Genomic DNA, 57,042 nt, shown 5'->3' with positions numbered 1-57,042 from the left:
GGGTTTTGCTTCTATTTCTTTTAGTTTTCCCATTTTTCAACAATTCCATTGGTACATCCAAAGAAATTGGTTGGTCCAAACTGGAGGACACCTTATTGGCTAAAAACGCTGTTGAAAAAATTGTGGTTATCAATAAAGAAGTCGCCCAGATATACATTAAAAAAAGTTTTTTGGACGACCCGGATATCAAGGGGGACAACGATAGGTTGCTATCCTCTGACTCGGGACCACAATATTACATCACCATTGGTTCCGTGGAAAGTTTTGAAAACAAACTACAACGTGCACAAGAGGATGCAGATATATCTGAAAAAATTGATGTACGGTACGAAACCAGGGCCAATTTCCTCACTATTTTATCATGGTTATTGCCCTTGGCTTTTTTCATTTTTATTTGGATGTTCATGTTCCGACGAATGAGTGGTGGAAACGGTGGTAAATCAATGTTCAATTTTGGTGAATCAAACGCAAAACTTACCGAAAAGGGAACCAAAAGCAAAGTGACATTTAATGATATTGCCGGACTCAAAGAAGCGAAGGCCGAAGTGATGGAAGTTGTGGATTTCCTTAAAAACCCGGAAGACTATACCAGATTAGGTGCCAAAATACCGAAAGGTGTTTTGCTTGTGGGTCCACCCGGTACAGGAAAAACCTTAATGGCGAAAGCTGTTGCAGGTGAAGCGCAAGTCCCCTTTTTCTCCATGTCGGGGTCCGAATTTGTAGAAATGTTTGTTGGGGTTGGAGCTTCACGCGTTCGAGACCTCTTCAAAAAAGCGAAGGCAAAAGCACCAAGTATCATTTTTATTGATGAGATTGATGCTGTTGGTCGTTCTCGAGGCAAGATAAACGCATTCCAAGCCAATGATGAACGCGAGAGTACCTTGAACCAATTGCTTACGGAATTGGACGGTTTTGGCGATAATACGGGCGTTATTGTTTTGGCCGCTACCAACCGCCCCGATGTTTTGGATAAGGCGCTTTTGCGCCCTGGAAGGTTTGATCGTCATATTTATCTGGAACTGCCCAACCAATCGGAACGCGCTGAAATCTTCAAGGTTCATATCCGTCTTTTAAAACTTTCAAAAAATGTTGATATCGAAATATTGGCCAAACTAAGCCCCGGTTTTTCAGGAGCAGACATTGCCAACATTTGTAATGAAGCAGCCCTAATTGCTGCAAGAAATAAAAAGAACGAAGTGGAGCAAGAGGATTTCATGGCCGCCAGAGACCGGGTCATTGTGGGGATGGAGCGTAAAAGCAAGATCATTTCTCCAAAAGAAAAAGAAATTGTTGCCTACCACGAAGCCGGCCATGCCGTTGCAAGTTGGCACCTAAAACATGTGGATTCCCTTGTAAAGGTTTCGATAATCCCTCGTGGGAAATCGCTCGGAGCTGCCTGGTATTTACCGGAGGAGCGCCAAATTGTAACCAAATCGCAATTTATAGATCAGCTGTGCGCCTCGCTTGGTGGAAGGGCTGCGGAAGAAATAATCTTTGGAGAGCCCTCTTCCGGGGCCTTGGACGATCTTGAAAAAGTAACCAAACAAGCTTATACCATGGTGTCCTACTATGGTTTGGATGATGAAATAGGCCCTATCAGTTTTTATGACTCCACTGGTGATAACGAACGCTTACTTGGAAAACCCTATAGTGAGGATATGGCCAAACAAATTGATCATGAAGTACGTGACTTAATCATGTCCGCCTACGATCGAACCAAAAATTTACTGTTACAACAGAAAGAAGAGTTGGAAAATTTAGCACAACTACTATTAAAAAAAGAGGTGGTGGACAAAGATGATCTTGAAAAACTCTTGGGTAAGAGAGGTGAAAAATTATTGGGTGAGGATACTGAAAAACCAAGTAACCCCAACTTTCTGGTAAATTATTTCAATCCTGGAAATAACAATTTTAGAGAACCATTCAAATAAGCGGTTACAGGCTTTTTGAATATAAAATAAAGAGTCATGGAAAATACATTGATTTACGATTCGGACCTCCATTTTGAACACAAACAATGGGAACGCGAGCTTGGATTTTGGAAAGATGAGCTAAAAACTTTTAAGAGCCGATTGAGTGAACTTATTGGTCGATATAAAGACCGAAAAGTGCTTGCCAAATTGGAACATTATCAAAATGAATTTATTTTACACGAAGGGGTCATAAACGATCTTAAGGAAACTATCGAAGAGCACGAATCCAATATGGCCGAACATAGTAAAATCGGTGAAGAGGCTTTGGATGTCTCTTTGGTAGAGAAGCATGTTGGCTTCAGAAAGAAAATGGAAGCCCAACGTCAAATTTATGCTGAGCTTAAAAAGGATTTTTTTGAATTTCTAACTAAATACTGGGCATAGTTACACGAATTTTTAAAATCTTAAGGCCGTTATCTTTAACACGGATCTATACTCTATGTCACCCACAAATGTCATGGGTAAAGTTACCTATGTAGTTACCCAAAATCACTCAAGACATAGACTTTTTATTTATGCATGGAGTCCAATGAAACAGGCAACTCAAAAACCTCAAGGGAAAAGTATGGCAAGGCAGCCAATAGATGATCAAAAATATCGGCCATTACATATTCATAATTTTCCCAACGTTTGTCGGAACTAAATGCATAAATCTCCAAAGGAATACCTTGCGATGTAGGCTGTAATTGCCTAACCATCAAGGTCATCTTCTTGTTGATGGCTGAATGATTTTCCAAATAACTGGTCACATATTTTCGGAATACCCCCAAGTTGGTCAGGTTTCTTCCATTAACCAATAGTTCCTTATTAATATGGTTTGATTCGTTGTAGGAATTAATCTGTTCACTTCTATTAGTGAGATAAGCTTCTACTAACAATATTTTTTTTAACCCCTCTATGTCTTCGTCCGTTAAAAACCTGATACTATTTTGACGGATAACCAATGACCTTTTTATCCGTCGACCACCCGAAACCTGCATACTACGCCAGTTTTTAAAAGAATCGGAAATCAGGGCATAGGTGGGTATTGTGGTGGTGGTCATATCAAAGTTCTGAACTTTTACAGTGGCCAGGCTTATCTCGACTACATCTCCGTCGGCCCCATACTTTTCAAACGTAATCCAATCCCCAATACGGACCATATCATTAATGGTAACCTGAATGCTGGCCACAAATCCCAAAATTGAATCTTTAAAAATGAGCAATACTACAGCCGAGGCAGCCCCCAACGCGGTAAAAAATTTCCATACCGTGGTATCGGTAACAATAGCGAAAATGGTAAGTGTTCCAACAATCCAAGCGAAGATCATAAACACTTGTACATAACTATTTATTGGCTTGTCCTTGAACTTGGGACGGGTTCTTAGATAACCATTGACACTTTTAAAAAACTTCCGAAGGATGATTAAAATCAAAAAAACGAAAAGTATCTTAATGGTCTTTAATGCAATGATCCCAGCATAATCAAAATCTGCAAAGGCCACTGGAACAAACTCAAGCAATACGGTCAGGGGTATTACATGGGCCATATAACGTGGAACTCGGTGGGCTACCAAAAAATTGTCAAAATTATTTTTGGATTTTCTGGCCAACCTTACCGATAGCCCGCGCAGTATTTTCCAAACAAGGACATCTAACAATAAAACAAGTACAAGGACCACAACAGCCAACACAAATAAATTGATATATGCAGCCAACCTCTCGGCCATTCCCGTATCAATCAAATAGTTGTAAAGTATACGCCCTAAGTTCTTATCCATAGTTTTCAATTGAAGAAATACAACACAAAACTAAGGGATTTAATCCACCTCCCAATAGAAGTAAATTATCATTTTATATGAGGGCCATGGTTATAAAGCAAAAAATAATTCAATTAAAAAATCAAAGACATTTGACTAATCATAAAATACCGTTTTAAGTCCTGTCGTTTTGGGCAAAAAAATTATATTTGCACACCTAAAATTCCGAAGGCCCACGTGGTGGAATTGGTAGACACGCTACCTTGAGGGGGTAGTGTTCGTAAGGACGTGCTGGTTCGACTCCAGTCGTGGGCACAAAAGAAAACCGCAAGAAATTGCGGTTTTTTTGTTTTATACACTCCCTGAAAAATCCCCAAATCTTTTCGCAAAACACTGATTTTTATAAGGAAGAATCCAAATTTTATGATAAAAAACTAGGACGGCATCTTTTAAATCGTAAATTTGTTTAACGTTTAATTAAAAAAGATGAACAACGTAAAAACTTCTTTTAGTATTCGCGATATGGAAAACCTTTCCGGTATAAAGGCCCATACCATCCGAATTTGGGAAAAGCGATATAATTTGTTTAGTCCAGAACGAACAGATACCAACATTCGCACCTATAATCTTGAAAGTCTTCAAAAGCTGTTGAACGTTACCCTTCTATACAACAATGGGTACAAAATTTCTAAAATTGCCAAGTTGGGTGATGAAAAAATCCCCGCTTTGGTGAACGAAATCATTTCTGAGAAAAGTGAAAAGAGCCACGCGCTCAATTCCTTCAAACTTGCAATGCTCAATTTTGATCAATCCTTATTCTTGAGCACCTACAACGAACTCATGGAAGATAAATCGTTCACTCAAATCTTCAACGAGGTCTTTTTACCCCTATTGAACGAACTTGGCTTGTTGTGGCAAACGAATACCATAAGTCCTGCCCACGAGCATTTTATATCCAATCTTATAAAACAAAAAATATACATCCATACCGAAAAGCTTCAATTTGAGGCTCCGACCAAAAAGGACGAGGTTTATGTGCTCTTTCTCCCAGAGAATGAGATACACGAGTTGGGATTGCTCTACATCAATTACCAACTGGCATTGCACGGTTATAAAACCATATATTTAGGTCAGACCATGCCCGTAGAAAGTCTTGAGGACTTACTTAAATACTACGGTAACATAAGGTTTGTTTCCTACTTCACCGTATCACCCACCAAAGATGACATTGATGATTACTTTGACCGATTCAGTGACCTATTGAAAAAATCATCAGGGTCCAAACTTTATGTATTGGGTAGTCAAATCCAAGAAGTTGGTGAAGATAAGCCTCTTGGAGCCATCAAAATATTTAAATCTATTAATCAACTAATAGAATCACTTTAATCCCAAATGAAAAAAGTAATCGTCATTGGTTCTGGTTTCTCATCTCTATCTGCCTCTTGCTATTTGGCGAAAGCGGGCTATGAAGTGGAGATGTTCGAAAAAAATGATACCGTAGGAGGTAGGGCCAGACAGTTGATTAAGGATGGCTTTACTTTTGATATTGGCCCCAGTTGGTATTGGATGCCCGATATTTTTGATAAATTCTTTGCCGATTTTAATAAAAAGACCTCCGATTACTACCAGCTGGACAAGTTGAATCCCGCCTATAAAATTTTCTTTGAGGATGATGTTATCACCATTGGTGATTGTATGGAAACCATATGTGCCGAGTTCGAACGTATTGAATCTGGAAGCAGTAAACATCTACAGCAATTTATAAGCGAAGCCCAGAAAAATTACGATATCGCCATTAACAAAGTTGTACTGCGTCCCGGGCTTTCCCCTTTAGAGCTTGTGACCAAGGAAACCGTTTTAAAGGTCGACCAATTTTTTAAAACTATTAGTCAGCAGGTTCGCAAAAGGTTCAAAAACCCAAAACTGATATCCACCTTAGAATTTCCCGTACTTTTCTTGGGAGCTAAACCGAGTAAGACACCATCTTTCTACAACTTTATGAATTTTGCAGACTTTGGTTTGGGCACATGGCATCCAAAGGGTGGTATGTACGAAATCATCAAAGCCATGAAAAGCGTGGCCGAAGAATTGGGTGTAACCATACACACTGATAGTCCAGCAACTCATATTTTGGTTTCGGACGGGGAAATTTTGGGCATTCGGAGTCAAGGAAAGAATCATTTAGGGGATTATGTGGTGAGCGGCGCAGATTACCATCACTCAGAGACTTTACTCGATAAAAAATACCGACAATATTCGGAGGACTATTGGGACAAAAAAACCTACGCTCCTTCCTCATTGTTGTTTTATATAGGCTTTGACGAAAAGCTAAAAAACATCGAACATCATAATCTGTTCTTTGATACCGATTTTGAAAAACACGCCCAAGAAATCTACGATAACCCACAATGGCCTAGCAATCCATTGTTTTACGCCAATTTTCCATCCGTAACGGATGCATCAATGGCACCAAATGGGAAAGAAACCGGCTTTTTCTTGGTTCCGATTGCTCCTGGATTGGAAGACACTCCACAACTAAGAGACCAGTATTTTGACATTGTGATGGACCGATTTGAAAAATTAACCCATCAATCTGTAAAAAATTCAGTAATTTTTAAGGAAAGCTTCTGCGTAAACGATTTTGTTGAGCAGTATAATTCCTATAAAGGAAATGCCTATGGTTTGGCCAATACATTACGTCAAACCGCCTTTTTAAGACCTAACCTCAAAAGTAGCAAGGTAAAAAACTTGTTCTTTACCGGTCAGTTGACCGTTCCCGGCCCAGGGGTCCCACCATCTCTTATATCCGGTAAACTGGTGGCTGATTTAATCCTTAAAGAAGTAAAACGATGAAAACTATTTTTGATGATGTTTCTTACCACTGTAGTAAGGTTGTGACCCAATCTTACAGTACCTCATTTTCGTTGGCCACCAAAATGTTGGCTCCTTCCATTAGGGCAGATATTTACAATATTTATGGATTTGTCCGTTTTGCCGATGAAATTGTGGACAGCTTTCACGATTACAACAAGACCAAACTCTTTAACGATTTTGAAAGGGATATGGAGAAGGCCATTGAAGATAAAATAAGCTTAAACCCTATTTTAAATTCCTTTCAGCATACCTATCATAAATATGATATTCCCCACCACCTTGTTGAGTCGTTCATGAAAAGCATGCGAATGGATCTGACCAAGAAGAATTACGAGACTTTTGATGAGTACCGAGAGTACATCTATGGCTCAGCAGACGTTGTTGGATTGATGTGTCTTTGCGTATTTGTAAAAGGCGACAAGGGAAAATATGAGGAACTAAAAGAATCCGCAATGGCCCTGGGCTCTGCTTTCCAAAAAGTAAATTTTTTACGGGATTTAAAGGCAGATTACGAGGGTTTGAATCGAACTTATTTCCCCAACACCAATTTAATGGAGCTGGATGAACAGTCCAAAAAGCGTATTGTAAATGAAATTAAAGCTGATTTTGCGCTTGGATATTCAGGAATAGTCCAACTGCCAGAACAAGCAAAATTTGGAGTTTATACTGCTTACCGATATTATAAAAAACTGCTTCAAAAACTGCAGAGTACACCGCCTTTAGAAATTAAAAACACCAGGATTCGTGTATCTAACTACCAAAAATTTGGTCTGTTGGCGCAATCTTATGTTAATTATAAATTACAATTGGTACAATGAAAGTAGCTCTTTGGATATTGATATTTTTGGCAACCTTTTGTTTTATGGAGTTTATGGCGTGGTTTACGCATAAATATGTAATGCATGGTTTCTTATGGAGTCTCCACAAAGACCATCATAAAAAGGACCACGACTCTTGGTTCGAGCGAAACGACGCGTTCTTTATCTTTTATGCTATTGTGAGCATGACACTGTTCTATTTGGGCAGTTACACTTCTTTTTGGTACGGATGGCCCCTAGGGTTTGGAATCTTGGCCTATGGTATCGCCTATTTCACGGTTCATGATATATTTATTCACCAACGCTTCAAAATTTTTAGGAGTGCTAATAATCGATATGCCCGGGGTGTCCGTAGAGCTCACAAAATGCATCATAAACACCTAGGAAAAGAAGACGGGGAGTGCTTTGGTATGTTGGTGGTTCCTTTTAAGTACTTTAAGAAAAAATAGCTATTCCGCCATCAACTTGTCCAATAGATTTCTGGTTTTATCAGAATTCCAATTGGCCGCACCTGTTTTGTCAACCACAATATTACCTTGCTTATCAAGAATAAAGGTCACAGGAATGCTTCCACTTTGCAATTCTTTAGGTGTTTGTGAGGCTTGAAAATAAACGGGCAAATCGTACCCTTTTTTCTCTAGAAACGTTTCTACTTTTTGCCTATCATCATTGGCTACAAAAGCAAAAGTAACTTTGTTCTTATAATCGGCATATAAATCCACAAAGCCTGGTAGCTCGGCAACACATGGAGGACACCAAGTTGCCCAAACATTGATTACTATAACTTCTCCTTGCTTTGATCCTAAATTTGATTGGTTTCCATCCAAATCAACAAGGTTCCAGTTGTAATCTTTCAAAGTGGCTTGTTCGTCCTTGTCAATGGTGCTTGGACTTAGCACGGTCGCCACGATTTTATTGACCCATACTCGTGGATAAAAACCCAGAGGCGTAAATAGTATAAGGACAATGGCCAAAACCCATATTCCATTGCTAATCTGTTCCTTAGTAATTTTCATTCCGCAATTAATTCATCCAATAGTTTATATACTTTTCTAGTGCTCCAATCAGAAATCCCTTCTTCATGAATCACAATGTTTCCCGATTTATCAATCAAATAGGAAGCAGGTACCTCACTAGCGTCAATGGGCATTTTTTCGCCTATGATCAAATACGTTACAGGAAATGTAAAATCATGTTCATCAATAAAAGCTTCAACTGGTTCCCTCTCTTCATTGGTGATGATATAGAAATCAATTCTGCCTTTATATTTGTCGTATAACTCTTGAATACTTGCAAGTTCGGCTTCTGAAGGCAAGCGCCATGACGCCCAAAGATTAATCAAGATTACATTGCCCTTGGATTTTTCAAAGTTGAAAAAGTTCCATTCCTCGTCCTTTAGTTTCCAATCGTAATCGGTGATTTTTTTCTGCTCGTTTTTTTCGATGACTTCAGGAGAAAATGCAAACACTCTATTCAACCATATTTTCCCGTAGTAACCAATAGGGGTCACAAAAAATGATAGGACAAAAAGAATCAATACTACATTGAGAATGGTCTTTTTATTAATCTTCATTGAAAATTATTTATCAAAAATTAAAAACTCCTGACATCTTAAACAACATCAGGAGTCTTTTACAGATTATTTTAGATACTATTAAGCATTCTGTTTCTTGATCAAGTTCAAGGCTGAACCTTCGTTGAACCACTTGATTTGAGCATCATTGTACGAATGGTTTGCCATAATGGTATCCTTACTTCCATCGGCATGCACCACTTCAAGTGTCAAAGGTTTGTCCGGAGCAAACGCTGCCGCATCAACAATGTTGAATGTATCGTCTTCCTGAATCAAATCATAATCATCTTCATTGGCAAAGGTCAAGGCCAACATTCCTTGTTTCTTCAAGTTGGTTTCGTGAATCCTTGCAAAAGATTTTACAATTACAACAGCAACACCCAAATGTCTTGGCTGCATAGCTGCATGTTCTCTTGACGACCCTTCTCCATAGTTGTGGTCTCCCACAACAACTGTTTTGATTCCTTCTTTCTTATATTCACGTTGCGTATCCGGAACACCTCCGTACTCCCCTGTCAACTGGTTTTTAACGAAATTGGTTTTTTGATTGAAGGCATTTACCGCTCCAATCAAAGTATTGTTGGCAATGTTATCCAAATGACCTCTAAAACGTAACCATGGCCCTGCCATAGAAATGTGGTCTGTTGTACACTTCCCAAAGGCTTTGATCAACAATTTCATTCCTTGAAGATCACTTGCCTTAATCGGTACGAAAGGCTCCAATAATTGCAATCTTTCAGAGTCTGGAGCTACTTTAACCTCTACTCCACTTCCGTCTTCAAGTGGGTCTTCGTAACCATTTTCCTTAACTTCAAAACCTTTTGGTGGCAACTCCCATCCTGTTGGCTCATCCAACATTACTTCTTCGCCATCTTCGTTAATCAACTTATCGGTCAACGGGTTGAAGTCCAAACGACCTGCAATGGCAATGGCAGCAGTCATTTCTGGTGAAGCTACAAATGCGTGTGTATTCGGGTTACCGTCGGCACGCTTTGCAAAGTTTCGGTTGAAAGAGTGTACAATACTGTTTTTTGGAGCGTTCTTTGGATCTTCATAACGTCCCCACTGACCAATACAAGGTCCACAGGCATTGGTAAAGATTTTGGCATCCAATTTTTCAAATATCTCCAGAATACCGTCACGCTCGGTGGTATATCTTACTTGTTCCGAACCTGGGTTGATACCAAATTCAGCTTTTGTTTTTAATTTTTTGTCCAAAGCTTGTTGTGCAATGGAAGACGCTCTCGACAAATCTTCATAAGAAGAGTTGGTACAAGAACCTATCAATCCCCACTCAACGGCCAAAGGCCAACCATTTTCGGTAGCTTTATCCGTCATTGTTCCTACTTCCGTAGCCAAATCCGGGGTAAATGGACCGTTTAGTAAAGGTTTCAATTCTGAAAGGTTGATTTCGATAACCTGATCAAAATATTGCTCTGGGTTGGCGTACACCTCTGCATCAGCGGTCAAATGTTCCTTTACTTTGTTTGCTTCATCAGCAACATCTTCTCTATCCGTAGCCCTTAGGTAACGCTCCATGGATTCATCATAACCGAAAGTTGAAGTTGTTGCCCCAATTTCAGCGCCCATATTACAAATAGTTCCTTTACCTGTACACGACATAGATGTTGCACCAGGGCCAAAATATTCTACAATAGCTCCTGTTCCACCTTTTACGGTAAGAATTTCAGCTACTTTCAAGATAACGTCCTTAGGGGCTGTCCAACCGGAAAGTTTACCGGTCAATTTAACACCGATCAACTTGGGAAATTTAAGCTCCCATGCCATTCCGGCCATTACATCCACGGCATCTGCTCCTCCTACACCAATAGCGACCATTCCCAAACCACCAGCGTTTACGGTGTGAGAATCGGTTCCAATCATCATACCTCCTGGAAACGCATAGTTTTCCAATACTACTTGGTGGATAATACCAGCGCCTGGTTTCCAAAATCCAATACCATATTTGTTGGATACAGATCCCAAGAAATCAAACACCTCTTTACTGGTTTCGTTGGCATGCTTTAAATCTGCCGCAGCACCATCTTTAGCTTGAATCAAGTGATCACAGTGAACCGTGGTAGGCACTGCTACTTTATCTTTACCAGCTTGCATAAACTGAAGCAAAGCCATTTGTGCCGTTGCATCTTGGCAAGCAATTCTATCTGGGGCAAAATCAACGTAATCCTTACCTCTTACAAAGGCTTTTTCAGGTTTACCGTCCCAAAGATGGGAGTATAAAATCTTTTCGGAAAGTGTCAGGGGCTTACCTACCAATTCACGGGCTTTTTCTACACGTTCCCCCATGGAAGCGTAAACACCCTTAATCATGTCTATATCAAATGCCATTATACAATTGAGTTTTTAAGATTTTCGTAATTCGGTAAATTTACTAAATCGTGCAGTAATTTGGAATTAGAATCACACTAAATAAGTGTTGATTTTCTCATTTTTTTATAACAATTCCGTGATAATTTTTTCCTCTGTGATACCTTCAGCTTCTGCTTTGTAGTTCTTTAGTATCCTGTGGCGAAGAATTCCCAAGGAAACTGCTTTAACATCCTCGATGTCCGGAGAGAACTTTCCATGGATGGCAGCATGTGCCTTGGCTGCTAAAACCAAGTTCTGTGATGCTCTTGGTCCAGCTCCCCAATCAATATAATTTTTTACGTAATCAGAAGCTCCTTCTTGATCAGGTCTTGTTCTATTTACCAATCTTACCGCATAATCCACTACATTATCCGGTACAGGAATTCGCCTGACCAAATGCTGTACTTCAATAATTTCTTCTGCATTGAAGAGTGAATTTATTTGGACTTCATCATCCGTAGTGGTGGATTTCACCACTTGGATTTCTTCTTCTATAGAAGGGTATTTTAACTGGATGGCAAACATAAAACGGTCCAATTGGGCTTCTGGCAATGGATAAGTACCTTCTTGCTCTATTGGGTTTTGGGTGGCCAAGACAAAGTAAGGTAGGTTTAGCTTATACTGTTTCCCTGCGATGGTCACCGCTCTTTCCTGCATGGCCTCCAACAGTGCAGCTTGGGTTTTGGGTGGTGTTCTGTTTATCTCATCCGCCAGAATAATGTTCCCAAAAACCGGCCCTTTTATAAATTTAAAATTGCGGTTTTGGTCCAACACTTCGCTTCCCAAAATATCGCTGGGCATCAAGTCGGGCGTAAATTGTATTCTTTTAAAATCAAGTCCCAAAGTTTGCGCAATGGTATTGACCATTAAGGTTTTTGCCAAACCCGGTACCCCAATCAAAAGGGAATGTCCTCCCGTGTAAATGGATAGTAGTATTTGTTCGATCACCTCTTCTTGGCCAACAATGACCTTGGCTATCTCTTTTTTTAACTCTTGGTGCTTTTTTACCAGATTCTCAACCGCAACTACATCCGACATACATTTATTGCTTTACCCAATTGTTTGCAAAATCGCAGCTTCTGCTCTCTGGATCTACATGAATGTATGTGTCATCAATATGATTGTCCATCCATTCCTTTATGGCCTTGAACTGCTTTTCTCTAAGTGCCAATTCTTGGATTTTCATATAATCTTTGGCAAAGTCCGCCTCGTGCTCATCGTAACGGTTGGAAATCTTCATGATCTTGAACTTGGGAGGCCCTCCTCTTTGATCATCTTCACGAATAGGTCGGGATATCTCTCCGTCCTTTAGATTTCTAACTTGATTATATAGGGTCGGATCCATTTTGGTAAGTTCAAAACGGGAATCAAAATTGATAGGGTTACGCAATAATCCACCATCAAATTTGGTTTCCTTTTCATCAGAAAAGTTCAAGGCTGCTTCGGCAAAGGTGTATTTACCGTCCAAAACCTGTTGACGGATGGTATCGAGTTCTTGAGTCGCCTTATCAATGGCACTTTGTGGAACATCAGGTATCATGAGTATATGACGAATATCTCGTTCCTGTCCTCTAACCTTTTCAACAAAAATGATATGATACCCAAAAATAGTTTCAAATGGCTCAGAAATCTCTCCTTCCCTAAGGCTAAAGGCCACATCCTTAAACTCTTTTACAAACCCTGTCTCTTTGGTGATGCTATAAAAACCTCCATTTGGCCTTGAAGCTGGATCCTCGGTATACAGGATAGCTTTAACCTTAAAACTGGATTCATTCTCCAAAACATCCTGTCGAATCTCCTTTAATTGGTTGATTACCTTTTGCTTCTCCTCTTCTGGAGCTACGGGCTGCTTAACGATTTGGGCTATTTCCAATTCTGCTCCAAAAACCGGTCTTTCGTCCTCAGGTATCTTTGAAAAAAATTGACGAACTTCTTCTGGAGTCACTTCAATTTCCTCAACAATCTTGCTCTGCATTTTTTCGGAAAGCATGCGCAATTTGTTGATTTCAAAAAGCTCTTCACGGAAACTTTCCATATCCGCCTTTTTGTAGTAACTCAACATCTTTTCAACACTTCCAATTTGTTGTGTCAACTGCTGAATCTGTCGATCACTTTGGGCATTTACCATATCATCGGAAACCAACAAACTATCCTGTACGGCTTGGTGGGCATACAGTCTATCTTCCATAAGTTTACCCAAGAGACTGCAACGGGTAATATCTTCTGTTGATGCACCTTGGTTTTTAAGGTCGATCAAGGTTTTATCAATATCCGACTCCAAGATCACATAATCCCCTACTACTGCGGCAATACCGTCCAATTTCACTTTTTTGGTCGTGCTTGTGGAATCTTTCACGCCCATAGCCTCATCGGTTTCCTGTGCTTGGACCATTCCCATCATTGCAATAAATGCAATGAAAAGTCCCTTATTTTTCTTTATCATAAACCTCAAATTCATTCTTCTTAATAGCTTCATCAATAATTTCGGTTTCCAATTTTCTAACGTAATTCAATCGTCTCCTGTTCAAAATCAATTGCTTGATATCTGGCTCCACATAATCGAACGGAGCTGTTTCATTGACTTCCAATACATTGGTCACCAAGCCCAAATATACCTCTAACGAATCTTGTAACTCAAAAAATTGTGATTTTTTTAAGTGGGTTTTTTCATTTGCCTGGGTCAATGGAGGAATTTCCTCTATTACCCGTGAAGCACTTACCCATATGGAATCGTTAAAGTGGATCTTTTTAAATTGTACTGCAATGGAATCCAGATACTTTTTATCCGAATCATCCCAGTTCTTGATTTTGGCTTCTACGCCATCCCTATCCAAAAACTGTTCCGACATGCCCACAAACCTCAACTGCACCAATTTTTCATTCAGTTTGAAGTTTTCCTTTTCACGTTCGTAAAATTCTTCAAGCTGACTTTTGGTAACAGCTGTATCTTGGGATTGATTCACCAAAGCCTCTATATACGCCCTTGTATATAAATCTTTACGGTAATCGGACACCAATCGGTCAAATTCCGCTAGTTTTTCTTCTGGTAGATTTATTTTTGACTTGGATAACAATAACTGTTTCGATGCCCAATTATTAATATAATTGGTCACAAATATGGTACTGTCCTCCGCAGTCATGTCATCTCTGATCAGGGAAGCAATATCTTCCTTATAGAGATAAGTGTCGTCTACCCTTGCCAAGGGTTCCTTTTCTTCATCCTTGTTAAACATACCTTCACAAGAAGAAATAAGGATTGCAAAAAAAATGCAAAGTAGGAAAAACGTATTTTTTTGGAGCTTAAGCATTTCGCAAAAATAACAATTACAAAATGCCCTACAAGAAGGTTCTAATTTCATTAACAGAATTTTTTGGACACATTTAGATGACCAGAAATTACTACATTAGTGCAAAACCAATCAATACATGAAGTACGCCTGCGAAATTGTTGTTGATATCCCACGGGAGGAATTCATTATAAAAATGGATAACCCAGATAACATGAAGCATTGGCAAAGAGGTCTTGTTAAGTATGAACAACTATCCAAAAATCCTGAACAGGATGGAGCACAAATGAGTCTTCAGTACAAGATGGGCAAAAGGGAAATGAATATGGTAGAGACCATCATCAAAAGAAACCTTCCAGAGGAATTGTTTACAACATACGACACCAAAGGCGTACATAACATTCAAAAAAACTATTTTAAGGAAGAAGGTGACACAACCCGTTGGATTTCCGAATCCGAATTTCAATTTACTGGATTTGGCATGAAACTGATGGGGCTTTTAATGCCCGGAACTTTCAAGAAACAATCCTTAAAATACATGCAAGATTTTAAAACCTTCGCTGAAACCGGTAAATCTGTAACCGACTCATAAAAACATGGAAAAACTTTTGGATAGAAAAATTAAGATTATTTGGGATTTTAGAGGCCCGACCGCAGCCCATACTGCCGAACACTACTTGAAACACTTAAAAGAATTTGTTGAGGTCGAAGAACTAAAATACGACCTTGCTGGCGTGGATCACTTTAGCTCCACGCATAGTATAGCTTATTTGGTAGTCGCCGAGTTTGAATTGAACGAGGTACGAAGTATTCTAAAACCGCATCGTGGCCAGGTTTTCAACAAAGAAATATAAATAATCCATACCCAAAAAATGGGACGTCACCCTTGGAAATCAAATTTCCTTGGGGCAACATTCCATTTTCTGGACTAGAATCATTTACGATCATGAAATTTTATCCAATCATTTCTGGTTGCACGTTCCAAGTTCCGTTTGCTAAGAGAACCTGATCAAAATCAATGCCCTCAATAGGTTTTAACGTTTGACTTGTTGGGTCATATTCTATTTTTCTACCCAGTTTCCATGACAAACCGGCCATGTGCGCCGAAATAGCTTCATCAAAACCTTCTTTGATACCGCAACTTACATTTCCTCCATTTTTTATGACACTCAACCACTCACGCATATGTAGGAAGGTGGAATCTACACGAACCCCATCAATATAGGTCCACATAAGCCCCTTGTCCGCAAAGTATTGCGATGTCGCAGATGAAACAGCATCCGTTGCATTTGCTGCAGGGTCATATTGATAGATAGGCACATTGGGCCTCATTTTTTCAGCTTCCAGCATATCGGCATATCGGGTAGATGCACCATCAGGCCATACGGTCAATCTATTGCCCAGTTCCATGGTTGCATCGTGCCCCATTAAAATCGTAGGTCTGTTGAACCCGTTGCCCAAAGTAGCACTATAGCAGAAGGTCATACCTTTTTCTTTGCCCTTGGCTTGACTGCTTCCTGTACTGAAATCCGGAAATTCCATGTTCACTTGTATCACATCGGGAACATTTCTACCATCGTTATGGGTGTAAATTCCACCTGAAGCACTTACCGATGAGGGAATGCCCATATTGAGCACACAGTTCAAACGGTCGTAATCGTGGGTCAACAAATCTCCAGAAAGTCCAGAGCCGTAGGCCCACCATTTACGCCATCTGAAAAAATGATTTTTATTGAAAGGTACTTTTGGTGCAGAGCCGAGGAATTGCTCCCAATCGATGGTCTCGGGACTAGCTTTTTCGTGGATATCGTAGTTCCAAGCACCATTATCATCGTTTCTATTGGTATTTGTTTGAATCAAGGAAACATGACCGAGCGTTCCCTTCTCCACAATATCACGGGCGGTACTGAAACTCAATGTTTGTCTATGCTGGTGACCTACGGCAAAAACCGCATCTGATTTTTGAGCAGCCTCACGCAACGTATAGGTCTCACTAACGGTGTGAGTCATAGGTTTTTCGACATAAACGTGCACATTGTTGTTCAAAGCTTCTATGGATATTGGAGCGTGCCAATGGTCTGGCGTAGCAATTACCACGGCATCCACCTCACCGCTTTGAATCATGTCCTTATAGGTCAGGTATCTTTTAATCTTATTATCATCTGTAGAGAAGGAATTGATAAACTTTTCTGCTCGTACATCGAACACATCGCAAATACCCACCAGTTTCACATTGAGTCGTTCTTGTGCTTCAAAATCTTCCAATCTTTTATTGTTGGGGTCTTCTTCGGCCGCCAAACGCATTTCTTCTTTCCATTCGTCGGTAGCAAAACCCAGGGCTCTTGTTAATTGTTCGCCTCGAATACCAAAACCTATTACACCTATACGAACAGGGTCCCCTCCTATTCCAGGAACCGCAGGTGGCAATGAGGGTTTTATATTGAGTTGTTCCAATATTTCCGAGCGTTTGTTTCTTGACCCAACAGCAGTTGCGGCCCCAGCCCACCATACAGCTCCAAGTACGGGCAAGCCTCCCAATCCTATTAAAAGGTCTCTTCTAGTCCATTTCATTGTTCCTGAGTTTTAAGTTTGTTCTTCCTAAGATAATCAAGGCCAAAGTATGCGCCCGTAGGTAGTTGATAAATCACAATTATAGCTACAAGTTCAATTAGGTTTTTATTGACCAACCAATAGTTTCCCTCCACGTTCATTTGTGCTAAACCGGGGAACGGTGGATGCGCCAGAAAATAAAGCGCCAATAGACCGACGCCCACAATGGCTCCGATACGCTCAAAAATTCCCAAGGTAAAGGTTACGCCCACTACCATAAGTGCTATTATGTTCAAAGTATCCACCCAGCCAATGGTTGCATCTCCTATCAGCATCGTAAAAAACCCTTCAAATGGTCCTTGTGCGGTGGCCAGATACCCAAAGGATGTCCATTCAGGATTGTACATCTTCACCACACCCTCAAATAAAAAGTGCCACCCTATAAAAATTCGAAGCAGGGTAACACTTGCTTTCAGTTTATTCTGATTTTGGTTCATAGTTATTATAGTTAATTGTACATAATTGTTGTTTCTTATAAGTGATTGGAATCAAAAATTGGAATTCAAACATTAAAGTTTTCATTTTGAAATACTAAAAGTACCCAACACTAATCCTATATACCATGACCGATGTCAGTTTTGAGAAATGGAAAAAGTTACAAAATAGATTTTAAGTGCTTGAAACACTTTAAGTCACATCAATTTTAAGAAGGGTTAAAACCAATGTAAACACCTACGGTCACCTATGTATGGATATTGGCGACTGTGCTTTGAAAAATAATAAAAAAGTAAAGTGTTGTCTCTAACTAAAACTTAGGCTGGCTCCCCAAACAAATCATAGTCCGAAGCATCCGTGATTTTAATGTTCACGAAGTCACCAATTTTAACGTAGTATTTGGTGGCATCAATAAGTACTTCGTTGTCCACATCGGGGGAATCAAATTCAGTACGACCCACAAAATGGTTCCCTTCTTTCCTATCGATAATACAACGGAAGGTTCCACCGATTTTCTCTTGGTTCAGTTCCCAAGAAATTTGGGATTGAACTTCCATGATGCTGTTGGCTCTTTCCTGCTTCACTTCTTCGGGAACATCGTCCTCCAAATTATAGGCATGGGTATTCTCCTCGTGACTGTAGGTAAAACAACCCAAACGCTCAATGCGCATTTCTTTCACCCATTGTTTCAAGGTCTCAAAATCCGCTTCGGTTTCACCAGGATAACCAACAATCAATGTAGTTCTAATGGCCATTTCGGGTACGGCTTCCCTAAAATCTTGCAACAACTTGGTCGTCTTGGCCTGCGTGGTACCTCGACGCATACTTTTAAGTATGGAATCCGAAATATGCTGAAGTGGGATATCAATATAATTACAAATCTTGGGCTCGTTGCGCATCACCTCTAAAACATCCATTGGGAAACCTGTTGGAAAAGCATAGTGCAGACGAATCCATTCAATCCCCTCAACTTTGGCCAAGGCTTGAAGCAATTCTGCCAAATTTCTTTTCTTATAAAGGTCAAGACCGTAATAGGTAAGGTCCTGAGCAATCAAAATCAGTTCTTTTACACCATTTGCAGCCAATTTTTCAGCTTCCGCCACCAAATCTTCAATCGGCGTGCTCTTATGTTTACCGCGCATTAAAGGAATTGCACAAAAAGAGCAAGGTCGATCACAACCTTCAGCAATTTTAAGATAAGCATAGTTTTTGGGTGTAGTAGTCAAACGTTCCCCTATCAACTCGTGCTTATAATCGGCACCCAATGCTTTCAACAAATTAGGAAGGTCACTGGTACCAAAATACGCGTCCACATTAGGAATCTCTTTCTCCAAATCTGGCTTGTAACGCTCGCTCAAACATCCTGTCACAAAAACCTTGTCCACATCGCCAGCTTCCTTACGCTGCACATAATCCAAAATAGTGTTGACGCTTTCCTCTTTTGCATTGGCAATAAATCCACAGGTGTTGATCACCACAACATTGCCTTCCTCTTCATGAGCTACCTCTTTATTGTTGGCACGTAATTGTCCCATCAACACTTCGGAATCGTAGACATTTTTGCTACAACCCAAGGTTACTACATTGATTTTATTCTTTTTGAGCGATTTTGTGCGCATAGTTCCTTAAAATGGAGTGCAAAAATACAATAACACAAAGCATTTCAATAACTTCAGCGTATAATTTTAGAAGAAGGAACTCTTATTGAGACTAGAAAGCTATACCAAACTTATTAATTCTGATACCCCTCTGGAATTTTTCGAGCCTTGGTCAGCTCTTCAAATGCCTTTCCAATGCGCAGCAAGTGTGCTTCTGAAAATGGTTTTCCGATAAAGGTCAAGCTTTCGGGCTCGCCATCAGTTTTGTAACCCATCGGAACGGCCAAAGCAGGATATTCTGCCACAGCGGCATAGCCTGCATGATAATTATTGATGCTCAAAACGGCATCTAGCTGCTTGTCTTCCATTATTTTGAAGAAGGCTCTTCCCGATTCTTTTAAATCTTTTTTTATTTTTTCAAATTGTTCTACAGTGGTCGAATCTGCCAAGATACCATCAAAACGAGCTTGTCCATAGGGTATCCTAACCAGAGAATCTTGCCGGTTGAATCTTACCACATCCTCTACAGATTCAACTTTAACAACATCCCTATCTTTTACCTGAGACTTCAAATAGGCTGGTAAATCTTGCTCCATATCCAAGTTCAACAAGGTGGTGAATCCTTCCAAAGGAATATCTTCTGATTCAAATTCAACGATTTGAGCACCTGCTTCTCGCAAAGCTTCCACATTGGTAGCATAAATGGAATCTCGCTCCATTAAGTTCTTCATCGCACCAAGACGGATTTCTTTAAGCGGTTCGGGATTCATCCAAGAAGATAAAATTCCGGGTTCTGCACTTACCGATTTATAATCGGCTTCGTCCTTGCCCAACATCGCATCCAAGAGAATGGCATTATCGGTTACATTTTTGGTCATTGGGCCAGGCGTGTCCAGAGTACTCGATATTGGTACAATCCCTGTACGGCTCAATAAACCAATGGTTGGTTTTAATCCTACCACGGAACTTTGGCTCGATGGGGAAAGTATACTCCCAGAAGTTTCTGTTCCAACAGCGCCCACTGCATAATTGGCTGCGGTAGAAGTTCCACTACCTGCGCTGGAACCTCCGGTATCAAAAATTCTTCTACCGTAGGGGTTCAAAGTTTGTCCGCCCACGGCACTTTGTCCGTTGGGGCATACACCACAAATAAAATTGGCCCACTCACTAAGGTTTGCCTTCCCTAATATTAACGCCCCCTTTTGCTTCAGACGTTGAACAATAAACGCATCATCAGTCTGATTTTCTTTTAGAGCGATGGCACCGGCCGTTGTCTTCATTTCGGCTGTTCCGATATTATCCTTCAATAAAATCGGCATACCGTAAATCAGGTGGTGGGTCTCTTTGCTTTCATCCAGTTGACGTGCTTCTTCCAGCACATTGGGATTCAATGCGATTACCGTATTGAGTGTCGTATTATTGGGTAGTTCATATTTATAGATTCTGTGCAAATAGAACAACACCAAATCTTCGTAGGTAAACGCTCCTGAATCTATATGGTTTTGAATGGTTGGAATATCCTGTTCCAAAACCAAAGGCTTCATTTTTTCATATTGCTCTTCAGTGAATTTGGACACTTCATCGTACAAGGGCAAAAATACCTCGTTCTTATCCAAAACCTTACTCTGGATAAACTTATAGCGCATCCGTGGACTTTCGTTATCCACGCTAGCCGCTACTTCCGATGAATCGTTGTAAGGTGTCCAAAGGACAATATCTTCCTTTGGTTCCGTGTTTTTTTGTTTACATGAAATAAATCCTATCAGTAGAAAAGAACAAAAGAGGTATTTGTACATGGCAGCCTATATTTTAAAAAATGAATCGACAAACTCATATTTATTGAATACTTGGAGATCCTCTATCCCCTCACCTACACCAATGTATTTTACGGGAATCTGGAATTGATCGGAAATTCCGATGACAACCCCTCCTTTGGCGGTTCCATCCAATTTGGTCACGGCCAAACTGGTTACCTCGGTCGCTTTGGTAAATTGCTTCGCTTGTTCAAAAGCATTTTGTCCCGTAGAACCATCCAACACTAAAAGAACTTCATGTGGGGCATCGGGAACCACTTTTTGCATTACCCTTTTTACTTTGGAAAGTTCGTTCATTAAATTTACTTTGTTGTGCAAACGTCCAGCCGTATCCACCAAAACCACATCGGCGTTTTCCGCCACAGCAGAGTTTAGGGTATCAAACGCTACAGAAGCAGGGTCACTTCCCATTTTTTGTTTTATGATGGGTACGTCAACCCGCTTGGCCCAAACTTCCAATTGGTCTATCGCCGCTGCGCGGAAGGTATCGGCTGCTCCCAATACAACTTTCATTCCCTTGTTCTTAAATTTATGAGCCAATTTACCAATCGTAGTTGTTTTACCCACACCGTTTACGCCCACTACCATAATTACATAAGGCTTTTTATCCTTTGGAATGGCTATCTCACTGTCCTCTCCAGCTTGGGTTTCAGAAAGCAATCCAGCTATTTCTTCACGTAAAATGGTATTGAGTTCATCGGTACCCATATATTTATCACGTGAAACACGCTCTTCAATCCGATCAATAATCTTTAGAGTGGTATTAACACCTACATCGGAAGTAACCAAGATTTCCTCGAGACTATCCAGCACCTCATCATCTACTTTGGATTTACCCGCTACAGCTTTCCCCAACTTACTGAAGAAACTGGTCTTGGATTTTTCGAGTCCCTTGTCCAAGGTCTCCTTTTTATCCTTCGAAAATATATTTTTGAATAAGCTCATCCTATGTTCTTTGAGAATGACCAAAGATAGCAAAGTAAGAGGAGTTTTGTTAAATCAAAATACACGCAAAACACAAGTATCCCATAAACATAATCTTATTTTATAAAAAAGTCCAAACTTCAACTCCTTAAGGTTTTACCTGAGTATTATAGGTCTACACAACAAATATTAGAGTGCTTTAGGGTACTTGTTTACTTTTATCTCGGTTTAGTTTTCTCAAAATTCTATGAAAAATCCAATCAAAAGGATAGTATTATTGCTGTTGGCACTGTTTTCCATAACAATTACAGCACAAGAAACGTTTTCAGATACATTTAGCTCGGTATCTTACGCAAACAATGATGGCACTCAGAACTGGTCTACCAATTGGCAAGAGTTTAATGATAACAACAATGCTTCAAGTGGTTATATAAGGATAATCAACAATGAGTTAAGGTTTGCATATATATGGTCTGAAAATATTATAAGATCGGCGGATTTAAGTTCCTATTCTACAGCTTCCTTGTCTTTTGATTGGCAAACATCCAGTCTTGAATCAGGAGAGACATTGGTAATCCAGATTTCCTCTGATGGCTCATCATTTACTACGCTGGATACTTTTTCGGGTACTCAAAGTGGAACTTTTGACCAAGATATCACCTCCTATATATCTAGTAATACCACCATTCGTTTTAGAAAAGGAGGAAATGACTGGTCTGGCAACAACGATCGTACATACATCGATAATGTTACTATTTCCACCACATCAGTTCCTCAGATAGATTCTGATGGGGACGGAGTTATTGACGTAGTTGACCTCGATGACGACAATGACGGAATCACTGATGAGGAAGAATACTGCTCCACTATTAGCGCATCTTTTCTTGCATCTTCGGATGTAGGGGAACGAAACGTGGTCATTAACCATACCGATACGGGTTACTTGCGAATAGACTTCTCATCTATGGACAATTCGTTTCAATTGGACATTAATGGCTCTACCGTTCATCCTTCCGTTCTAGAGTTTGAAAATGGAGCATTGGATGCCGGTGACGAATATTTTGTGTTCCAATCGGATGGAAGTTTTATAAGTCAACCCTGGGTGGCCAACTCTAATGGCATACCAAGACTAAGATTGATTGTAAATGAATTTGGCCAAATAAGTCTCTATGGTAGCCGAACTACTTCTTCCACTACACTGGAACTCATGGAAGCCCAAGGTGGTACAGCTTTTAACACTATTGCTTGGATACCCGGAAACAATAATACTTTCACCCTCACAAACCAACAAGGCCCAGGCCCTGAAGGCTTTACGGGAGAATTGTTCGCAAGTGCTATTTGTGATACCGATGGCGATGGAATCAGTAATGAATTTGACCTAGATTCTGATAATGATGGAATTTATGATATTGTTGAATCCGGTGTATTGAATGAGAGCGGAGTTACAGATAGCAACAACGATGGTATAATTGATGGGGCCACTGTGGGCTCAGGCTCAAATGGACTTTATAATGCAATTGAAGATGTTGATACCGATTATGCAATCCTCTCCTATTCCATTTTAGATTCCGATACTGATGGAAGTTACGATGCTTATGTGCTAGATGCTGATGGTGACGGATGTAACGATACGCGTGAAGCAGGATTTACCGATAATAACGATGATGGCTATTTGGGACCCAACCCCGTAACTGTCGATGCCAATGGACTAGTGACCAGCGGTTCCGATGGCTATACAACTCCGTCGGACAATGATTCCAATACAACCTATGATTACAGGGAAGCCGGTTCGGCACCAAACATTACATCGCAGCCAGTAAATACAACTACTTGTCCAGGTTGTACAACAACCATATCCGCTACTGTAACTGCGGATAGTTATCAATGGCAATATTACAATGGCGGCTCTTGGCTCGACCTTTCAGATTCCGGGGTGTACTCGGGAGCCACCACCAACACTTTGACCATAAATCCAACAACAAGCCAAAACAATGTTCAATATCGGTTATTGACCAACAACGATGAATATATTTGTGGTACTACAACTTCCAACACGGCTACATTAACCCTTCAGGTTAATACAGTAATTTCTAATCGAAGAATTACTTACAGAGTCAATAAGAATTGAAAAGGAATAATTATAATTTACCCCATAAAAAAAGCCGCTAAATAGCGGCTTTAATATTATCAAGGATTGTTTTCCTTATTTCTTGTTCAACCAGTCATTAACCATTTCCGGTGCCATTACAGACTCCACAAAAGTATATGCTCCGGTTTTTGGAGATTTAACCATTTTAATGGCCTTTGTCAATCTTTTTGATGATGACTGAAGTGTTGCTACTGTTTTCTTTGCCATGGCTTATATTTTTTGCCCTTTACTTTGTAAAAAGCTATTACTTAATTTCTTTATGAACTGTCATACGCTTAAGTATAGGATTGAATTTTTTGATTTCCATCCTATCCGGCGTGTTTTTCTTGTTCTTTGTGGTAATGTATCTAGAAGTACCTGGCATACCAGATTCTTTGTGTTCTGTACACTCTAAAATTACCTGAACCCTATTTCCTTTCTTTGCCATTGTATTGTACTTAAAATGCTTTTACAACTTACTTTTTGGAATTGATTTCCTTTAAGACAGCAGAGATTCCTTTTTTGTTGATGATTTTCAACCCACGGGCAGACACGTTCAAGGTTACCCAACGATCTTCCTCTGGAATATAAAATCTCTTCTTGGAGATATTCGCATCGAACCTCCTTTTAGTCTTATTGATAGAAAAGGAAACGTTGTTTCCAAACATCACCTTTTTTCCTGTTACTTCACAAACTTTAGACATCTCCCTAACTATTTGAGTGATTTTATTGAGGCTGCAAATTTATACCATTTTAATGGGACGTACAAAAATCTTTTTCAGAAATTTAAAATTTCTTTATACAATAGCTCAAAAGCCTTGTTTACAGACTTTTTTACAACCCTTTCTCGGTGCTTGCCCATAACAAATTTTTGGGCAAAAGTACCTTTTGGCGAACTTATACCTATATATACGGTTCCCACATCGGCATCAGAATCACCTTTGGTGGGGCCCGCATTGCCTGTGGTGGCTATGGCAAAATCGGTTCCCAACTTGATTTTTACATTGTTGGCCATGGCAATGGCCACCTCTTCGCTCACAACGGAGTGCTTATCTATCAGTTCCTGTGGCACCCCTAATAAATTCACTTTTGCTTCGGTGGCATAGCACACCATACTGCCTTTAAAGTAATTAGATGCCCCCGGTACCGAAGTAATTCTTTCCGCGATACTTCCACCCGTAAAACTTTCTGCGGTGGCAAGGGTCATATTTTTATTGGTAAGCAAAGTGCCGATTTGTTTTTCCACTCTTCCATCTTCCTCTTCTTCACCATAAATTATATCACCGATTAAAGGATATAGCTTTTTTACCTGCTCGTCAACACCCACTACCAAAGTTTCTTTATCGTTGCCTTTGGCTGAAAGTCGAAGCCTTACACTCCCAAGGTTGGGCAAGTAGGCAAATTTAATAAATGGAGGTAAATTGTTCTCCCAATCTTCAAGTTTCTCTGCAATTGCACTCTCTCCGAGACCATAGGTCATGATAGTTTTGTGTACAATGTAGGGTCTATCGTATTCTTCAATAATTTTGGGCAACACCGACTTTGTAATGAGATTTTTCATCTCATAAGGGACACCGGGAAGCGAAACATATACGGTCTCCCCTTTTCTAATCCATAATCCAGGTGCTGTCCCAAATGAATTGTGCAATACAGTAGCTTTGGATGGAACCATCGCTTGCTCTCGGTTCAAATCCGAAATAGGTGTTGTAATATATTTTTTGAAGAGTTCTTCAATATGTTTTAAAACGGCATCGTCCCGAACCAGTTCGTCTTCAAAGAATTCGCAAAGGGTGTGTTTGGTCACATCGTCTTTGGTCGGCCCCAAACCACCTGTGATAATGACTACCGAAGAACGTTCACCAGCTTCTTTCAATGACTTTAAGATATGGTCCTTATCGTCCTGAATGGACGTAATTTGATAGACAGAGACCCCAATTTTGTTCAATTCTTTAGAAATAAACGCCGAATTGGAATCTATAATCTGGCCAATGAGAATCTCATCCCCAATGGTGATGATTTCCGCTTGCATGCTATAAATCGAAGTCGTTTTTCAATTCTGTCACCACCTGAAGCACATCTTTTTTCAGAATGGGGAATTTTTCCTCAATCTCTTCCATGCTCCCGGTTGTTTTGCCCAAGGTTTCTATTTCAAGTGCCTTGGCCCTTGTGTGCTCCATGCCCAAAATATCCACGTTTGGTTTAATTTTGTGCGCTAGCTTATATATGTTTTCGTAGTCCTTGCTGCAAATGGCCTTTTCCAGGCTTTCCAGGTCCTCAGGAACTTCTTCCAAAAACACAGAAATTACAGAGACGATGAAATCCTCATCTCCTTCTGCCATTTCATTTATCTTATCGAGGTTGTATATCATTATCTTACCTTAATATCAAACATTTGTTCTCCTTCCAATCTACCGACAAGGTAATCATTTGGGCTTACTTTACCAACACCAGCAGGCGTACCCGTAAAGATGATATCGCCCTTTTTTAGCATAAAATACTTAGAAACATATGCTATAATTTCATCTATCTTCCACAACATCAAAGAGGTATTCCCGTCTTGAACTTTCTCTTCATTTTTTGATAAAGAAAAATTCAAGTTGTCCAAATCTTTAAATTTGTCCTTGGACAACCACTTACCGACTATGGCGGCTCCATCAAATCCTTTGGCCTTTTCCCAAGGCAATCCTTTGGATTTTAGTTTGGATTGAAGGTCTCTTGCCGTGAAATCGATGCCCAAACCAATTTCATCATAATACTTATGGGCAAATTCTTTGGAAATATGTTTTCCTACTTTTTTAATCTTCACCAAGACCTCTACTTCATAATGTACATCTTGGGAAAATTCGGGAATATAAAAATCCTGCTCTTTGGGTAATATGGCAGAATCGGGTTTTATAAAAACCACAGGTTCATCCGGACGCTCATTACTGAGTTCATTAATATGGTCTACATAATTGCGTCCTATACAAATCAGCTTCATAATTTGTTTATCGGGGGTTAACGCTTGCTTCTATTAAAACTTATTGTTGAGCTTGCTCAACTTTATCTGAGTAAGTACTTTTTTGGTATATAATGGAAAGTCCGCATTTAGGATCCAGCCAAAATAGCCCGGTTCTTTTTCCATGACCTCATCTACGGTTTTTCCTTTGTGCTTACCGAAAGAAAAAATTGGATTATCGTTTTCGTCCACGCCGATAAAACCTGCAAAATCAAGATTTTGTCTTCTTGTAGTGAACTCTGACAGTTTTTTAACGTCATTGTCCAATTCTGGATACCTTTCCAACTGCGCAAGTAAAACTTCATATGTAGCCAAAGTATCCGCTTCGGCGCTATGGGCGTCTTCCAAACTCTTATCACAATAAAATTTGTAAGCGGCCTCCAAAGTTCTTTTTTCCATTTTATGGAAAATAGTCTGCACATCCACAGAGACCATACTCTTCATATCAAAATCCACATCGGCGCGGAGCATTTCCTCCGCCAATAACGGAATATCGAACCTATCGGAATTAAAACCGGCCAAATCACTATCCCTGATCATCGCATAGATATCTTTGGACAACTGCTTAAACGTAGGTTCGTTGGCGACTTTTTCATCAGAAATTCCATGAATGGCCTCCGATTCTGCCGGAATAGGCATTTCTGGGTTCACCAACCATGTCCTGCTCTCTTTATTACCGTTAGGAAAAACCTTTAGGATGGAAATTTCAACAATTCTATCCTTTGCTACGTTGGTACCAGTGGTCTCCAAGTCAAAAAAGCAGATAGGTTTGGTCAATTGTAATTGCATGTGGGACTTTTTAAATAAAATTCACTCGGCTTCTAAATTAAGAATAGTGACAGGAATACGTACGATTTTATACTATATTTCCCTGTTTATGTCCCAAGCCTCCAAATAATCGGCGACCGATTTCACAAACATACCGCCCAAAGCACCATTCACCACACGGTGATCATAACTGTGCGAAAGATACATTTTACTTCGGATACCTATATATTCACCCTGGTCGGTTTCGATAACCGATGGTATTTTTCTGATGGCACCCAAAGCAAGAATCCCCACTTGCGGTTGATTAATGATCGGCGTTCCAAAAACACTTCCAAAGGAACCCACATTGGTCACCGTGTAGGTACCATCTCTTACTTCATCAGGTTTTAACTGATTGTTTCTGGCCCTATTGGCTAGGTCGTTCACCGTTTTGGCCATTCCTACCAAGTTCAATTGGTCCGCATTTTTAATTACAGGTACGATTAAATTGCCGTCGGGCAAGGCTGCCGCCATACCCAAATTGATATTTTTCTTTTTGATAACCTTGTCCCCGTCCAACGATATGTTCATCATTGGATATTTTTTAAGGGCCATGGCCACAGCTTCCATAAAAATGGGAGTAAAAGTCAACTTTTCTCCTTCACGTTCTTGGAACGCATTTTTTACTTTGTTTCTCCAGTTCACCACATTGGTCACATCCACTTCAACAAAACTTTGTACGTGTGCCGATGTGGATATACTTTCAATCATGTGATGGGCAATCAATTTACCCATTCGAGTCAATGGAATAATCTCATCCCCTGCTCCAACATGAACCTTGGATTCTTTTGGTTTGTCCGCTGTGGTTTCTTTTGGGGCCAACGGTGTAGCCACTTTTTCTGTTTTCGCTTCGGGTTGAGGTGTAGCTTCTACTTTGGTTTGGCTACCATTGGAACGACTTTCCAAATAAGCCATAATATCATTCTTGGTGACTCTACCTTCTTTCCCTGTGCCCACGATAGCCTCCAACTCGTCCATAGAAACATTTTCTTCCTTGGCTATGTTTTTCACCAAAGGTGAATAGAATCGTTCCGAACTGGAAAAATCGGGTGTCGAGGTAGAAACAGATTCTTTAACCCCTACCATTTGGGCTTCTAATTCCCTGGCTGGCACTTCTGCTGGTTCCTCAACTGACACTTCCTCATCGGTGCCATCATCCGCAACATTTTCAACTTCACCTTCTACTTGTATTACAGCAACTACCTCACCTACTTTTATAACGTCATCTACATCGAACCGCTTTTCCAACAATACCCCATCCACTTCGCTGGGAACTTCGGAATCTACTTTGTCCGTGGCAATTTCAAAGACGGCTTCGTCCATCTCAATGGTATCGCCCACTTCCTTTAGCCAATTGGTCAAGGTAGCTTCTGCGACACTTTCTCCCATCTGCGGTAATTTCAATTCAAATTTTGACATATTCGTATTTATCAAAGTGGTTTTGATTAGTATTTTACAAAAATACTAAAGAAATCGACTTATTTTTGATTTATGTTCATTAATTAGCTTTGATGGAATTTTCAAAAGGCACTCTATTAATTATACTCCGTCCCAAAGTTACTTCATCTGCATATTCCAGTTCATCACCAACTGATATACCTCTGGCTATTGTGGAAGTCGTAACCTCTAGGCCTTCCAATTGCTTGTAAATATAAAAATTAGTGGTATCGCCTTCCATAGTGGAACTCAAGGCCAAAATCAATTCTTTCACTCTTCCTTCCTTAACTTTTCTTACCAAAGGAGCAATATTGAGATCCTGCGGCCCCACGCCTTCCATTGGGGATATTTTACCGCCGAGCACATGATACAATCCATTGTATTGCGAGGTGCTTTCGATGGCCATAACATCCCTTATGTCTTCTACTACGCAAACCATGGTCTCGTCCCTTTTTGGGTTAGCACAGATTTCGCATACTTCGGTATCTGAAATATTATAGCAGTTTTTACAAAAGTTGACCTCGCTCTTCAATTTGAGCAACGCATGAGCCAATAATTCAGTCCTTTCTTCAGGTTGTTTCAGAAGATGTAAGACCAACCGCAATGCCGTGCGCTTACCGATTCCCGGTAATTGAGACACCTCATAAACTGCATTTTCCAATAGCTTCGATGAAAATTCCATAGCATCAATTCTCCCACAAAATTACGATTTTACTGTTACCAATTTACTTTCGTACTTTGCAAATCAAATTGCATATATGTCAGCCACACAAATTCTGTTGCTTATAGGTGCTTATTTCTTGGTACTTATCCTTATCTCATACTTCACAGGAAAAAACGATTCGAATGCCGATTTTTTTAAGGCGGGCAAGCAATCACCATGGTACGTTGTTGCCTTTGGAATGGTTGGGGCATCACTTTCGGGGGTGACCTTCATATCTGTGCCTGGATGGGTTGGTGATAGCCAATTGACCTATATGCAGGTAGTTTTAGGCTACTTATTTGGATATTTTGTGGTTGCCTTTGTGCTTCTCCCGCTCTACTATAAACTCAACCTGACCTCCATTTACGAATACTTGCACGATCGTTTTGGAAAGGTGAGCCACCGAACCGGGGCATTTTTCTTTTTTATCTCCCGAGTGTTGGGTGCCGCTTTTAGATTGTACCTAGTAGCCATCGTTTTACAGCAATTTGTTTTTGATGACCTTGGGGTCCGTTTTGAGTTTACCGTAGTTATTTCCATATTATTGATTTGGATTTACACCAACAAAGGAGGGATTAAGACCATTGTCTGGACCGATACCCTGCAGACACTTTTTATGATTTTGGCCGTAATCCTTTCCATTATTATGATCAATCAAGAATTGGGTTGGAGTTTTAGTGAGTTTTTGGCTTCAGAAGAATTAAAGAGTTACAATAATTTTTTGGTGACAGATAGTTTTTTAAACAAAAGCTATTTTATTAAATCTTTTGTCGGGGGTATGTTCGTGACCATCTGTATGACGGGGCTAGATCAAGATATGATGCAAAAAAACCTTACCTGTAAATCCTTGAAAGATGCACAGAAGAACATGGTGTCCTTTAGTTTTGTTTTGGTCGGGACCACATTTTTGTTCATGTTATTGGGCGCTTTGCTTTTTATATACGCAAAAAGAGAAGGCATAGGAATTCCTTTAATGGACGGTACCCCAAAAACAGATTTATTATTTCCAGAAATTGCATTGAATAGTGGTTTGGGACTGGCCCTCTCCATTACCTTCATGCTCGGTTTAATTGCTGCTGCCTACAGTAGTGCAGATAGTGCACTAACTTCATTGACCACTTCGTTTTGTGTAGACTTTTTAAATGTTCAAGAGAAAGAGGACAAAGAGCAAAAGCGCATCAGAAAACGCACCCATATTGTAATGAGCGTAGTGTTGGTGATTGTAATTATTGCGTTTAAGTACATCCTCAGCAGCAACGTTATTGATAGTTTGCTCACGGTTGCAGGTTATACTTATGGCCCATTATTAGGCCTTTTTGCCTTTGGCATTTTCACCAAACACAAAATTAAAGATGATTACGTTTGGATAGTAGCAATTGTTTCGGTGATTACCATAGTTTTGATTGCCAATGTACCCACAGATTATTTGGGAGGCTATCAGGTTGGTTATGAATTGTTACCACTCAACGGTTTATTAACTTTTATTGGCCTGTGGCTGATTCGAGCCAAAAAATCGGATACAGAGACTAGTATTGCCCAGTAGCGAGTAGAACCAAAGTGCAAGCCACTTCAACCTCAATCCCAGCATTTTCAAGGATTTTGTAAAACTCTGGATTTTCCGTACCAGGATTAAAAATGACCCTTTTGGGATTAAGATCTATTATCTGTTGATAATACTCCTTTTGATTTTTTGGGTTTAAATATAAAGTTACCGTATCAATATTTTGAAAATCACGCAAGTTATCCTTAATTTGCACATCTGATACAGTTCCCCCACGTATCCCAAATGCGGTTGTTTCTATATTTTTTTCAACCAGCCTACGAATTGCTGTGTTGCTGTATCTTCCCGGGTTTGTAGAAGCCCCTACGACAAGTGTCTTTGGCATTTGTTAATTTTTGTGTTAAACTTTTATATGGACTGTAACTTATCATGAAAAAAGTCGTCTATATTTCATATATTATTGTCATTGGTAAGACTGTATTTTTATAGTTAATGGTTAGTGTTTAGTATAGCTTATCAATGTTTAACCCCGGTATTTTTACCGGGGTTTCTTCTTTTTAGAAACTTTTTCTTTTTGTCCTTTCAAAATACAACCCCTTACAAAGGTGTACATTACATAATCTTTTTTTGTTAAAGAATGTTAAAACAATAGTTAACTGTAACATTCTTGGTGTTCGGGCGTCTTAAAAATATCATCAGTCAATCAATCTAATCATCAATCAAAAAACGAACTACTCATGAGACATCTGAGCCTTCTATTCGCACTATTGCTGTGCATGACATCCCCATTTATTTCTTTAGCAAACGACCCTGATACGGCACTGGGCATTATCAACGGAAAAGTTGTTGACGATGCTTCAAACCAGCCTGTGGCCTATGCCGCCATTGTAATTAAATCTGAGGATGGCACAAAAACCATTACCGGAGGGATTACCACCGAGGACGGGAACTTTGAAATTAAAAAGCTGCCCGATGGGACCTTTATTTTTGAAGTACAGTTTATTGGATACAAAACTTATTCCCAAAAACTAATAATAGCCAAGGGAAAACGAAATCTTAATCTGGGCACTGTAATCCTAGAGGAGGAAACCAAAGAACTCGAGGGCGTAGAAGTGGTAGCCGAACGCACAACCATAGAACAGCGTGTGGACAGAAAGGTAATCAATGTAGGGAAAGACCTTACCACCGCTGGTGCTTCGGCATCGGATATAATGAACAACATCCCTTCTGTAAATGTAGATGCCCAAACCGGGGACATTACACTACGCGGAAATTCTAATGTACGAGTTATGGTAGATGGAAAATTGTCCAACGTACCAGTGGCTCAATTACTGAAACAAATTCCGTCCACATCCATAAAATCCATAGAACTTATTACCAACCCTTCTGCCAAGTACAATCCAGAAGGGATGAGCGGCATCATCAATATTGTTTTGCACAAAAATGCAAATATTGGCTTTAACGGAAACATAAACATGGGCCTTACCAAAGGTATCGAGGCCAAGTTCAATAGCTCTGTGGATTTGAACTACCGTAACGGAAAATTCAATTTCTATGGAAACTACGGCAACAATATTGGGAAGTGGGTCAACGACGGAAGTATTCTTCGGGTCGAAGAAAACTCGCGTCAAAAGTTTGATTTCTTCAACAACAACAAATCACATCTCTATAAATTGGGCGTAGATTTTTATCTAAATGATAAAAACACGATTTCCTTTTTTACCAATCAGAACATTTATGACGGGAAAGGAGATGGTAAAACTCAGGTTACCTATTTCAATGATCCATCCAGAAACGTAACCCAATTGTTCTTTGATGATTCCAATAACCGCAGCGAGCAGTACAATTTTGACTATAAATTGGATTTTAACAAGGAAGGTCACAACATTGAACTAGAAGTGGACCACAACCTGTTTGAAAGCGAACAAGATGCAAATTTTAGCTCCACGGGCGCATCTACCTATCCTGATTATATGGATTTTGTGGATACCGAGCGTACACAGACCACTGCCAATTTGGATTATGTAAACCCATTGGACAGTATTTCCAAACTTGAACTAGGGCTACAATCCAGAAATTTTGAGACCAAGGTCGATTATTCCTCTACCGGACAGTCTTTCAACTCAAACGGCAACTTGGCACCAATACCATCTACCAAATTTGTGTACGATATGGATATTTATTCCGCCTACGCCACTTTTGGACAATCTTACGAGAAATGGTCCTATCAAATGGGTGTACGTATCGAGGACGTACAGGTAAAAGCGGATACCAATGCCGTACGTGCCTTTACCGATAATTATACAGAGATCTATCCATCTGCATTTGTTACGTACAAACCTAACGAAAAAGACCAGTTACAAATTAGTTATAGTAGACGTGTAGATAGACCTGGGTTACAACAAGTGAATCCAATCCGAGAGTTCGCCACGCCATTGATTTCTTCTTTTGGAAACCCAAATTTGGTTCCCCAGTTTACCAGTTCGTACGAGGCCAATTACACCAAAAGAATCAAAAATGGTAGTGTTACCGGAGGTGTTTTCTATAGGAGTATTACTGACGAAATCAATAGGGCCATCTATATCGATCGTTTGGATCTGAACAAGACCATCTTGACTTTTGACAACTTTGATAAAACCTCCGCCTACGGGGTAGAGTTATCCACGAACTACAAGCCCGTTAAATGGTGGAACATTAACGGTAGCTTTGACATGTTCTCACAGACTCAAAGAGGACTTACGGAAACATTGAGTACTACTGGTCCCAACCCGACCGAGGATGATATTGTAGAAGAAAGGGTGAAAGTTGACAACACCGCTTGGAATTTAAGGATGAACAACAGCTTTACCGTGACCAAAAAACTGACACTTCAAGCCTTTGGATTCTATCGCGGTAGAAACAAAAGTATACAGTTCGATGCCAATCCGATGTACTTTGTGAATTTGGGAGCACGCTACAGCTTTGCCGAAGGCAAGGGTACCCTAAGTTTTAATTATAATGATATTTTCAACACAATGCGCTTCGGGTTCGAGGGGAGCTATCCTTACGCTCAAGAAGGTGCTTTTAACTGGGAGAGCAATAATGTATATGTTGGACTATCTTACCGATTTGGAAGTGGAAAAAACCGTGCCAAGTCACGTAAAAGAAGAGATAGCAACACCAAACAAGGCGGTGGCGGTATCCTATAAAAAAGTATTGATGCCCCATATTCGAGTGTTGGTTGGTTATCTTGTGAAGGCATCAATCAAAAACCCCGATCCTAAAGGATCGGGGTTTTATTTTTATTTTTATTTTATGGGATTACCACCTTATAATCACGCTGCCCCAAGTAAAGCCGCTACCAAAAGCAGCTAGAACCACTAAATCTCCTTCTTTGATTTTTCCTTCTTCCCAAGCCTCTGTCAAGGCAATAGGAATGGATGCAGCAGTGGTATTTCCATATTTCATGATATTGTTGAAAACTTGATCATCTTTCAACCCAAACTTCTTCTGGATGAATTGTGATATCCTCAAGTTGGCTTGATGGGGAATCAACATATCGATATCCTGCGGGCCAAGGTTATTGGTTTTTAACCCTTCCATAATTACTTCACTGAATCGAACCACCGCATTCTTAAAAACAAATTGTCCGTTCATGTAAGGGTAATAAGAAGTATCCTCAGGGTCATTATCTGCGATAATATCGTTTACCCAGCGTTTTCCCATACCAGGGGCGACCAAAGAAAGCTCTTCGGCATGTTGTCCTTCAGAATGTAAATGAGTGGATAGGATTCCTTTAGATGTATCTTCCTCTCGAGTCAACACAGCAGCCCCTGCACCATCACCAAAAATTACGGATACGCCTCTACCTCGAGTGGTCATGTCCAAACCATGTGAATGTAGCTCGGAACCAATAACAAGTACATTCTTGTACATACCGCTTTTTATATATTGGTCCGCCACAGAAATAGCATATACAAAACCCGAACATTGGTTTCTAACATCCAGTGCACCCACAGTCTTAAGCCCTAAATCGCGCTGAACCAAAACCCCTGGGCCAGGGAAATAATAATCAGGACTCAGGGTAGCAAAAACGATAAAATCAATATCATCTTTATCAATTCCTGCACGTTCTATTGCTTTTTGGGCCGCCTTTACCCCCATAGAAGTAGTGGTATCGGTACCTTTAACCACATGACGTCGTTCCTTAATACCTGTGCGTTCTTGTATCCATTCGTCATTCGTGTCCATCACTTTAGACAAATCGTCATTAGTGACCACATTTTCAGGGACATAAAATCCCAATCCTGATATTCTTGAGTTATACATTACAAAGTGCTTAAATATTGAATCTTTAAAAAATACTGGGTTAAGTAACGGAAAAGTAAAAAATATATCCCAAGAACTGGATATTTATTAACAAAATTAGTCCATGTACTTTTCAAAATGACTTACCTCCACCCTAGCCTTTAAGTCGTGCAAGAGATTATAAAGTCCAAAAAATGTGCGGTTTATGTACAAGAAGTGTTTGGACCCCCTGTTTCCGTTCATTTTACGGATTTGTTCGTCTTTGGAATACCGTTCGCTAAGATTTGCAATTTTGGACCAGAAACCTTTATCACCAAAATCGAATGTTTCCTTATGAAATGGTGAGGTAAAAATGGTAAGCATCTCCTTGAACAAGGCCGTGAAAAATTTCAATTCCTCCTCAGAATCGGTTGGAGTAAGAATTTCCAATTCGTACAATTTCTCCATGAAGATTTTATCATTATTGATGTTTTCCTCTTTGGCCAACTCAAAATAAGGTACATAGAACTCTTCGGGTATTTCTTTAATGCAACCAAAGTCGATAGCAATCAATTTCCCTTCCGAACTCACCAAAAAATTACCTGGATGCGGATCTGCATGTACCCTTCTCAACTTATGGATTTGGAACATGTAAAAATCCCAAAGGGCCTGCCCCAATGTATTGCCCAAATCAGTATCAAAATCTATTTTGGTAAATTCTCCCAAATGGGTTCCCTCCATCCAATCCATAGTCAAAATACGCTCACTGGACAGGTCTCTGTAGTATTTAGGGAACTGCATATCTGGAATTACGGAACATGCTGTAGTAATTTCATCGCTTTGCTCCAATTCCAAAATATAGTTGGTCTCCTCAACCAATTTGTGCTCAACTTCCTTGAAGTATTTTTCAGAATCCTTTCCCTTTAAATTGAACATTTTAATGGCAACGGGCTTAACCAAGGCCAAATCACTGCTGATACTTTCCGCAACTCCCGGGTATTGAATTTTTACCGCCAGTTTTATCCCATCCTTTTCAGCGCGGTGCACTTGTCCAATGCTGGCAGCGTTGACGGAATCTTTTTCAAACTTATCAAAAATATCCTCCGGATACTTCCCTAAATATTTTTTGAAGGTCTTACGTACCAAAGGTGCCGACAATGGCGGAACTGAAAATTGTGACAAGGAGAATTTCTCCACGTAGGCACGAGGCAATAGGTTTTTCTCCATGCTGAGCATTTGTGCCACTTTTAGGGCACTTCCCTTCAAGCTCTTAAGGCCATCATAAATATCCTCAGCATTGTCTTGGTCCAAAGTATCTTTTGAGGTCTGGGGATCAACCAACTTTTTACCATAGTATTTTACGTAGTTGCCCCCTATTTTAACCCCTGTTTTAACAAGCTTTCCTGCTCGTTCAATTTTCCCTGTGGGAATGGTATCTAAACTTTTCATTAGCCTTATGCGAATTTTTCCTTGTACAGGAATTTTCCAAAGTCCACGATTTTTTCCAATGGTGTACTTTCAAATATTTGAAAAACGGTAGTTACGGACTTCTCTATGGCTATGTCCGTTTTTTCCAAACCAGGAGAACCATCCTCCATCCAGAACTTTAAGATAAAAAGAAACTGCAACCACGCACCTTCCGAAAATAAGGGTGCATTGTATTTAAATGCTTTGAGGTTTTTCTCCTCGTTTCTTTCCTCAATTAGGGTAGAGGCAAAATCCTTGAACCTTTTGCGAAGCCCTTTAAGTTGCGCCAAACCTTCAAAGGAGTATTTATGTTCTTTCATTATGAACAAAACATAGCTCCGGTTCAGGGTCAAGTTTTCAAAGAAGGTAAAGAAGAAAGTAAGCATCTTTTCCTCATTCGTCATGGAGGCATATTGCTTATTCTTTTGCATCAATCCATAACTGTTGTCAAAAAATTTGTTCCAAATGGATTGCTGCAGCGTTTCAAAGGAACCGAAGAAACTATAAAATTCCTCTTCCTTTATTTTATGTTCCTTGCAGAATTTGAACACCGAGCTTGGCACCTTTTCATTTTCCAATACAGACTCCATGAACAAGCTTACAATTTTATCCTCGGTGATTTTGGATTTAGTAGTATTTGCCATTTTTGGTAATTTTTGAAGGGTTAAAAGTTGGCAAGGAGCCGCAATCGAGCTTTTAAAGAAAATGCACTTCCGAGCGAAAGTGCATTTTCACAACCTAACCAATAAATAAACAAACTTGTTATAGTAGTACTATTTCATAGCAATTTTCCCATAACATCGTAAAGATACGTGTTCTGTTTAATGTTTTTTATTTTTTAATAAACAAAGTTTTGTTAAAACTTATTCGTTGAAGGAATTATAGTAGTCAAATGTCAGTTTGTCATATTTGGCATTCTGGTATTTTTTTTGACTTAATAGAACTAAAAGAATAAAACAATAAAAACGATGGCAACAGGTAAAATCAATGTTTCAGTAGAGAACATTTTTCCCTTGATCAAAAAATTTCTATACAGTGATCACGAAATTTTTCTAAGGGAACTTATTTCCAACGCTACGGATGCAACCTTGAAATTAAAGCACCTTACTTCTATTGGAGAAGCGAAAGTCGAATATGGCAACCCCATGATCGAGGTGAAGGTGGACAAGGACAACAAACGTATCCATATTATAGACCAAGGTATCGGTATGACCGAAGAGGAAGTGAAAAAGTACATTAACGAAGTAGCTTTTTCCGGTGCGGAAGAATTTTTGGACAAATACAAGGATGCCGGGAAAGATGCCGGTATTATTGGGCATTTTGGTCTTGGTTTCTACTCTGCTTTTATGGTAGCGGAAAAAGTGGAAATCATCACTAAAAGCCATAAAGATGAGCCAGCGGTACATTGGAGCTGTGACGGTTCGCCCGAATTCTCCATTGAACCTAGCGACAAGTCAGAAAGAGGAACCGAGATTGTGCTTCACATTGCTGAGGATTCTACCGAATTTTTGGAAGATGCCAAAATCCGCGAATTGTTGGTCAAGTACAACAAGTTTATTCCCATTCCAATCAAGTTTGGAACGAAAACGGAAACGCTTCCAAAACCCGAAGGTGCCAAAGAAGAGGATGCTGCACCTACCCAAGAAGTGGACGATATCGTTAACAATCCAAACCCTGCTTGGACCAAGCAACCCAACGATTTAAGTGATGAAGAGTACAAAAGCTTCTACCGTGAGCTTTACCCAATGCAGTTTGAAGAGCCGTTGTTCCATATTCACTTGAACGTGGATTATCCGTTCAACTTGACCGGAATTTTGTACTTCCCCAAATTGACGAACGACCTCAGCATTCAAAAGGATAAGATTCAGTTGTACCAGAACCAAGTGTTCGTAACGGACAACGTTGAGGGTATTGTTCCAGAATTCCTGACCATGTTGAAAGGTGTGATCGATTCTCCGGACATTCCTTTGAACGTATCAAGGTCTTACCTTCAGGCTGATGGTGCCGTGAAGAAAATTTCCTCTTACATCACTAGAAAGGTAGCAGACAAATTGACTTCACTCTTCAAAAACAACCGTGAGGATTTTGAGCAAAAGTGGAACGACATTAAAGTAGTGATAGAATACGGAATGCTTTCCGAAGATAAATTCTTTGAAAAAGCGGACAAGTTTGCCCTATACCCTACCGTTGATGGAGATTTCTACACCTTTGAAGAGTTGGAAGCCAAAATCAAGGACAACCAGACCGATAAGGATGATAAACTTGTAGTACTTTATGCTTCTGACAAAGAGGCACAACACAGCTACATAGAAGCTGCCAAGACCAAAGGTTATGAAGTGCTCTTGTTGGATTCCCCGATTGTACCACACTTGATGCAAAAATTGGAAACTTCTAAAGAGAACTTATCTTTTGTACGAGTAGATGCCGATCATGTGGACAACCTCATCAAAAAAGAGGATACTGCTATTTCCAAATTGTCCGAAGAGGAAAAAGAAAAGCTAAAGACCGAGATTGAAGAAGTGACCAAAGAAAAAGGGTACACCATTCAGATGGAGGCTATGGAAAGTAGTGCTTCGCCATTTATTATCACCGAACCCGAATTTATGCGAAGAATGAAGGAAATGCAGCAAACTGGTGGCGGTGGTATGTTCGGAATGGGCAATATGCCTGATATGTATAACCTTATCGTGAACACCAACCACGAATTGGTCAGCGAGATCCTGAACACCAAGACCGCTAAAAAACGGGAACGGTTGATCAACCAATCCTTGGATTTGGCACGATTGTCCAAAGGATTGTTGAAAGGTGAAGAGCTCACGAACTTTATTGCACGAAGCTACGATATGATCAAATAAGCATAGTTTTTCGATAATCAAAAACGCAAAACCGCTCATTATGAGCGGTTTTTGCATTTTATGTTTATCTTGGTTGGACAAACCAATCAAACCGTGGTCAACAACGATTACAATAGTCCAACTTTTAAAAAATTATTGGATTCCCTTCAGCAGCAAAGCTGGGAGTTGGAATTGATCATTTCGGGTTTTGCCATTTTTGGGCTCTTTACGGCATACGAACCGCTTCGAATAGAAATGATCAATGCGCAGAACGAAGATCAAACTTATCGCTTCGTTGTATACTTTATCTTGAACATTGCCTGCTCCATTCTTTTGTTCAACCTGTTGCTCCATGTTATCTTAAGAGGGTTATGGATCGGCGCATTGGGGCTCCGGTATGTTTCTGGTGATATCGAATTTGAAAAACTTCGCTACTCCGAACGCTTTACCAATTATTTAAAAAAGCGCATCATTTCTTTTGACAGATATATTGCCAATCTGGAAAACTATTGCAGTGTACTTTTCGCTATTTCATTTCTGCTGATATTTTACGTGCTGGCCATGACCATGATCATACTTTCGATTGTGTTTGTAGCCAGTTATGTCATAGAAGGGGATCTGTTCCCGAAAGGGTTTGGCAGTGTATTTGGGGCCTTTCTTATCATTTTTATCGTTATCGGAATGTTTTTAACCTTTCTCGATTTCATAACCCAAGGTTGGTTAAAAAAGAAGAAGTGGATATCCCGAATATATTTTCCCGTTTATTGGATTTTCAGTTTTATAACCCTTTCGTTTTTGTATCGACCTTTGGTCTACAATTTTCTGGATAACCGTTTCGGAAAACGACTGATCTTGCTTTTAGCTCCGATATACATTATTATTCTATTGATAACGAGTTTGGAATACAGGTCATCCAATTATCTTGATAAAGAACATCAATCCTCGAGCCTATTTGCCAAAAAGGAAAACTATTTTGATATGCTCACCGAGGACGGCGATTTTCCAGGACAAGTGGTCATACCTTCCAAAGTAATAACAGATTCCTATTTAAATATTTTTATCCCTTTTTCCGAAAATATTGAAAACCGTGTGTTTGCCTACAATGATTCTTTGAAACCGGAAGACGACCGCAGAGGACTATCCAGCAGCATCGATATCACCACAAACTGGAGCGACGAAATTACCAGTGCACGTCAAAAAGACAGTATCCGTAAAGTCTATCTGAAAACTTTCAATGAGATATATTCATTTCGAATTGACTCTCTTGACATGGACGAGGATTTTATCCTGACCACGGGCATAAAAAACATCCTTGGATTTGAAGCCTTCCTTAAAATATCCAATCTTAATGAAGGTAAACACCTTCTAAGGCTTCGGCGCAAAAGAAAGGAAAAAGATACGGTGATAACTCGTACAGATGTTATCGTGCCTTTTTGGTATTTTAAAAACTAGAACTTTATGGCACCTTGGCACCTTTACGTAATGGCCGGCATGTACATATTTGCCGGTTCTATGCACTTCATAAAACCTAAAATGTACATGAGGATAATGCCCAGGTACTTGCCCAACCATAAACTATTGGTCTATTTAAGTGGTGTTGCTGAAATTTTACTGGGAATTGGTGTATGCTTTGATACCACTCGAAAACTGAGCACTTTTGGAATTATATTAATGTTGGGCGTGTTCTTATCGGTGCATTTTTATATGCTTTCAGGAGAAAAAGCATCCGCGGGAATTCCTAAATGGATTTTGGTAGTTAGAATACCACTTCAATTCTTCCTAATGTATTGGGCGTATTACTATGCTTATCTTTAAAAAGCTGTTTTATTCAGCTGCTTTTTCAACCAAGGTACCTGCGCAAAAAACATAAGCCCCAAAAACAGAAAACCGTACACCATAATTTTGGAGGAACTGTAATGTTTAAGCCATCCCCAATCACTTTGGAACCATACTCCCATATTTAAATTTTTGAACCAACCTTGTCCACTGTCCAACCCAACCTGTGAACCAATGTAAATGAGTAAGGCAGTAAAAGCAACAAATGCAAAAGACAAAACCTTACCCGATACTATGGGCTTATATTGAAAAACTTTATTGGGCGCTTCCACCTCAATTTTCCGCATCACATTTTGGGTAAAATCAACAGAAGGGGACTCCAATGGAGCATCTTCCATCATTTTATTTACCAAAGCTTCTAGTTTTTTATTTTCTAGTTCATCCATTGCTCTGCAATATTTCTTTGTTCACATTCTTTTCCATAACACTGGCCAATCTTTTTCTGGCCCTAAACAACCTTACCTTCAAAGTGTTTACCGGAATATTGGTTGTTTCCTCCATTTCTTGCAGGTTCTTTTCCTCAAGATAAAACAAAGTCAGCACTCCAGCATCTTCTGCCGATAATTTTGACAGACATCGTTCTATCATTTCGCTGCGTTCAGCCATCACCATTTTGTGATAGGCCGTATCCAAATCAGCATAGGCAATTTGATCAATATGATTCAAATCCGTATGCATTCGTTTCTTTTTATTTTTTTTAATCCTGTCCAAACAGGTGTTATAGGCTATTCGATAAACCCATGTGGATACTTTGGAATCTCCTTTAAAATTCGGCAAAGATTTGTATACCTTAATAAATACATCTTGCGATACTTCCTCGGCCTCCTCTCGATTGCCCAACATTCGTATGGCCAGCGTAAAGACCAAATCTTTATAGCCATCCACCAAATTGGAGAACGCATGGGTGTTACCCCCACGTATTTCCAAAATCAGTTCTTTTTCTTTGTTGGTCAGCATTGTTCATTGGACGCCAAAAGCGCTATTTAGGTTACACAAAACCTAAATTTTATTAAAACATGTAACCTTATTGTAAAAAGTGTCGTCATAGCTTATGAACAAATAAATTACAAATAATCATTAAAACGAACAGTTATGGGATCAGAAGTAATCATTATACCTATTATTTTCGGAGTCATTTTGGCGATTGCCTACCTTTATTATTCAACCAGAAATAAAGAACGGTTGGCCTTAATAGAGAAAGGTGCGGACGCCAGTATTTTTGTACGTGGAAAACGAGAAGGTGCAGCGCCTTTCTGGAAAATCATCATCCTAAACCTTTCTTTATTGTTGATGGGTATTGGAGTAGCTATTTTTGTAGCCTCTATTTTAAGTTACAATTTAGGGGTTGATGAAGAAGTGGCGTACCCAGGTACCATCTTCTTATTGGCAGGTGTTGGACTTATGGTAGGTTTCAACATGACCAAGAAATTGGAAAAGGAGGATTAATCCTTTTCTACATCAATTAATTTTGAATGAAGGACCACCGCCAAAAGCGGTGGTTTTTTATAACTTGCCGGTATGAAAGTTATTTCCACAAACCTCGGCGAGCCAACTAAAATTGTTTGGAACGGTAAAGCAACCTCAACGGGCATCTATAAATTCCCTGTTGAATCACCTCTTTTTTTGGATTTAGAAGATGTACAGGGCGATACCGTTGTCGACCGCAAGTATCATGGTGGAATTTTTAAAGCATGTTATTTATTTTCCGGTGACAATTATCCTTATTGGAAAGCAAAATATCCTCATTTGGATTGGAACTGGGGCATGCTTGGGGAAAATTTGACGGTAGAGGGATTGGATGAATCTCAAATAAGAATTGGAAGTACCTATAAACTCGGTACTGCTTTAGTACAGATTACACAGCCTAGAGAACCTTGTTACAAACTTGGCATCCGATTTGGGAACCAAGACATTTTAAAACAGTTTATAGATCATGGCCGTCCAGGAACATATGTTCGTATTTTGGAACCGGGAACCGTATCTATAGGAGATACCATGGAGTTGGTGGAAGAATCAAAAGCTCCTTTGACCGTACAACAATTCTATAACCTGCTTTTTTCGAAGACCAAGGATCAGGAAGTGTTGGAAATGGCGATACAAAATGAAGCACTTCCTTTGAAAAAAAGGGAAAAACTTAAAAAATGGGCATAAAAAAAGGGGCCTCTCGGCCCCTAATGCACATAAAAATTAACTAAACAAACTATCTTACTTCCATAGTCTTTTTGTAGGTACCAAATTTGTCTACTACTACTATGGTATATTCATCTTTGAAGGCTTTTTCGAAGTTAAAAGACTTTTCAACAACGATGTCACCGTCGATAGCTTCATCAAAAACAAGTCTGTCTTCGCTATCATATACTTTTAAAAGCACCTTACCTTTAGAAACATTCAAAAGGTTCATCATAATCTTTTGACCTTTCTTTACAAATACTGGGTCAAGGTTTACTTTTACCAAGTTCTTTTCAACCTCATATTTGGCCACTACTTTTTTACCAAAGTCGGTTGCACTTCCGTTGGCCATACCCAAAGAGGATATCAAAAGGACTGCGGCCACTGTTAGGTTCTTTACTGCTTTCATAACACTTCGTTTTTTTATTATTACAATACAAATGTATGCCGCAATCCCGTACAGAAATACCACCATCTTTTCCAGTTTATATGCTATATTAACATGCTAAGTGATTTAACAAAGTATTAATGATAAAATAGCATAACTTTATGGTAACATTGTAGATATTTGCATGATAATTAGTTTTTTACTTTATCATATCAGAATAAAAAATTGCACTAAATGATTCAAAAACCAGCATTTGAAGCAATAGCCCCAAGTTTTGGTCACTCATTTACGTTTCAAAAGTTCAACGCAAACAATGAGAACAAAAACAATGGCTGGCATTATCACCCAGAATTGGAGTTGGTATATGTGAACGGGGGTTCTGGAAAAAGGCAAATTGGTAGTCACGTATCCTATTATAGGAACGGAGATCTTATTCTTATTGGTTCCAATTTGCCGCATTGTGGTTTTACCGATAGGCTTACCGGTAACAAAAGTGAAACATTGGTACAGATGAAAGTTGATTTTCTGGGAAGTGACTTCTTCAATATTCCAGAAATGAAAAATATTCAAAAGTTGTTCGAGGTTGCCAAGGGTGGTATTGCCTTTTCTGGAAAGACAAAAATGAAGGTTGGGGAAAAAATGGAAATCTTGGAATACCAGACAGATTTTCAACGGTTACTGTCCATCCTGAATATATTGAACATTCTGGCCACCTCTCGTGAAATGAATGTGTTGAATGCGGAGGGTTTTTCCATCGAGACCGAAGTGAAGGACAACGACCGTATCAATATTGTCTTCAATCATGTAAAAACCAACTTTAAAGAAGATATAAGCTTAGAGCAGATTTCCGACATGGTGAGCATGACCGTTCCTTCCTTCTGTAGGTATTTCAAAAAAATCACGAACAAAACGTTTACTCAGTTTGTAAATGAGTATAGATTGGTTCATGCATCGAAATTATTGGCAGAGCAACCCATTAGTATTACCCAGGTATGCTATGATAGTGGTTTCAACAATTTTTCCCACTTCAATAAATCTTTTAAGGCATTTACTGGGCAAAACCCTTCGGAATATAGAAATCAATTGAAGACAGTTTTGCAGTCCTAGAACATTTATCCAAAAACATCATTTAACACCTTGGCCAAGCGCAAGCCTCCTTTTTGTAGCTGCTGGAACAATAGATTATTGTATTCGTACGAATAACGGTACCCTAGTTTTTCCCCAACTTCAACGGAGTCATAAAGGTGGCCACATATTTCATGGGATTCATCCACCCAATCGTATATGGTACCTTCTTGTATCTCCTTTTTCTTTTTTCGGCTTACCTCATCCAATTCCGAAGCAAGCTCTGTATACGTCATCCCATAAGAATCTATCAAGTTCTTATCCCATACTTTATGTAGGTTGCTTCCTTGACCAAACCATTGCACCTGTATATCATTGCCTCCTTTATCCTCTGCCCTACTTGCATGCATAGGTTGATGAAGGTCTCCTATGAGATGAATCAACATTTTTAAATGAAATATGCGGTCTTCCCTCGAATTATTTTCGTCCTTTACTTTTGCAATGCACTCTTCAATGGCCATTACAATATCCCCATACTTACTTTTTTCAGAATCTTTGTAACTCTTCCCCAAGGGATAGTTTACATAATGCCAGGCTGAATATTTAGAATATGAACGATCCGCTTTAATATCGTCGGCAAATGTGGAAACAAAGGCAAGGCTATGACCATCCAACAGATCGTTCAGTGCTCTTGTGGCTTTTCTGGTTAAATGGTTTTGCGCAATTTGACCCGTAACTCGGTGTCCTGTTTTTGACCAAGTAACATTGCCAAAAACAATAACAGGAAATAAAAATAATATCAATAAGGTTTTTTTCATTTTCTAACGTCTCTTAATAAAAGGAGTGGTTTAAAATAATTCGTACAGCTAATTTTTGCAATGTTTTGCCAAACAGCAATGTATTTTAAAATTTTGGGATTTTTTTAACTATGTAACTCTTAAATTTGAAACTCCAACTAAACTCGAACAATGTTAAAAAAATGTTTTGTACTTGTTACAATTCTTCTGCCGTTTACACTCCTATCTCAATCAAATTCAAGAAGCCTTACCGTTAAATATGTCAATGACATTATTAAGGTAGATGGTATATTGGACGAAAGCATTTGGGAAACATCAGAAAGTGCCAACGATTTCCATCAATATTTCCCAAGTGACACCACTCTTGCCGAGCAGCAAACAGAAATTAAGATGCTGTACAACAATACTACCCTTTACGTAGGGATAAGAATGGAAACTGAGGGTAATGACTATGTAATTCCATCTTTGAAAAGGGATTACCGGGCAGGTGGAAATGACAATATCAGTTTAATGTTCGACACCTTTAACGATGGCACCAATGCTTTCCTTTTTGGTATGAATCCCTATGGTGTACGAAGGGAAGCTTTGATTTCCAACGGAGGCTCTGGTCCTAGTGGCTTTACCACCTCATGGGATGTCAAGTGGCAAGGGGAGGCCAAAATATATGACGGATATTATACCTGTGAGATCGCCATCCCCCTAACATCCTTCAAGTTTAAGCAAGGAGAAACCAAGTGGCGTTTCAACAGCTATCGTTTTGACATGCAGACCAACGAAACCAGTACATGGATGGAAATTCCCCAAAACCAGCTCATTTATAGTTTGGCATTTATGGGTGATATGGTATTTGAAAAACCACTCGGAAAATCCAGAACACCAATGGCGCTTATTCCATATATAAATGGAATTGTTGGAAAGGATTATGAAAACAATGATGACCTTAGCAAGTTTGATTTTGGTGGGGATGCAAAGATTTCGATAGGTAATGGTATGAATCTGGACGTTACCCTTAATCCCGATTTTTCAAATGTTGAAGTCGACAATTTAGTTGCCAATCTTACCCGTTTTGAAGTCTCCCTGCCCGAAAAGCGTCAGTTCTTTATAGATAATAGTGACCTCTTTGGATCTTTTGGAAGTCAAAGAGATGCCAATCCGTTTTTCTCCAGAAGAATAGGTATTGCCGAAAACAAAGATGGGGAAACCATAGAGAATGGAATTGTGGGCGGTATTCGTCTGAGCGGAAAATTAAATCAAAATTGGCGCCTTGGTCTATTGAACATCCAAACGGAGGAAGATGAAGAAAACGAAATTGCCAGTAACAACAACACCGTTTTGGCACTCCAGAAAAAAATGTTTTCTCGCTCCAACCTCAGCTTTATTTTTGTAAACCGTCAAAGTTTTGGTGATTACGATTTTTTGGAGGAAACAGATAGGTACAACCGTGTTGTTGGGTTGGATTATAATCTGGCATCGCCAAATAATACATGGACGGGCAAGTTTTTCTACCATAAATCCTTTGCGCACGATATTGGCGACCGAGATGCATCCGGAGGGGTAGATCTACGATATAATTCCAGGTTTTTCAACTTTGGTGTTCGGGGAAATTTCGTTGGGGACGATTTTCGATCAGACCTCGGGTATGTCCGAAGACAAGATATTGTAGCTGCAAGACCCTTTGTAGAATTTAATTTTTGGCCACAAAAGGGAAAATTGAACTCCCACGGTTTCCGTTTTAGCCCCAACGCTATTTGGAGACCTACCTTGGATTATATGAACACAGATTATGCAATTTTTTCCAGTTGGCAGGCCAAATTTAAGTCACAAGAAGAATTTTCGGTCAGGCTCTTCAATAGATACACATACCTTACCGATACTTTTGATCCCACAGGAACCGATGGCGGGGTAGAGTTACCGGCCAATGTCGGGTATTATTACACCAGCTACGAAATGGAGTTCCAAAGCGATAGGAGAAAGGTATTTTCGTATTCCGTATCACCAGGTTATGGTGATTTTTATAATGGCACTCGATTTGTTATGGAAGGCAATGTAAACCTTAGGCTTCAACCAACAATGTTGCTTTCCTTGGCTTTCATCTATAACAGCATTAAACTACCCCAACCCTACGAGAGCGAAGATCTCTTGTTATTGAGCCCCAAAATCGATGTAACCTTTAGCAAGTCGGTATTTTGGTCTACATTGATACAGTATAGCAACCAATTGGACAATCTAGGGTTCAACTCCCGATTGCAATGGCGTTTTGCTCCACTTTCCGACCTCTATTTAGTATACAATGACAGTTATTTTGTCAACTCCTTTACGCCACGAAGCCGTTCCATCAACTTAAAGTTGACGTACTGGCTTAATATTTAATAAGAACCAAAGGGTTATTGTATTTAAAGGTGAAGATATAACACTAACCAATCTATGAGAAAATTAATTGCACTATTTACCATATTTTCAGTTTTACTTTTAAATTCCTGTACCTATGAGTGTGATTGTGAAGTTGATGATGACGGAAATATTGAATGTCCTTGCTAAAGTTATCAATCATTGAATGCCTTTAATCTTGATTGTTTTAAGAAATGAAATAGTCTTAAGATACCCCAACGATTTTCCTATATTTGGGCAACTAGCTTAAAAAATATATGGACCAACTACCGTTTACCCAGGACACTGTCATCTTTGGGCTCCTTTGCCTTTGTTTAGGATTTGTTTTTTACACCTCATCCATTAAAACCGGTTTTTGGGGAAAATTTTACCGTGTGGTCCCCGCCGTATTAATGTGTTACCTATTACCAGCTATTTTGGCAAGTGTTGGCATTATAGATGAATCATCATCCAATACCTATTATGTGGCAAGTCGCTATCTATTGCCTGCAGCTTTAATTTTGATGACCCTTAGTATTGACCTCAAGGCAATCATAAATTTAGGATCCAAGGCATTGATCATGTTTTTAACGGGAACTGTGGGTATTGTAATTGGCGGGCCCATTGCCATATTGATAGTTTCCATATTTTCTCCCGAAACGGTAGGCGGTGCAGGCGTGGATGCCGTTTGGAGAGGATTGGCCACTATTGCCGGCAGTTGGATTGGTGGTGGAGCCAACCAAGCCGCCATGCTCGAAGTCTTTAAATACAATCAAGAAAACTATGGAGGTATGGTCCTCATCGATATTGTAGTCGCCAACCTTTGGTTGGCCATAATCTTGTTGGGTGTGGGCAAAACTGAAAAAATAGACAGATGGCTCAAGGCAGATACTTCATCCATCGAAGACCTCAAAGTAAAAGTATCCACCTATACCGAAAAAATTGCACGGGTCACAACCCTCAAAGATTTCATCATGTTGCTATTCTTTGCTTTTGTCGGGGTTGGCGTGGCTCATTTAACAGGTCATCATTTCGCCAACTTTCTTCAAAATAATTTTGAAGTCATCCGAAACCCACAAAAAATATTGTCCTCCCTTGGATCTGAATTCCTTTGGATGGTCGTATTTGCCACCCTTATCGGTATTGGACTTTCTTTTACAAAAGCCAAAAATTATGAAGGTGCGGGTGCCAGTAAAATTGGTGGTGTTTTCATTTATATTTTGGTAGCGACCATCGGTATGAAAATGGATTTGGGCAAGGTTTTGGACAACCCCGGACTTATTGCCATCGGGTTGATTTGGATTACCATTCACGCTGGTCTACTTATTTTAATGGCAAAGTTGATAAAAGCCCCATTCTTTTTCTTGGCAGTAGGGAGTCAAGCCAACGTTGGTGGAGCAGCTTCCGCTCCTGTTGTAGCGGCAGAATTTCACCCATCCTTGACCTCTGTGGGTATTCTTTTGGCCGTTTTTGGCTATGTTGTAGGCACCGCTGGAGCATATTTATGCGCTTTGTTGATGGAAGTCGCCTCGAATGTTTAATTATTTTCAGAAGATTATGCATATTTGCCCTGCTAAAATTATATGATGAAGCGGATATTGTTAGTATTGCTAGTTGGAATTACCGTACTGTCTTGTGAAAAGAGTACGGAAAACACCATGACCGTTAGTGGAAACATTAAAGGACTCAAGAAAGGAACCCTCTATTTGCAACAATTTAAAGACTCCACACTTGCCGTTTTGGATTCTTTGGAGATAAAAGGTGACGGGGCATTCAGTTTTTCCACCGAGGTGGAGGAGCCAGAGGTATTTTATCTCTATCTAAAAAAAGAAGACAATAACGATATTAATGATAGGATTACTTTTTTTGGGGAATCTGGAAATATTGTCATTAACACGGCATGGAACACTTTTGATACAAATGTTGAGATTTCAGGTTCCAAATCCCACGAAAAGCTTTTGGAGTTTTACGATATGGCCTCAAAGTTCAATATTAAAGAGCTTACCTTGATTCAAGAAGCATCTTCTCCCAAATTGCAAGAAGATTCCGTTGCGATGGATTCCATCCAAAGATTGATCAATCAAAATACCGTTAATAGATATCGCTACGCACTCAACTTTGGTCTCAACAATGGTGATTCCTATGCTACTCCCTATATTATGATGACGGAAGCCAGTGAGGCGAATCCTAAGTACTTGGATTCCATTTACAAAGGGTTAGCACCAGAAGTGGCCGCATCTAAATACGGAAAGGAGTTTAAAGCATTTTTGGACAAAAAGAATTAAGCCTCAAGGCTGTTGAGCTGCTCAACAAGCTTGGTGGCCTTCTCCTCTAATTCCGTCCGTATGGACTTGAAATGCGTTTTGGTGTCATCTACCTTTTTTTGATTGATTTTGTCCATTAGGGTATCATATACATCAATGGCTTCATCAATTATTACGGTCCCCTCTTCCGACTCTTTGTTTCCGGAACCGGCTTCCCAAATGTAGACAGCTTCAATAATGTCTCCCAAAACAAAATTGACATCTTTTTTTAAATCGCGAATACTTGGCATAAAGCGGTAGTTTTGTTTAAAGATACCATTAAATGGTAACTTCTAAAAGTTTAGCTCCTTGGGCATCAATATTAACATAACTACTTGATGCCGAAATAAGAATAGTTTCCCCATTCTTTATGGATGCGCTTCCCCAATCATTTTTGATCGTGGCCTCCCCACCAACACACATGTAAATGGTAAAGGAATCTCTTTGTGATAAATCTTGCTCCAAGGAATTGCTCAACTCCATAAAGTTGGTCTTAAAATAAGGACAGTTCACCATAGGGTTCACCGTATCTTTTTGCTTTGGGTAATCTACCTTAAAGTCGTCCTTCTTTTCATAGTCGATGGCGTCCACCGCCAAACTGGTATGTAATTCTCTAAGATTTCCCTCTTTGTCCCTACGGTTGAAATCGAACACCCGGTACGTTATGTCCGAGGTTTGTTGGATTTCCGCCAAAAGCACTCCTGCACCAATGGCATGGATTTTTCCTGTATTAATAAAGAACGTGTCCCCTTCCCCAACTTCTTCATAGTTCATCAAATCTGTTAAGGTCCCTTCTTCAAGACTCTTTACGTATTCTTCCTTTTCAACATCTTTATTGAACCCAACAATAAGTTTGGCTCCAGGGTCGGCGTCCATAATGTACCACATCTCTGTTTTGCCGAAGGAATTGTGACGTTCTTTGGCCAACTCATCATTCGGGTGCAATTGTATGGAGAGATCTTGTTTTGCATCAATAAATTTGATGAGTATGGGAAACTCATTACCAAAACGTTCTACAACACTTTTACCCAAGAGGGCTTCACCTTGATTATCCATCAAACTTTGAAGCGAAGTGCCCGCTAAATCACCATTGGAAACTTCGGATATATCACCTTCTACTCCAGAGAGTTCCCAACTTTCGCCGGTAATATCGCTTTCAATAGGTTTATCTAAAACATCGTTTAACTTGGTTCCTCCCCAAAGTCTTTCCTTAAGGATCGGTTTAAATTTTAAAGGGTAAAGATTCATATTATCCAGTGTAGGTTACAAAATTTCGTGGGGTTTCATAGAGTACTACCTCCAACTCCTTAGCTTCATCAATGTGTGGTCTTAGTTTATTCCATACAACCACGGCTATGTTTTCTGCAGTAGGGTTCAAATTTTCAAATTCGGGTACGTCAAGATTTAGGTTTTTATGGTCTAAAGCCTCTTCAACATGTTCTTTAATCAATTCCTTGAGAACCTTTAGGTCCATTACAAAACCAGTTTCGGGGTCTATTTCCCCAGTAACGCTCACAATAAGATCGTAATTATGACCGTGATATTTTGGGTTATTGCATTTTCCGAAAACAGCTTTGTTCTTTTCATTGTCCCAGTCTGACCTATGTAATCTGTGGGCCGCATTAAAACTAGCTTTTCTACTTGCTTTTACTTTCATTGTACCAGGGTGTTTTCCATGAGATGGTCGTAGAAACGTTCAAAAATAATTTTGAACCATGCCGTGTACTCATCAGGATTCTTTGAAATATCCTTTTTTATATCTTCAGGAAGCATCCATTTCCAATCGGCGACCTCATTAGGATTGATATTAGGTTCTTCTTCAAAATAACCCACCATTACGTGATCGAACTCGTGCTCGGTGAGGCCATTGTCGAAAGGAGCCTTATATATAAAATTGAAAAGTTCCTTGAGCTCTGTTGTAAAGCCCATTTCCTCCATGAGCCTCCTTTTACCTGCATCGATATTGCTTTCCCCTTCTCGTTGATGGCTACAACAGGTATTGGTCCATAACAATGGGGAGTGGTATTTGTCCTTGGCACGCTGCTGAAGCATGGTCTCACCCTTGGCATTCATTACAAAAACCGAGAAGGCCCGATGCAGCATCGCCTTTTCATGAGCTTCCATTTTTGGCATTAAACCAATGGGCTCGTCCTTTTCATTTACAAGTATCACTTTTTCCTCTCTCATGAGGTAAAAATATGACCTTTGCGATAAAATAACGGGAATAGGTAACTAAATTCTTCCTAAAAGAATCGTGGGGATTTCATGTTTCCGATATTTCTAATGAAATCATACCTCAATATAATTTCAAAGGAACCATCATTAAAAGTGGCTGCCCCAAGTTCCGTAATTTCACGGTCATAAGCCAAGCCAACCATAAGTTGGTCGGACAACATAAAGCCTAAAAGACCACTAAATGCAGCATCCCAACGGTAAGCCGCCCCAGCAACAAACTTTTCGTTGAACATAAAGTTAGCAGAAAGGTCCACTTGTAATGGCGCTCCTTGAACCGCCTTGGTCAGTAATGTGGGCTTGAATTTTAACACTGGATTTAGGTCCCAAACATATCCTGTGATGAGATAAAAGTTCATCTGCTCCTTGGCAGTAGAAACCGAAGAGGAGTCAAAATGTGTTGTTTCCAATATTCTAGGAGCTGAAATACCGGCATAAAACTTATCGGTATGGTAATACACACCAGCCCCAAGGTTTGGAGAAAACTTATTTTGAATATCTTGTTGTGATTGTAATTGTGGGTCAATATCAAATTCATCAAGCTCGGAATAGCGAATGTCCAACATATGAGCACTAGCTTTTAGTCCAAAACTCAATCTTCCTTCCCAAGAGGTTTGGATGGTATAGGAAAAATCCACATCAAAATAGGTCTCCGAAGTGGGTCCAATCTTGTCGTTAACAATGGATAGGCCCAAACCAACTCCACGATAACCGACAGGTGTATGAACATTTAAAGTCTGTGTCTCCGGTGCTCCATCGAGTCCCAACCATTGGTTTCGGTACAATGCAGCTATACTCAAATGCCCCCTCGACCCCGCATAGGCCGGGTTAACACTTACTGTATTGTACATGTATTGGGTGTACTGTGCATCTTGCTGCGCTTGCATGTTTCCCAACACCAAAAGCATTAGGGCAAGCAGCCATTGAATTTTTCCTATAAAAAGTTTGTTCATCACAGTAACCATTGTTTATCTGTTAATGTATATGTAACCTGTAAGCTGTTTCATATTTCCTCCTTGTTCTTGGTAATCTATCACGTAGAAATAAGTACCTACGGGAAGTTTATTTTCTTGATCTACGGTAACCCTACCTTGGGAAGTACCATCAAATACGTTTCCATTGGTATCGTATGCCCTAGTCTGATATACCATCACACCCCACCTATTATAAATTCTCACAGTGTTGTTCGGGTAATTTTCAAGTCCATTGATTTCCAAAGTATCGTGTACTCCATCCCCGTTAGGTGTTATAACGTTTATTACATCAACAACCTCTTCCTCTACGGTGGCCTCGCCCAAGTCTGGATCTAAATAATTGGGTATGCCATCTTCGTTGGAATCGTCATTTGCATAGTTTCCGTCCCCGTCCAAATCTTCGTCAAAAGTCTCGATACCGTCGTCGTCGTCGTCGGAATCCCTAAAATCAAGAATTCCATCGGAATCAGTATCTGGCAATGCTAAGCTTGGGTCATCCATTTCGTCATTCACGTCAATATCAATTACGGTTTCCCCTTCATAACCATCATCCAAACCATCGTTATCCTTATCAGAACCAATTAGTTCAACATCTGCAATTCCATCATGGTTCTGATCGTGTCCTTCAATAGCATCCGGTACATTGTCATCATCACTATCATCATCCACATAATCTGGAATTCCATCATTATCGGAATCAACAGGAATCAATCCTAGGTTTCCATCATTCTCATAAGCATCATCCAGTCCATTACCGTTGCCATCGGCCATACTTGGTAGAATGTAACCCAATGCCGGCTGTGCCTCAATATTATCAGGAATACCATCATTATCACTATCAATATCCAAGTAATCCGGTATACTATCGCCATCAGTATCTGTTGGGTTGGTTGATGGGTCATTGTCATTATCGGCATTCAAATCCTCGAAACTGTCCACAATCCCATCGTTGTCACTGTCCAAATCAATTCCTGAAGGACTGACTATAACTGAAATGGTTGCTGTACTGCAGTTTCCATTGGTATCACATACCGTATATTCAAAAGAATCGGTACCTGTAAATCCAGGGTTTGGCACATAGGTAATATTATCATCGGATGGATTATTCACTGTACCGTTATCATTTAATACAACGGTTCCGTTTGATGGGTCTGTTGCAGTGATTGTTCCAGAAGTAGGTATATCGTTATCGTTTGCCCTCCAGGATACCACAGCATCCACCCCAACATCCGTTGACACTGAATCATTATTGGCGTCCACAATTGGAAGTACATCCAAAGTGACCGTAGCCGTACTGCAGTCTCCAAAAGAATTACAAATGGTATAATCAAAACTATCACTTCCATTGTAATCTGGATTTGGTGTATAAGTCACTACATCATCGGTCGGGTCATTTGGAGTTCCATTTTCATCAATAGTTACTGAACCGTTTGAAGGATCGGTTGCAGCCAAGGTTCCCTCTATGGGTAAATCCGAATCATTATCAAATATATCTGCAACAATTGACCCGTCTTCATTCACTGCTATCATGTCGTCCAACAGATTAGCTGCTTGACTCATACATACCACAGTGAAGCGTGGTAATTCCGTGCTGTTACCAACTTTTGTTATGGTAGCCACGTATCTCATTACTGTTTGGGTGCTTGTAACGGTTGGTCTGGTTTGGTCTCCAGTCAAAGCTGGACTCCAGCTTACAGTTGCTCCAGAGGGAACACTCGCTGAAATATCCAAGGTCACCTCATTGTTTGGCCCGTCACAATCTGTCAAGATAAAATAACCCGTTGCATTGGAGCCACATAACGTACCATCGTAAGTAGCAAAGTAAACTCCTGGCTGGGTGGCTTCATAAAATGAATTGGTTCCCAATACAGTTGCCGTATCTGATGCTTCGTACCATTGATAGTTATTCTCGTCTCCAGTATCTGGTGCCTGCAACAGAAACTGGGCACTTGCAAGATTTACTCCTGCAAAGAGAACAATCAGTCCTATGAGTAAAGACTTATATGAGGTATTTGATTTCAAATCGATTTGTCTTTAATCATTATTATTTTACCACAAACACCACGTTGATCAATGCATTATAATCTGATGGTTGTGCTTGGACCGTATAGGATAGATTACCATTTGCATCTATTGACATACTTCCTGTATCAAAAACAGTAGGGTCAGCATATGTCACATAATAATATAAATCTGTGCGAGCATAAGTTGGTATCGCAGATGGAGCACCAGTACTACCAATTGTTGGGGATCCATACTGATCAATATATTCTTGGTAAAGATCAAGATTAAAAGTTCCATTGGTTGATGCATCAATTGCAATTGATGGCGGATAAAAGATTCTAGCTGCTTTGGAGGTAATTGGAGCTATATCTTGAATAACCTCCTCCACTGTGGCTTCTGTTGCCCCATCTCCATCAACATCAACAGGTGAATCTGAATCCACTTCTGATGCTACTTGATTATCTGTATTGATATCTGTCAATGGGACTTGTAAAGTACCGTTACTATCTTCAATCTCGAGATTTGTGCCATTGACCTCAAAACGAGTGTTTATTTCGTTCGTAGGGTCCGCGTCCGCATCGTCCGTATCAAGGGCGGCAAGCTCCGCATCCGTCGCAAAGGTACCGTCAAGGTCTTGGCTAAGGGTGCCACCGGCATCCGTCACCTCGATGGAAGTTCCGTTGAGGGATACCCCGGTGTTGTATTCGTTCGTAGGGTCCGCGTCCGCATCGTCCGTATCAAGGGCGGCAAG

Annotated in this window: 56 protein-coding genes and 1 tRNA gene (1 of these 57 only partly in view); 21 read left to right on the top strand and 36 right to left on the bottom strand. The window is 39.9% G+C overall.

Going from position 1 to position 57,042, the window contains the following annotated elements:
- Both ftsH and ACQQ5U_RS18040 read left to right on the top strand, forming a co-directional pair.
- On the top strand, positions 1 to 1,931 hold the 3' portion of the coding sequence (gene ftsH / locus ACQQ5U_RS18045) for an ATP-dependent zinc metalloprotease FtsH (RefSeq protein WP_437399688.1). It extends 103 nt beyond the left edge of the window; only the last 1,931 of its 2,034 coding nucleotides appear in the window; its start codon lies beyond the left edge, outside the window; its stop codon occupies positions 1,929 to 1,931.
- Between the two features lie 36 nt (positions 1,932 to 1,967).
- A complete protein-coding gene (locus tag ACQQ5U_RS18040) occupies positions 1,968 to 2,357 on the top strand; it encodes a hypothetical protein (protein ID WP_437399687.1) in 390 nt (129 codons plus the stop codon).
- Positions 2,358 to 2,482: 125 nt separating this feature from the next.
- Here the strand turns inward: ACQQ5U_RS18040 and ACQQ5U_RS18035 are convergent, their stop codons facing one another.
- Positions 2,483 to 3,733 carry a mechanosensitive ion channel family protein gene (locus ACQQ5U_RS18035; protein ID WP_437399685.1) on the bottom strand — a complete coding sequence of 417 codons (1,251 nt, stop codon included), beginning with the start codon at positions 3,731 to 3,733 and terminating at the stop codon, positions 2,483 to 2,485.
- Positions 3,734 to 3,943: 210 nt separating this feature from the next.
- On the opposite strand from ACQQ5U_RS18035, the gene ACQQ5U_RS18030 reads away from it, so the two are divergent.
- The 5 genes from ACQQ5U_RS18030 to ACQQ5U_RS18010 all read left to right on the top strand — a co-directional run bounded on the left by ACQQ5U_RS18030 (position 3,944) and on the right by ACQQ5U_RS18010 (position 7,853).
- A tRNA-Leu gene (locus tag ACQQ5U_RS18030) sits at positions 3,944 to 4,027 on the top strand.
- A 171-nt stretch (positions 4,028 to 4,198) separates the two neighbouring features.
- Entirely contained in the window at positions 4,199 to 5,098 is a 900-nt protein-coding gene (locus ACQQ5U_RS18025) for a MerR family transcriptional regulator (RefSeq protein WP_437399684.1), read from the top strand.
- 6 nt (positions 5,099 to 5,104) lie between these two features.
- Entirely contained in the window at positions 5,105 to 6,565 is a 1,461-nt protein-coding gene (locus tag ACQQ5U_RS18020; protein ID WP_437399682.1) for a phytoene desaturase family protein, read from the top strand.
- On the top strand, positions 6,562 to 7,404 hold the full coding sequence (locus ACQQ5U_RS18015; RefSeq protein WP_437399680.1) for a phytoene/squalene synthase family protein: 843 nt from the start codon (positions 6,562 to 6,564) through the stop codon (positions 7,402 to 7,404). Before ACQQ5U_RS18020 ends, ACQQ5U_RS18015 begins: the two co-directional genes overlap by 4 nt.
- Entirely contained in the window at positions 7,401 to 7,853 is a 453-nt protein-coding gene (locus tag ACQQ5U_RS18010; RefSeq protein ID WP_437399678.1) for a sterol desaturase family protein, read from the top strand. Before ACQQ5U_RS18015 ends, ACQQ5U_RS18010 begins: the two co-directional genes overlap by 4 nt.
- On the opposite strand, the gene ACQQ5U_RS18005 is transcribed toward ACQQ5U_RS18010, so the two are convergent.
- From ACQQ5U_RS18005 to ACQQ5U_RS17980, 6 genes are all read right to left on the bottom strand, one after another.
- On the bottom strand, positions 7,854 to 8,420 hold the full coding sequence (locus tag ACQQ5U_RS18005) for a TlpA family protein disulfide reductase (RefSeq protein ID WP_437399677.1): 567 nt from the start codon (positions 8,418 to 8,420) through the stop codon (positions 7,854 to 7,856).
- The gene (locus ACQQ5U_RS18000; protein WP_437399675.1) at positions 8,417 to 8,977 is read right to left on the bottom strand and encodes a TlpA family protein disulfide reductase; all 561 of its coding nucleotides are present in this window, start codon (positions 8,975 to 8,977) and stop codon (positions 8,417 to 8,419) included. The genes ACQQ5U_RS18005 and ACQQ5U_RS18000 overlap by 4 nt, the downstream gene beginning before the upstream one ends.
- A gap of 81 nt (positions 8,978 to 9,058) precedes the next feature.
- Positions 9,059 to 11,326, bottom strand: a complete 2,268-nt coding sequence (locus ACQQ5U_RS17995) for an aconitate hydratase (RefSeq protein WP_437399674.1) — start codon at positions 11,324 to 11,326, stop codon at positions 9,059 to 9,061.
- A 105-nt stretch (positions 11,327 to 11,431) separates the two neighbouring features.
- Entirely contained in the window at positions 11,432 to 12,385 is a 954-nt protein-coding gene (locus tag ACQQ5U_RS17990; protein ID WP_437399672.1) for an AAA family ATPase, read from the bottom strand.
- Between the two features lie 4 nt (positions 12,386 to 12,389).
- Positions 12,390 to 13,790, bottom strand: coding sequence for a peptidylprolyl isomerase (locus ACQQ5U_RS17985; protein ID WP_437399670.1), 1,401 nt, complete (start codon positions 13,788 to 13,790; stop codon positions 12,390 to 12,392).
- On the bottom strand, positions 13,774 to 14,580 hold the full coding sequence (locus tag ACQQ5U_RS17980; RefSeq protein WP_437399668.1) for a peptidyl-prolyl cis-trans isomerase: 807 nt from the start codon (positions 14,578 to 14,580) through the stop codon (positions 13,774 to 13,776). Before ACQQ5U_RS17980 ends, ACQQ5U_RS17985 begins: the two co-directional genes overlap by 17 nt.
- 193 nt (positions 14,581 to 14,773) lie before the next feature.
- Between ACQQ5U_RS17980 and ACQQ5U_RS17975 the strand changes: the two genes are divergently transcribed.
- Together ACQQ5U_RS17975 and ACQQ5U_RS17970 are read left to right on the top strand one after the other, a co-directional pair.
- Positions 14,774 to 15,226, top strand: a complete 453-nt coding sequence (locus tag ACQQ5U_RS17975) for an SRPBCC family protein (RefSeq protein ID WP_437399666.1) — start codon at positions 14,774 to 14,776, stop codon at positions 15,224 to 15,226.
- Positions 15,227 to 15,230: 4 nt separating this feature from the next.
- Positions 15,231 to 15,488: a hypothetical protein gene (locus tag ACQQ5U_RS17970; protein WP_437399664.1), complete on the top strand. Its 258-nt coding sequence runs from the start codon at positions 15,231 to 15,233 to the stop codon at positions 15,486 to 15,488.
- Positions 15,489 to 15,588: 100 nt separating this feature from the next.
- On the opposite strand, the gene ACQQ5U_RS17965 is transcribed toward ACQQ5U_RS17970, so the two are convergent.
- From ACQQ5U_RS17965 to ftsY, 5 genes are all read right to left on the bottom strand, one after another.
- The gene (locus tag ACQQ5U_RS17965) at positions 15,589 to 17,205 is read right to left on the bottom strand and encodes a Gfo/Idh/MocA family protein (protein ID WP_437399662.1); all 1,617 of its coding nucleotides are present in this window, start codon (positions 17,203 to 17,205) and stop codon (positions 15,589 to 15,591) included.
- The gene (locus ACQQ5U_RS17960) at positions 17,202 to 17,681 is read right to left on the bottom strand and encodes a DoxX family membrane protein (RefSeq protein ID WP_437399661.1); all 480 of its coding nucleotides are present in this window, start codon (positions 17,679 to 17,681) and stop codon (positions 17,202 to 17,204) included. The genes ACQQ5U_RS17965 and ACQQ5U_RS17960 overlap by 4 nt, the downstream gene beginning before the upstream one ends.
- Positions 17,682 to 17,996: 315 nt before the next feature.
- Positions 17,997 to 19,298 (bottom strand): 30S ribosomal protein S12 methylthiotransferase RimO, encoded by a 1,302-nt coding sequence (gene rimO / locus ACQQ5U_RS17955; RefSeq protein ID WP_437399659.1) that lies wholly within the window; start codon positions 19,296 to 19,298, stop codon positions 17,997 to 17,999.
- Between the two features lie 113 nt (positions 19,299 to 19,411).
- Positions 19,412 to 21,073 carry an amidase family protein gene (locus ACQQ5U_RS17950; RefSeq protein ID WP_437399657.1) on the bottom strand — a complete coding sequence of 554 codons (1,662 nt, stop codon included), beginning with the start codon at positions 21,071 to 21,073 and terminating at the stop codon, positions 19,412 to 19,414.
- A 6-nt stretch (positions 21,074 to 21,079) separates the two neighbouring features.
- Positions 21,080 to 22,036, bottom strand: coding sequence for a signal recognition particle-docking protein FtsY (gene ftsY, locus ACQQ5U_RS17945; RefSeq protein ID WP_437399655.1), 957 nt, complete (start codon positions 22,034 to 22,036; stop codon positions 21,080 to 21,082).
- A 226-nt stretch (positions 22,037 to 22,262) separates the two neighbouring features.
- Between ftsY and ACQQ5U_RS17940 the strand changes: the two genes are divergently transcribed.
- Complete coding sequence (locus ACQQ5U_RS17940) at positions 22,263 to 24,143, top strand: hypothetical protein (RefSeq protein WP_437399653.1); 1,881 nt, start codon at positions 22,263 to 22,265, stop codon at positions 24,141 to 24,143.
- Positions 24,144 to 24,218: 75 nt separating this feature from the next.
- Here the strand turns inward: ACQQ5U_RS17940 and ACQQ5U_RS17935 are convergent, their stop codons facing one another.
- The 9 genes from ACQQ5U_RS17935 to recR all read right to left on the bottom strand — a co-directional run bounded on the left by ACQQ5U_RS17935 (position 24,219) and on the right by recR (position 30,067).
- Complete coding sequence (locus tag ACQQ5U_RS17935; RefSeq protein WP_090299557.1) at positions 24,219 to 24,371, bottom strand: DUF4295 domain-containing protein; 153 nt, start codon at positions 24,369 to 24,371, stop codon at positions 24,219 to 24,221.
- Positions 24,372 to 24,408: 37 nt separating this feature from the next.
- Positions 24,409 to 24,591: a 50S ribosomal protein L33 gene (gene rpmG, locus ACQQ5U_RS17930; RefSeq protein ID WP_014033526.1), complete on the bottom strand. Its 183-nt coding sequence runs from the start codon at positions 24,589 to 24,591 to the stop codon at positions 24,409 to 24,411.
- Positions 24,592 to 24,619: 28 nt separating this feature from the next.
- Positions 24,620 to 24,847: a 50S ribosomal protein L28 gene (rpmB, locus tag ACQQ5U_RS17925; protein WP_100817573.1), complete on the bottom strand. Its 228-nt coding sequence runs from the start codon at positions 24,845 to 24,847 to the stop codon at positions 24,620 to 24,622.
- 74 nt (positions 24,848 to 24,921) lie between these two features.
- Positions 24,922 to 26,172 carry a competence/damage-inducible protein A gene (locus ACQQ5U_RS17920; protein WP_437399651.1) on the bottom strand — a complete coding sequence of 417 codons (1,251 nt, stop codon included), beginning with the start codon at positions 26,170 to 26,172 and terminating at the stop codon, positions 24,922 to 24,924.
- 1 nt (position 26,173) lies between these two features.
- Positions 26,174 to 26,512 carry an Hpt domain-containing protein gene (locus tag ACQQ5U_RS17915; RefSeq protein WP_437399650.1) on the bottom strand — a complete coding sequence of 113 codons (339 nt, stop codon included), beginning with the start codon at positions 26,510 to 26,512 and terminating at the stop codon, positions 26,174 to 26,176.
- On the bottom strand, positions 26,512 to 27,123 hold the full coding sequence (locus ACQQ5U_RS17910; protein WP_437399649.1) for a fumarylacetoacetate hydrolase family protein: 612 nt from the start codon (positions 27,121 to 27,123) through the stop codon (positions 26,512 to 26,514). Before ACQQ5U_RS17910 ends, ACQQ5U_RS17915 begins: the two co-directional genes overlap by 1 nt.
- 33 nt (positions 27,124 to 27,156) lie before the next feature.
- Complete coding sequence (locus ACQQ5U_RS17905) at positions 27,157 to 27,930, bottom strand: exonuclease domain-containing protein (protein WP_437399647.1); 774 nt, start codon at positions 27,928 to 27,930, stop codon at positions 27,157 to 27,159.
- Positions 27,931 to 28,002: 72 nt separating this feature from the next.
- Complete coding sequence (locus tag ACQQ5U_RS17900; protein WP_437399646.1) at positions 28,003 to 29,367, bottom strand: dihydrolipoamide acetyltransferase family protein; 1,365 nt, start codon at positions 29,365 to 29,367, stop codon at positions 28,003 to 28,005.
- A gap of 79 nt (positions 29,368 to 29,446) precedes the next feature.
- Positions 29,447 to 30,067: a recombination mediator RecR gene (gene recR / locus ACQQ5U_RS17895; protein ID WP_437399644.1), complete on the bottom strand. Its 621-nt coding sequence runs from the start codon at positions 30,065 to 30,067 to the stop codon at positions 29,447 to 29,449.
- 76 nt (positions 30,068 to 30,143) lie between these two features.
- Between recR and ACQQ5U_RS17890 the strand changes: the two genes are divergently transcribed.
- The gene (locus ACQQ5U_RS17890) at positions 30,144 to 31,631 is read left to right on the top strand and encodes a sodium:solute symporter (protein WP_437399642.1); all 1,488 of its coding nucleotides are present in this window, start codon (positions 30,144 to 30,146) and stop codon (positions 31,629 to 31,631) included.
- On the opposite strand, the gene ACQQ5U_RS17885 is transcribed toward ACQQ5U_RS17890, so the two are convergent.
- Positions 31,615 to 31,974 carry a CoA-binding protein gene (locus tag ACQQ5U_RS17885; protein ID WP_437399640.1) on the bottom strand — a complete coding sequence of 120 codons (360 nt, stop codon included), beginning with the start codon at positions 31,972 to 31,974 and terminating at the stop codon, positions 31,615 to 31,617. The two genes, ACQQ5U_RS17890 and ACQQ5U_RS17885, sit on opposite strands and share 17 nt — an antisense overlap.
- A 352-nt stretch (positions 31,975 to 32,326) precedes the next feature.
- Between ACQQ5U_RS17885 and ACQQ5U_RS17880 the strand changes: the two genes are divergently transcribed.
- Entirely contained in the window at positions 32,327 to 34,777 is a 2,451-nt protein-coding gene (locus tag ACQQ5U_RS17880; RefSeq protein ID WP_437399638.1) for a TonB-dependent receptor domain-containing protein, read from the top strand.
- Positions 34,778 to 34,889: 112 nt separating this feature from the next.
- Here the strand turns inward: ACQQ5U_RS17880 and ACQQ5U_RS17875 are convergent, their stop codons facing one another.
- The 3 genes from ACQQ5U_RS17875 to ACQQ5U_RS17865 all read right to left on the bottom strand — a co-directional run bounded on the left by ACQQ5U_RS17875 (position 34,890) and on the right by ACQQ5U_RS17865 (position 37,966).
- Positions 34,890 to 35,897, bottom strand: a complete 1,008-nt coding sequence (locus ACQQ5U_RS17875) for a 3-oxoacyl-ACP synthase III family protein (protein WP_437399637.1) — start codon at positions 35,895 to 35,897, stop codon at positions 34,890 to 34,892.
- Between the two features lie 96 nt (positions 35,898 to 35,993).
- Positions 35,994 to 37,304 carry an ABC1 kinase family protein gene (locus tag ACQQ5U_RS17870; protein ID WP_437399636.1) on the bottom strand — a complete coding sequence of 437 codons (1,311 nt, stop codon included), beginning with the start codon at positions 37,302 to 37,304 and terminating at the stop codon, positions 35,994 to 35,996.
- 5 nt (positions 37,305 to 37,309) lie between these two features.
- Positions 37,310 to 37,966 carry a TetR family transcriptional regulator C-terminal domain-containing protein gene (locus ACQQ5U_RS17865; RefSeq protein ID WP_437399634.1) on the bottom strand — a complete coding sequence of 219 codons (657 nt, stop codon included), beginning with the start codon at positions 37,964 to 37,966 and terminating at the stop codon, positions 37,310 to 37,312.
- A gap of 324 nt (positions 37,967 to 38,290) precedes the next feature.
- On the opposite strand from ACQQ5U_RS17865, the gene htpG reads away from it, so the two are divergent.
- The 3 genes from htpG to ACQQ5U_RS17850 are packed head-to-tail and all read left to right on the top strand — an operon-like array spanning position 38,291 to position 41,971.
- Positions 38,291 to 40,177 (top strand): molecular chaperone HtpG, encoded by a 1,887-nt coding sequence (gene htpG / locus ACQQ5U_RS17860; protein ID WP_437399632.1) that lies wholly within the window; start codon positions 38,291 to 38,293, stop codon positions 40,175 to 40,177.
- A 60-nt stretch (positions 40,178 to 40,237) separates the two neighbouring features.
- A complete protein-coding gene (locus ACQQ5U_RS17855; protein WP_437399631.1) occupies positions 40,238 to 41,608 on the top strand; it encodes a hypothetical protein in 1,371 nt (456 codons plus the stop codon).
- A 6-nt stretch (positions 41,609 to 41,614) separates the two neighbouring features.
- Entirely contained in the window at positions 41,615 to 41,971 is a 357-nt protein-coding gene (locus ACQQ5U_RS17850) for a DoxX family protein (RefSeq protein WP_437399630.1), read from the top strand.
- Here the strand turns inward: ACQQ5U_RS17850 and ACQQ5U_RS17845 are convergent.
- Both ACQQ5U_RS17845 and ACQQ5U_RS17840 read right to left on the bottom strand, forming a co-directional pair.
- A complete protein-coding gene (locus ACQQ5U_RS17845; RefSeq protein ID WP_437399629.1) occupies positions 41,968 to 42,378 on the bottom strand; it encodes a hypothetical protein in 411 nt (136 codons plus the stop codon). The two genes, ACQQ5U_RS17850 and ACQQ5U_RS17845, sit on opposite strands and share 4 nt — an antisense overlap.
- On the bottom strand, positions 42,371 to 42,949 hold the full coding sequence (locus tag ACQQ5U_RS17840; RefSeq protein ID WP_437399627.1) for an RNA polymerase sigma factor: 579 nt from the start codon (positions 42,947 to 42,949) through the stop codon (positions 42,371 to 42,373). The genes ACQQ5U_RS17845 and ACQQ5U_RS17840 overlap by 8 nt, the downstream gene beginning before the upstream one ends.
- A gap of 135 nt (positions 42,950 to 43,084) precedes the next feature.
- On the opposite strand from ACQQ5U_RS17840, the gene ACQQ5U_RS17835 reads away from it, so the two are divergent.
- A complete protein-coding gene (locus ACQQ5U_RS17835; protein WP_437399626.1) occupies positions 43,085 to 43,438 on the top strand; it encodes a DUF6249 domain-containing protein in 354 nt (117 codons plus the stop codon).
- Between the two features lie 72 nt (positions 43,439 to 43,510).
- The gene (locus tag ACQQ5U_RS17830; RefSeq protein ID WP_437399624.1) at positions 43,511 to 44,143 is read left to right on the top strand and encodes an MOSC domain-containing protein; all 633 of its coding nucleotides are present in this window, start codon (positions 43,511 to 43,513) and stop codon (positions 44,141 to 44,143) included.
- A 49-nt stretch (positions 44,144 to 44,192) separates the two neighbouring features.
- Here ACQQ5U_RS17830 and ACQQ5U_RS17825 read toward each other — a convergent pair whose 3' ends face one another.
- The gene (locus tag ACQQ5U_RS17825) at positions 44,193 to 44,570 is read right to left on the bottom strand and encodes a hypothetical protein (protein ID WP_437399622.1); all 378 of its coding nucleotides are present in this window, start codon (positions 44,568 to 44,570) and stop codon (positions 44,193 to 44,195) included.
- A 213-nt stretch (positions 44,571 to 44,783) separates the two neighbouring features.
- Here ACQQ5U_RS17825 and ACQQ5U_RS17820 point away from each other — a divergent pair, with 213 nt between their 5' ends.
- Positions 44,784 to 45,656 (top strand): AraC family transcriptional regulator, encoded by an 873-nt coding sequence (locus ACQQ5U_RS17820; RefSeq protein ID WP_437399620.1) that lies wholly within the window; start codon positions 44,784 to 44,786, stop codon positions 45,654 to 45,656.
- Positions 45,657 to 45,661: 5 nt separating this feature from the next.
- On the opposite strand, the gene ACQQ5U_RS17815 is transcribed toward ACQQ5U_RS17820, so the two are convergent.
- Positions 45,662 to 46,432, bottom strand: a complete 771-nt coding sequence (locus tag ACQQ5U_RS17815; protein ID WP_437399618.1) for a S1/P1 nuclease — start codon at positions 46,430 to 46,432, stop codon at positions 45,662 to 45,664.
- A 150-nt stretch (positions 46,433 to 46,582) separates the two neighbouring features.
- Here ACQQ5U_RS17815 and ACQQ5U_RS17810 point away from each other — a divergent pair, with 150 nt between their 5' ends.
- From ACQQ5U_RS17810 to ACQQ5U_RS17800, 3 genes are all read left to right on the top strand, one after another.
- Positions 46,583 to 48,781 carry a DUF5916 domain-containing protein gene (locus ACQQ5U_RS17810; RefSeq protein ID WP_437399616.1) on the top strand — a complete coding sequence of 733 codons (2,199 nt, stop codon included), beginning with the start codon at positions 46,583 to 46,585 and terminating at the stop codon, positions 48,779 to 48,781.
- A gap of 275 nt (positions 48,782 to 49,056) precedes the next feature.
- Positions 49,057 to 50,319, top strand: a complete 1,263-nt coding sequence (locus tag ACQQ5U_RS17805; protein WP_437399615.1) for a DUF819 family protein — start codon at positions 49,057 to 49,059, stop codon at positions 50,317 to 50,319.
- 42 nt (positions 50,320 to 50,361) lie between these two features.
- Positions 50,362 to 51,063 (top strand): DUF4369 domain-containing protein, encoded by a 702-nt coding sequence (locus ACQQ5U_RS17800; protein WP_437399613.1) that lies wholly within the window; start codon positions 50,362 to 50,364, stop codon positions 51,061 to 51,063.
- Here the strand turns inward: ACQQ5U_RS17800 and ACQQ5U_RS17795 are convergent.
- From ACQQ5U_RS17795 to ACQQ5U_RS17765, 7 genes are all read right to left on the bottom strand, one after another.
- Entirely contained in the window at positions 51,060 to 51,332 is a 273-nt protein-coding gene (locus ACQQ5U_RS17795; protein ID WP_437399611.1) for a hypothetical protein, read from the bottom strand. The genes ACQQ5U_RS17800 and ACQQ5U_RS17795 overlap by 4 nt on opposite strands.
- A gap of 28 nt (positions 51,333 to 51,360) precedes the next feature.
- Positions 51,361 to 52,329, bottom strand: coding sequence for a type I phosphomannose isomerase catalytic subunit (locus ACQQ5U_RS17790; protein ID WP_437399609.1), 969 nt, complete (start codon positions 52,327 to 52,329; stop codon positions 51,361 to 51,363).
- A gap of 1 nt (position 52,330) precedes the next feature.
- Positions 52,331 to 52,738 carry a 6-pyruvoyl trahydropterin synthase family protein gene (locus ACQQ5U_RS17785; protein WP_437399607.1) on the bottom strand — a complete coding sequence of 136 codons (408 nt, stop codon included), beginning with the start codon at positions 52,736 to 52,738 and terminating at the stop codon, positions 52,331 to 52,333.
- Positions 52,735 to 53,268, bottom strand: coding sequence for an isopentenyl-diphosphate Delta-isomerase (gene idi, locus ACQQ5U_RS17780; protein WP_437399605.1), 534 nt, complete (start codon positions 53,266 to 53,268; stop codon positions 52,735 to 52,737). Before idi ends, ACQQ5U_RS17785 begins: the two co-directional genes overlap by 4 nt.
- A 56-nt stretch (positions 53,269 to 53,324) precedes the next feature.
- Positions 53,325 to 54,266 (bottom strand): PorP/SprF family type IX secretion system membrane protein, encoded by a 942-nt coding sequence (locus ACQQ5U_RS17775; protein WP_437399604.1) that lies wholly within the window; start codon positions 54,264 to 54,266, stop codon positions 53,325 to 53,327.
- A 15-nt stretch (positions 54,267 to 54,281) separates the two neighbouring features.
- Complete coding sequence (locus ACQQ5U_RS17770; protein ID WP_437399603.1) at positions 54,282 to 56,309, bottom strand: gliding motility-associated C-terminal domain-containing protein; 2,028 nt, start codon at positions 56,307 to 56,309, stop codon at positions 54,282 to 54,284.
- A 22-nt stretch (positions 56,310 to 56,331) separates the two neighbouring features.
- Positions 56,332 to 57,042: hypothetical protein (locus ACQQ5U_RS17765; protein WP_437399601.1), on the bottom strand; the 711-nt coding region annotated here is incomplete at its 5' end.

The organism is Flagellimonas lutimaris (assembly GCF_051494225.1).
In the GTDB taxonomy this organism is placed as follows: Bacteria; Bacteroidota; Bacteroidia; order Flavobacteriales; family Flavobacteriaceae; genus Flagellimonas; species Flagellimonas lutimaris_A.
This window is presented reverse-complemented; position numbering and strand designations above follow the sequence as displayed.

What these genes read in the sequence shown, in the direction of transcription:
- ACQQ5U_RS17835 (WP_437399626.1), top strand. Translation starts at nt 43,085, where the DNA reads ATGGGATCAGAAGTAATCATTATACCTATTATTTTCGGAGTCATTTTG.
- ACQQ5U_RS17785 (WP_437399607.1), bottom strand. Translation starts at nt 52,738, where the DNA reads ATGAAAGTAAAAGCAAGTAGAAAAGCTAGTTTTAATGCGGCCCACAGA.
- ACQQ5U_RS17915 (WP_437399650.1), bottom strand. Translation starts at nt 26,512, where the DNA reads ATGATATACAACCTCGATAAGATAAATGAAATGGCAGAAGGAGATGAG.
- ACQQ5U_RS17825 (WP_437399622.1), bottom strand. Translation starts at nt 44,570, where the DNA reads ATGAAAGCAGTAAAGAACCTAACAGTGGCCGCAGTCCTTTTGATATCC.
- ACQQ5U_RS18040 (WP_437399687.1), top strand. Translation starts at nt 1,968, where the DNA reads ATGGAAAATACATTGATTTACGATTCGGACCTCCATTTTGAACACAAA.
- rimO (WP_437399659.1), bottom strand. Translation starts at nt 19,298, where the DNA reads ATGCGCACAAAATCGCTCAAAAAGAATAAAATCAATGTAGTAACCTTG.
- ACQQ5U_RS18010 (WP_437399678.1), top strand. Translation starts at nt 7,401, where the DNA reads ATGAAAGTAGCTCTTTGGATATTGATATTTTTGGCAACCTTTTGTTTT.
- ACQQ5U_RS17795 (WP_437399611.1), bottom strand. Translation starts at nt 51,332, where the DNA reads ATGCCAAGTATTCGCGATTTAAAAAAAGATGTCAATTTTGTTTTGGGA.
- ACQQ5U_RS17830 (WP_437399624.1), top strand. Translation starts at nt 43,511, where the DNA reads ATGAAAGTTATTTCCACAAACCTCGGCGAGCCAACTAAAATTGTTTGG.
- ACQQ5U_RS17935 (WP_090299557.1), bottom strand. Translation starts at nt 24,371, where the DNA reads ATGGCAAAGAAAACAGTAGCAACACTTCAGTCATCATCAAAAAGATTG.
- ACQQ5U_RS17985 (WP_437399670.1), bottom strand. Translation starts at nt 13,790, where the DNA reads ATGATAAAGAAAAATAAGGGACTTTTCATTGCATTTATTGCAATGATG.
- ACQQ5U_RS17885 (WP_437399640.1), bottom strand. Translation starts at nt 31,974, where the DNA reads ATGCCAAAGACACTTGTCGTAGGGGCTTCTACAAACCCGGGAAGATAC.
- ACQQ5U_RS17950 (WP_437399657.1), bottom strand. Translation starts at nt 21,073, where the DNA reads ATGTACAAATACCTCTTTTGTTCTTTTCTACTGATAGGATTTATTTCA.
- ftsY (WP_437399655.1), bottom strand. Translation starts at nt 22,036, where the DNA reads ATGAGCTTATTCAAAAATATATTTTCGAAGGATAAAAAGGAGACCTTG.
- ACQQ5U_RS17820 (WP_437399620.1), top strand. Translation starts at nt 44,784, where the DNA reads ATGATTCAAAAACCAGCATTTGAAGCAATAGCCCCAAGTTTTGGTCAC.
- ACQQ5U_RS17990 (WP_437399672.1), bottom strand. Translation starts at nt 12,385, where the DNA reads ATGTCGGATGTAGTTGCGGTTGAGAATCTGGTAAAAAAGCACCAAGAG.
- ACQQ5U_RS17840 (WP_437399627.1), bottom strand. Translation starts at nt 42,949, where the DNA reads ATGCTGACCAACAAAGAAAAAGAACTGATTTTGGAAATACGTGGGGGT.
- htpG (WP_437399632.1), top strand. Translation starts at nt 38,291, where the DNA reads ATGGCAACAGGTAAAATCAATGTTTCAGTAGAGAACATTTTTCCCTTG.
- ACQQ5U_RS18000 (WP_437399675.1), bottom strand. Translation starts at nt 8,977, where the DNA reads ATGAAGATTAATAAAAAGACCATTCTCAATGTAGTATTGATTCTTTTT.
- ACQQ5U_RS18035 (WP_437399685.1), bottom strand. Translation starts at nt 3,733, where the DNA reads ATGGATAAGAACTTAGGGCGTATACTTTACAACTATTTGATTGATACG.
- ACQQ5U_RS17865 (WP_437399634.1), bottom strand. Translation starts at nt 37,966, where the DNA reads ATGGCAAATACTACTAAATCCAAAATCACCGAGGATAAAATTGTAAGC.
- rpmG (WP_014033526.1), bottom strand. Translation starts at nt 24,591, where the DNA reads ATGGCAAAGAAAGGAAATAGGGTTCAGGTAATTTTAGAGTGTACAGAA.
- ACQQ5U_RS17855 (WP_437399631.1), top strand. Translation starts at nt 40,238, where the DNA reads ATGTTTATCTTGGTTGGACAAACCAATCAAACCGTGGTCAACAACGAT.
- ACQQ5U_RS17870 (WP_437399636.1), bottom strand. Translation starts at nt 37,304, where the DNA reads ATGAAAAGTTTAGATACCATTCCCACAGGGAAAATTGAACGAGCAGGA.
- ACQQ5U_RS17900 (WP_437399646.1), bottom strand. Translation starts at nt 29,367, where the DNA reads ATGTCAAAATTTGAATTGAAATTACCGCAGATGGGAGAAAGTGTCGCA.
- ACQQ5U_RS17875 (WP_437399637.1), bottom strand. Translation starts at nt 35,897, where the DNA reads ATGTATAACTCAAGAATATCAGGATTGGGATTTTATGTCCCTGAAAAT.
- ACQQ5U_RS17975 (WP_437399666.1), top strand. Translation starts at nt 14,774, where the DNA reads ATGAAGTACGCCTGCGAAATTGTTGTTGATATCCCACGGGAGGAATTC.
- ACQQ5U_RS18020 (WP_437399682.1), top strand. Translation starts at nt 5,105, where the DNA reads ATGAAAAAAGTAATCGTCATTGGTTCTGGTTTCTCATCTCTATCTGCC.
- ACQQ5U_RS17940 (WP_437399653.1), top strand. Translation starts at nt 22,263, where the DNA reads ATGAAAAATCCAATCAAAAGGATAGTATTATTGCTGTTGGCACTGTTT.
- ACQQ5U_RS17810 (WP_437399616.1), top strand. Translation starts at nt 46,583, where the DNA reads ATGTTAAAAAAATGTTTTGTACTTGTTACAATTCTTCTGCCGTTTACA.
- ACQQ5U_RS17960 (WP_437399661.1), bottom strand. Translation starts at nt 17,681, where the DNA reads ATGAACCAAAATCAGAATAAACTGAAAGCAAGTGTTACCCTGCTTCGA.
- recR (WP_437399644.1), bottom strand. Translation starts at nt 30,067, where the DNA reads ATGGAATTTTCATCGAAGCTATTGGAAAATGCAGTTTATGAGGTGTCT.
- ACQQ5U_RS17970 (WP_437399664.1), top strand. Translation starts at nt 15,231, where the DNA reads ATGGAAAAACTTTTGGATAGAAAAATTAAGATTATTTGGGATTTTAGA.
- ACQQ5U_RS17890 (WP_437399642.1), top strand. Translation starts at nt 30,144, where the DNA reads ATGTCAGCCACACAAATTCTGTTGCTTATAGGTGCTTATTTCTTGGTA.
- ACQQ5U_RS18015 (WP_437399680.1), top strand. Translation starts at nt 6,562, where the DNA reads ATGAAAACTATTTTTGATGATGTTTCTTACCACTGTAGTAAGGTTGTG.
- ACQQ5U_RS17920 (WP_437399651.1), bottom strand. Translation starts at nt 26,172, where the DNA reads ATGCAAGCGGAAATCATCACCATTGGGGATGAGATTCTCATTGGCCAG.
- ACQQ5U_RS17805 (WP_437399615.1), top strand. Translation starts at nt 49,057, where the DNA reads ATGGACCAACTACCGTTTACCCAGGACACTGTCATCTTTGGGCTCCTT.
- ACQQ5U_RS18005 (WP_437399677.1), bottom strand. Translation starts at nt 8,420, where the DNA reads ATGAAAATTACTAAGGAACAGATTAGCAATGGAATATGGGTTTTGGCC.
- ACQQ5U_RS17850 (WP_437399630.1), top strand. Translation starts at nt 41,615, where the DNA reads ATGGCACCTTGGCACCTTTACGTAATGGCCGGCATGTACATATTTGCC.
- ACQQ5U_RS17965 (WP_437399662.1), bottom strand. Translation starts at nt 17,205, where the DNA reads ATGAAATGGACTAGAAGAGACCTTTTAATAGGATTGGGAGGCTTGCCC.
- ACQQ5U_RS17845 (WP_437399629.1), bottom strand. Translation starts at nt 42,378, where the DNA reads ATGGATGAACTAGAAAATAAAAAACTAGAAGCTTTGGTAAATAAAATG.
- idi (WP_437399605.1), bottom strand. Translation starts at nt 53,268, where the DNA reads ATGAGAGAGGAAAAAGTGATACTTGTAAATGAAAAGGACGAGCCCATT.
- ACQQ5U_RS17815 (WP_437399618.1), bottom strand. Translation starts at nt 46,432, where the DNA reads ATGAAAAAAACCTTATTGATATTATTTTTATTTCCTGTTATTGTTTTT.
- ACQQ5U_RS17800 (WP_437399613.1), top strand. Translation starts at nt 50,362, where the DNA reads ATGATGAAGCGGATATTGTTAGTATTGCTAGTTGGAATTACCGTACTG.
- ACQQ5U_RS17995 (WP_437399674.1), bottom strand. Translation starts at nt 11,326, where the DNA reads ATGGCATTTGATATAGACATGATTAAGGGTGTTTACGCTTCCATGGGG.
- ACQQ5U_RS17880 (WP_437399638.1), top strand. Translation starts at nt 32,327, where the DNA reads ATGAGACATCTGAGCCTTCTATTCGCACTATTGCTGTGCATGACATCC.
- ACQQ5U_RS17790 (WP_437399609.1), bottom strand. Translation starts at nt 52,329, where the DNA reads ATGAATCTTTACCCTTTAAAATTTAAACCGATCCTTAAGGAAAGACTT.
- ACQQ5U_RS17910 (WP_437399649.1), bottom strand. Translation starts at nt 27,123, where the DNA reads ATGAAGCTGATTTGTATAGGACGCAATTATGTAGACCATATTAATGAA.
- ACQQ5U_RS17905 (WP_437399647.1), bottom strand. Translation starts at nt 27,930, where the DNA reads ATGCAATTACAATTGACCAAACCTATCTGCTTTTTTGACTTGGAGACC.
- ACQQ5U_RS17980 (WP_437399668.1), bottom strand. Translation starts at nt 14,580, where the DNA reads ATGTTTAACAAGGATGAAGAAAAGGAACCCTTGGCAAGGGTAGACGAC.
- rpmB (WP_100817573.1), bottom strand. Translation starts at nt 24,847, where the DNA reads ATGTCTAAAGTTTGTGAAGTAACAGGAAAAAAGGTGATGTTTGGAAAC.
- ACQQ5U_RS18025 (WP_437399684.1), top strand. Translation starts at nt 4,199, where the DNA reads ATGAACAACGTAAAAACTTCTTTTAGTATTCGCGATATGGAAAACCTT.
- ACQQ5U_RS17775 (WP_437399604.1), bottom strand. Translation starts at nt 54,266, where the DNA reads ATGAACAAACTTTTTATAGGAAAAATTCAATGGCTGCTTGCCCTAATG.